Raw genomic sequence first — 57,278 nt, 5'->3', positions numbered from 1 at the left:
CATGAAGATTTTGATTTTGCCGATGATTATTTTGGGGCAATTTTACAATATCCAGGAAAATTAGGTCAAATTTTTGATTATGAAACTTTTGTTTCTAAAGCGAATGATAAAGATATTAAAGTAGCTGTGGCAGCAGATATTTTATCTTTAGTGAAGTTAAAAGCTCCTGGTGAATTTGGAGCCTCTGTTGTTGTAGGTACAACCCAACGTTTTGGTATTCCTTTAGGTTATGGTGGGCCACATGCTGCATATTTTGCCACAAAAGAAACGTATAAAAGGAGTATTCCTGGACGTATAATTGGTGTTACAAAAGATACAGATGGTGGTTTTGCGTTAAGAATGGCATTACAAACTAGAGAACAACATATTAAGAGAGAAAGAGCTACCTCTAACATTTGTACTGCACAAGTTTTATTAGCAGTTATGGCAGGTATGTATGCTGTTTACCATGGAAAAGATGGCATACAGTTTATTGCAGATTCTGTACATAATAAGACAAAGTTAGTTGCCAATTATTTAGAAAAAGCAGGCTTTAAACAATTAAATTCTTCTTATTTTGATACACTTTTAGTAGAAATAGATGCAATTCGATTAAAACCAATAGCAGAATCTTTTAAAGTAAACTTTAATTATGTTACAGACTGTTTGGTTTCTATTTCTATTAATGAAGCCACTACGCAGAAAGATTTAATGCAGTTATTTACCATTTTTGGGCAATTAAAACCAAGGCCAAATCCTTTAAAAGAAGATTTTAGTGGTAGTTTCTCACAAATATTAACTCAAGAACCTTTTCACTCTGACTTTGAAGTAATTTCTAAAAATGTAGCGAGAAATACACCTTTCTTAGAAAATGATATTTTTAATACGTACCAATCTGAAACAGATATGATGCGTTATATTAAAAAATTAGAGCGTAAAGATTTGGCTTTAAATCATTCTATGATTTCTTTGGGTTCTTGTACAATGAAGTTGAATGCTGCTTCTGAAATGTTGCCATTAAGCAATCCACAATGGGGTAATATTCACCCTTTTGTACCTTTGAATCAGGCACAAGGCTATCAAGAGGTTTTACAAAAGCTAGAGCATCAATTAAATATAATTACTGGTTTTGCAGGTACTTCTTTACAACCAAATTCTGGTGCACAAGGAGAGTTTGCTGGGTTAATGACTATTAGAGCTTATCACCAATCTAGAAACGAATCTCATAGAAATATTTGTATTATTCCTGCTTCTGCACATGGTACAAATCCTGCTTCTGCTGTAATGGCAGGTATGAAAGTTGTGGTTACCAAAACCGCAGAAAACGGTAATATTGATGTTGCCGATTTGCGTGAAAAAGTAGAATTGCATTCAGATAATCTAGCTGCTTTAATGGTAACCTACCCTTCTACTCATGGAGTTTTTGAAAGTGAAATTCAAGAAATTACCAAAATTATTCACGATCATGGTGGACAAGTTTATATGGATGGTGCAAACATGAACGCACAAGTTGGCTTAACAAATCCTGCAACTATTGGTGCAGATGTTTGTCACTTAAATTTACATAAAACATTTGCCATTCCACATGGTGGTGGTGGTCCTGGAGTTGGGCCTATTTGTGTAGCACCACAATTGGTGCCATTTTTACCAACCAATCCTTTAATAAAAACAGGTGGTAAACAGGCAATTTCTTCTATTTCTGGTGCACCTTGGGGTTCTGCTTTGGCATGTTTAATTTCTTATGGTTACATAACTATGTTAGGTTTTAGAGGACTTACAAATTCCACTAAAATGGCAATTTTAAACGCAAACTACATCAAAGAGCGTTTAGATGGGCATTATGATACTTTATACACAGGAGAAAAAGGGCGTGCTGCGCATGAAATGATTATAGATTGTAGAAGTTTTAAAGAAAGAGGTATTGAAGTGGTAGATATTGCAAAGCGTTTGATGGATTATGGTTTTCACGCACCAACAGTTTCCTTTCCTGTAAGTGGAACAATGATGATTGAGCCAACTGAATCTGAGAGTATTGCTGAATTAGATCGTTTTTGTGATGCCATGATTTCTATTAGAAAAGAAATTGTAGAAGCTACAAAAGATGATACCAATAATGTACTTAAAAACGCACCACACACTTTAGGGATGTTAACTGCAGATGAATGGGATTTACCATACACAAGAGAACAAGCTGCTTTTCCGTTAGATTTTGTATCTGACAACAAATTCTGGCCAACAGTTAGACGAGTAGATGATACTTATGGAGACAGAAACTTAATATGTTCTTGTAATCCTGTTGAAGATTATATGTAAAAAGTAATGCTTACAGATAGTTGTTATTATCAACTATTAGTTTTTGGTATTCTAAATAATAATTTTAAAACCGTTTCTATATGCTGAAAATTTGTTTAGTAATATTGAAACGGTTTTTTTATTGATAAGAAATAGGATTAAATTTTGCTTTATATAAATTGAAAATAGATTTGATAGAAATAAAAAGCACTTTAACTTTTGTAATAAATAAATTATCTTTACATGAGCAAATTAACATAAAAAGTACGATATCACTCAAATTTTAAGGGATATGAGTAATAAAAGTTGCTATATAATAATTTGTATGTAGTTCAAAAATTGTGTTGAAATTCAATAGCTGAACTACAAAAGCCAACGCACAAACAGCACATTTGGTTTTTTGCCAAACATAATCCAAAGCTGAAAAAAACCAAAAGATCTGTTCTTTCCCAATGCCCGAAAAACCGTATATTGTGAAAAAAAACGACCGAAAATAAATGCCAATATTTCAGAAATCCGTAATAAAAAAACACCTTAAAAATCTTAACCAAGAAAAGGTCGAAAAAGCTTTCCAAACATTCCGACTGAATTACAATTCTGCGAAAATCGAGCAAATAAAGACGCTCAAAGAAGAAGAATATCAAGATGGATTTTTACGAGAAATATTTGTTGACGTTTTAGGTTACACACTTCGTCCAGACGAAAATTTTGATTTACAGCGAGAATTTAAAAACCAAACGGACGGAAAAAAAGCAGATGGTGCAATTTTAAAAGACGAAAATGCAATTGCAGTAATTGAGTTAAAGTCAACAAAAACAAAGGACTTAACAAAAATTACGCAACAAGCTTTTAATTACAAAAACAATCAACCAGAATGTAAATACGTAATTACTTCAAATTTTCAGAAAATTCGATTTTACATCGACTACTCTACCGAATTTGAAGAATTTGATTTGTTTTTTATCAACAGAGAACGATTTGAATTACTTTACTTAATTCTGCATAAAGAAAGTATTTTTTCAAATCTGCCTATTAAACTTAAAAAAGAAACACAGTTTCACGAAAAAGAAATCTCTGAAGAACTTTACAAAGATTATTCACGTTTTAAAGATAAATTGTTTCACAATTTAATAGAGAATCATCCTGATAATGATAAGCTCTTACTTTTCAAAAAATCACAAAAACTATTAGACAGATTTCTATTTATACTTTTTGCAGAAGATAGTGGCTTATTGCCACCTAATTCAGTTTCACGAATTATAAAGCGTTTCGATATCTTAAAAGAAGAAGACGCTTACAAACCGATTTACGAGATTTTTAAACAGTATTTTGGTTATATGAATATTGGACGACCTGGTAAAAAAGAATCCGACAATATTCCAGCTTACAATGGTGGATTGTTCTACGAAGATTTGTTGCTAGATAATTTAAAAATTGATGATGAAATATTAATTGATGATTTAAAGAAATTATCAACATATGACTTTAACACAGAAGTTGACGTAAATATTCTTGGTCATATTTTTGAACATTCTTTAAACGAAATTGAAGAAGTAACCGCAGAAATTGAGGGAACTGTTTCCGACCAAAAAAGAACAAAAAGAAAAAAAGATGGTGTTTTTTATACACCAAAATATATTACAACTTACATTGTTGCAAATACAATAGGACAACTTTGTAACGATAAAAGAAAAGAACTCGACATTGAAGAAATTGAATATGATGATTCTTTCTTAAAAAAAGATGGTACTCTAACAGTAAAAGGAAAAAAACTTTTCAAAACTTTAACCGAATATAAAACTTGGTTAACAAATTTAAAAGTAATTGACCCAGCTTGTGGAAGTGGAGCTTTTTTAAACCAAGCCTTAAACTTCTTAATCGAAGAACACGAAAAAATTGACGATATTATTGCAGACTTGACTAACTCACCTTTGCGTTTATTCGATACAGATAAAAATATTTTAGAAAACAATCTTTTTGGTGTAGATATTAACGAGGAAAGCGTTGAAATTGCTCAGTTATCGCTTTGGCTTCGCACAGCAAAAAAAGACCGTAAACTGTCTAAATTAAACAATAACATTAAATGCGGAAATTCTCTTTTAACATCAGAATTTAATTGGGACAAAGAATTTCCAGACATTATGAAAAATGGTGGTTTTGATGTTGTCATTGGAAATCCACCTTACATAAAAGAATATACAAATAGACAAGCCTTTGATGGTTTACACGATAATCCTTGTTATCAAGGCAAAATGGATTTATGGTATTTCTTTGGTGCTTTAGCTTTAGACATTATTAAAAAAGATTATGGCTTAATCGGTTACATCGCACCTAATAATTGGATAACAAATTCAGGAGCCTCAAAGTTTAGAAATATTGTTCTAAACAAAGGTAAACTTACCGAGTTTATAGACTTTGGCGATTTTAAAGTTTTCGATTCAGCAGGTATTCAGACTATGATTTACATAATGAAAAGTTCTGATAAGAATAAAATTTATGAATTCAACTTTTCAAAAGTCAATGATAGTAAAATAAAACACGAAGATGCACAACTGTTTTTAGAACGGATAAAAAATGACAAATACGAGTATTTTAAAGCCAAGATTGACCAAAAAGAAAACATAGACAAGCCAATCAATTTTGTAAATGCAGAATTAACATTAATCATCGATAAAATAAGAGCAAAACGAAACTTCGACTTTGATAAAAAAGAAATAGGAAATGGTATTCATCCTCACTATGATTTTATAAATAACTCAATTAATAAAAAACATAATTTTAAGTTTGAAAAAAACGAAGGCATTTTTGGGTTAAGTAATAAAGAAAAAAATGACTTGAATTTACAAGCCAATGAAATTGAATTGGTTAAACCTTACTTTAACTCTAAACAATTCCAAAAATATTATACGAATCCTAAAAACAATCTTTGGATAATTTACACAGATTCCAGTTTTAAAAATCCAGAAAACATAGAGCCTTATCCAAATATAAAAGAACATTTAGATAGATTCAAAGAAGTCATAACCTCAAGTAATAAACCTTATGGTTTACACAGAGCAAGAGAAGAAAAGTTTTTTATGGGAGAGAAAATCATCGTTCAAAGAAAATGTCCAAAAGAACCGGTTTTCACTTATTCAGATTTTGATTGTTATGTTTCAGCTACTTTTAATGTGATAAAAACCAATCGTTTAAATCAAAGATATTTAACAGGTTTACTAAATAGCAAATTGATAGCTTTTTGGTTAAAATACCAAGGTAAAATGCAAGGAAACAATTATCAACTAGATAAAGAACCGTTAATGAATTTACCAATTATAAATCCATCAAAAGAAATTCAAAATAGCATTGGCGAATTAGTGAATACAATTATTTTAAACAGTCAGAAGCAGTTAGATTATCAAGAATTGTTGGAAAAAGCAAAAACGGAAAACAATTTTGACCGAGAAATACAGTTAACAAAAGAATTGGAGCAAATAACAGCAGAATTAGGAAAAACCGAAAGCGAAATCAACTCAACTATCTATGAGCTTTACGAAATTAAACCGACTGTAGTTGCAACGATTGAAAAGAATATTTAGAAAATGAAAAGCCAACTTTCAAAGCTATACAAATTCGCAATTTGCTAGAGCAAACACACAAGCCAAAGATTGCAAAAGAGTATGTCTTGCCAAAGCTCACATCTAAACTAAATAAAAAAAATGCTTTGCTTAAAACACTTTATAAAGTACTGTTTTAATTACTCCTTTATTATTTTCTAAATCTAAACAGAGCAGCTCTTTTTCTGTTTGTATCTTACAATTAAAAGGTGGTTTTAAAATATCTAATCCGCTTTGTTTTTTTAATCGAATTCCTTGCCCTGAAATGATATCTTTATTGGGTATAAATTTTCCATTTGGCAGGTGTTCTGTTAAAATAATGTATTTGTAATGGAATAATTTTTGTAAAATATTTGAGATTTCTTCGTTTGATAAATGTTGTAAAACCTGCCTTACAATTACAACATCTGCCTTTGGCAAAGTATCTTTTGCAATATCTAAACAAGCAAATTCTAAATTAGCAGCTTTAAAATTTTCTTTATTAAAGTGAATCAATTTTTCTACAATATCAACAGCAATATATTTTTTGGTATGTTGTACCAAATCTTTGCCAATATTAAAATCGCCACAACCTAAATCTAAAACGGTTATTGGAGTTTTAAAAGATTTTAGAAAAGAGCTTACAGCATTAATATAAGGAGTTACAATTTCTAATTTGTGAGATCCTTCTCCTGAGTAAAATTTAGAATTATTATTTCCCCAAAGTTGTAAATCATAAATTTGTTCCATCGCTTTTTTGGTTGGCCATGGTTTTTTATTATTTTTCTGTAAAGAATTCATTTAAAAAAAGCACCTATTTGCCGTAATAAATTTCTTCTAAACTTACTACCTCTTCATCTGTTTTACGTCTAAAAACATGATTAGCACTTATTTTAGCAATAGAATTAAGCCCCATTGCAGCTGTCATTTCTTTAACAGCTTGTACAGTTCTATTGTGGTAATTTTTAACTCTAATATTTTTCTTTTCTACCACTAAAGCTTTTACCAAATCGCTATCTTGTGTTGCTACACCAACAGGACAGGTATCTAAATTACATTCTCTAGCTTGTATACAGCCTAAACTTAACATAAAACTACGTGCCATACCAATTGCATCTGCACCTAATGCTAAATACCTAACAATATCAAAAGCATCTACTGCTTTACCAGCAGCAATAATTTTAATATGCTTTTTTAATTGGTGTTCTTTTAAAAGTTTATTTATAAAAACCAAACCTTCTATTAAAGGAGAACCTATGTAATTGGTAAATTCCATTGGTGCAGATCCTGTACCTCCTTCTCCACCATCTACAGCTATAAAATCTGGATAATTCCCTGCTTTTACAAAAGCGATAATCATTTCTTCAATTTCTTGATTGTTACCCACACATAATTTTATTCCAACAGGTTTTCCATCAGATAATTCTCTTACTTTTTGAATAAAAACAATCATTTCATCAAAATTAGAAAATGCTGAATGTCCTGGAGGAGAATCTACTTGTGTACCAACTTCTACAGAACGTATTTTTGCAATTTCTGGTGTGTTTTTCTTTGCTGGCAAAATACCTCCATGCCCTGGTTTTGCTCCTTGAGAAAACTTAATTTCTATCATTTTTACTTCTGGACGAATGGCATTCTCTCTAAAGACGTCTTCATCAAACATACGTTTACCGTTTACAGATTTACCTGCACCAAAATATCCTGTACCTACTTGAAAAATTAAATCGCCACCTGTTAAATGGTAAGGAGAAATACCACCTTCGCCTGTATTGTGTGCAAAATCTCCCATTTGTGCACCTTGATTTAATGCTTTTATGGCATTTTTGCTTAAAGAACCAAAAGACATGGCAGAAATATTTACAATAGAACTGCTATATTTTTGTGTGCATTTGTCTGAACCAATTACCACTCTTTCACCTTCTATATTATGATGGTCTTTTGGAAATAAAGAATGTTTTACAAACTCATAGCCTTTTTTGTACACATTATGTTGCGTACCAAAAGGAACAGTCTCTTTTTCTAACTTTGCTCTTTGGTAAACAATGCTTCTTTTTTCTCTGTTTATTGGTGTACCATTTAAATTGTCTTCTATAAAATATTGTTGAATTTTATCTCTTTCTTCTTCAAAAAACCAACGCAAACGCGCTATTAACGGAAATGCTCTTAGTAAAGAGTGTTTTTTTTGAAAACTGTCATGCAACACAATAGCAGTAAGTATTATAGCAATACCAAGTAATATATAACTTCCTGTTTGTGGTATAAAGTACACTAAGATTCCGCAAAGTATAGCTAAACTTACAAATATGGTTAAAATTGTATTTCTCATAAAAGTAACTCGTAAAATTTAAAGGACTTAAAAGTAATCTATTCGTTTGAATTGATGAAAAATGTTGGCAAATAGTTGCGTTAGGGATTGTAGTGAAAATCCTTTTTATGCTAAACTCGATTTAATATCTGTTCCTTTCAATGTATTTTATTTTTAAAAAAGAATAAATGCCAAAATAAAGTAAGCATAAAAAGATTGCAACGTAAAGCCCGACCTTTAGGGAACGCCCATTCTTCGACAAGCTTAGTATTAGCTATAACAAGCACAACATTAATTATGAAATGTATTATAAAAAATATATAGGTTTTAAATAAACTTTGGAATAGAATTAATTGCTGCTGAAACGAGTTTAAGAGATCCTGAAATAAATTTAGGAGAGATACTGAATCAAGTTCAGTACTAAATGAAAAACTCCAACATTGCTGTTGGAGTTTTTAATATTTTTAAAATTCTAAGAAACTTATTTCTTAAATTTTGCATATTTGTTTTTGAACTTGTCAATACGTCCTGCAGCATCAATAAGTTTAGATTTACCAGTGTAAAATGGGTGAGATGTTCTAGAAATCTCTAATTTTACTAAAGGATACTCAACACCATCAACTTCTAAAGTTTCTTTAGTGTCTACAGTAGAACGTGTTAAAAAAACATCTTCATTAGACATGTCTTTAAATGCTACCATTCTGTAATTTTCTGGATGAATTCCTTTTTTCATTTTATAATATTTTAATACTTTAATGTTTTGTTTGTAAAGTAAAATTGGTAAGGTTTTACTTATTTTCTTAAATAGCTTCTTTAAAACTATTTTGAGGATGCAAATTTAATCTTATTTTTTAATTTACAAACATTTAAAGCTTTTTTATTTGCGGATTTTCTTACTTTCGTTAAAAAACCAATAAAAACAGGGTTTTTAGTTGCTTATTAAGCTTGTTTTTATGAATATTTACCAATATATTTTATTGAAATTGAGCAAACTAATGAAACAACATACTTTTTACTTTACTATTTTAGTAACTTTCTTATTATTAAGCGCTTGTGGTAGCGATTATAAATTTAAACTGGAAACACCCAAAAAAGCGGTTTTAAATGAACTTGTTACCATTACATTAAGCGAAAAAGAAAATAAACCTGTAGAGAAAGTTCAGTTTTATATAAACGGAAAAGAGGTAGATAATAAAGGAAATGCTCTATCTATTGACACAAAAGACTTGGGTGTTGGTAAACATGCTGTTTCTGCATTGGCTTTTTTTGATAAAAAAACTAAAAAAATAAATAGTTCTATAGAAGTTTTTGCTAAAAATAAACCTGCTATTTATAGTTATAAAATCATTAATACGTATCCGCATGATACGAAAGCATACACCCAAGGTTTAGAATATTACAATGGTTTTTTATATGAAACCACAGGTAGAAAAGGCCAATCTACACTTAGAAAAGTAGACATAAAAACGGGTAAAGTTTTACAAAAAGTAGCACTAGACAACAACTATTTTGGTGAAGGAATGACCATTGTAGGCGATAAAATTATTTGGCTAACTTGGCAAAATAATAAAGGTTTTATTTACGATTTAAATACTTTTGAGCAAGAGGGCGAATTTGCCTACAATAAAAGTAAAGAAGGTTGGGGTTTAACCCAAAACGAGACTGAGTTAATTAAATCTGATGGAACTAATAAAATTTGGTTTTTAGACAAGGAAACTCAAAAAGAAAAAAGGTTTATACAAACCTATACGCATGATAGAGCTTTAAGTCAGCTAAACGAATTAGAGCTTATAAATGGTAAATTGTATGCCAATTATTACCAAAAACCAATTATTGCAATTATAGATCCTGCTACTGGAATTGTAGAGAGTTTAATTAACCTAAAAGGACTAGAGAAAGAAATGGCAAAAACTCAAAAACTAGCAGAAGGAGACGAAGTTTTAAATGGTATTGCTTTTGACGAAGAAAACGATAGGCTTTTTGTAACCGGTAAATATTGGGGTAAATTATTTGAAATTGAGTTGGTAAAACAATAATAACACCAATTTAAAGTTTTAAACTTAATGAAAACTTCATTCTAAAATATGCGTTATTTAATTACTTGTATTGTTTGTTTAGGTCTTATTGCAATGAGTTCTTGTAGAAAAGATTTTAGTACAACTTTTAGCTCTGGGAGCTTGGAATTTTCTAGAGACACCGTTTTTTTAGATACTATTTTTACAAATATTGGTTCTGCAACCTACAATTTAAAAGTATACAATAGAAGTAACAACGCAATTACTATACCTACAATTGCTTTAGAAAAGGGAAATGCATCTAGATATCGTTTAAATGTTGATGGAATTCCTGGCAAAGACTTTTCTGAAATAGACATTTTAGCAAAAGATAGCCTTTTTATTTTTGTGGAAACCACTGTTGATGTGGCTGCTGCAAATACTCTTTTATACACAGATAGAATTTTATTTGATAGCGGAGACCAACAACAAAGTGTAGATTTGGTAACTTTAGTAGAAGATGCTAATTTTATTTTTCCTGGTAGAGATCCAATTTCTATGAAAATTGATAGCTTAACATTAGGCGGAATTCCGACTACCATACAAGGGAGATTTTTAGACGATACAGAACTTACTTTTAGCAATAACAAACCCACTGTAATTTATGGTTATGCTGCTGTACCTGCAAATAAAACCTTAACAATTAATGCTGGTGCTAGAATTCATTTTCATGACAATTCTGGTTTAATTATAGACAGTAAAGCCAGTTTAAGAGTAAATGGAACACTTTCTGAAAAGGTTATATTTGAAGGAGATCGTTTAGAAAACAACTTTAATAATGTACCAGGACAATGGGGAGCAATTTGGATGCGTGCTGGAAGTTTAGAAAACGAAATTAAACATGCACAAATAAAAAACGGAGTTATAGGTATTTTAGTTGATAGTATTGGAAGCATAACAACACCAACCTTAAAGTTAGAAAATACAGAAATTTATAATCACGCTAATTTTGGTATTTTGGCCAGAGAAACCAATATTGAAGCACATAATGTTGTTGTTGGTGCTGCAGGACAAGCCTCTTTAGCAGCAACAATTGGCGGTACTTATAATTTTACACACAGCACATTTGCTAACTTTTGGAATAATGGAATTAGACCTTTGCCAGCAGTTTTGGTAAATAACTTTTTTGTTTTTAATGATGAAAATGGACAAGAAATTACAGAAACAAGAGATTTAAAAGCTGCAAATTTTACCAATTGTATTTTTGATGGTAATAATAATATTGAGTTTTTAGTAGATAGAGTTGATGATGGGAAAGCATTTAATTATACCATAGAAAACTGTATGATTCAGTTTAATGATACTAATGACTCTTTTTCTGATGTTTTTGAAGTCGATTTTGCCAACAACCCCAATTATAGTAATATTGTTTTAAACGGATTTGCAAACTTTAAAAATCCACAAAACAACGAGTTTATTATTGGTGAAGAAAGCGATGCTATTAACAGAGCAAAATCCAGTCTTTTTCCTTTTGATATTTTAGGTATTGATAGAACTACAAACCCAGATATTGGTGCTTACCAACATATTGTTTTTGAGGTAGAAGAATAAATATTGCTAAATACCTAGTCTTTTGAAATAGTTTAGAAAAAGTGCTGCTTTATTTTTTATAAACTACACCATCTTTCATTACAAAAACAACATTTTCCATTGTGTTTATATTATCAAGCGGATTATCTTCTACAGCAATAATATCTGCAAAAAAGCCTTTTTTAATCTGACCAATTTCGTTTTCCATTTTTAACAATTTTGCGTTGGTTATTGTTGCAGATTGCAAAGCCTCCATTGCTGGCATACCTGCTGCTACCATAAAACCAAACTCTTTACCATTGTTACCGTGTTTAAAAACACCTGCATCTGTACCAAAAGCAATACCTACTCCTTTTTTATAAGCCTTTGCAAAAGTACCTTGTATTTGTGGCCCAACTGCCAACGCTTTAGGCACAACAATATCTGGATAAAACCCTGGTATTTCAGCCTTTTCCTCTACTTCTTTTCCTGCTGTAATTGTAGGCACTAAATAAGCATCGTATTTTTTCATGAGTTCCATCGTTTTTTCACTCATATAAGTGCCGTGTTCTATAGTTTTTACACCTCCAATTACTGCTCTTTGCATGCCTTCATCTCCATGAGCATGTGCTGCAACATGCATACCATAATCTTTTGCAGTATCACAAATTGCCTTTACCTCTTCTAAGGTAAACTGCGGATTGTCGCCAGACTTTGCCACACTTAAAACACCACCTGTTGCTGTAATTTTTACACAATCTGCTCCATTTTTGTAACGTTGTCTTACCGCTTTTTTGGCATCATCCACAGAATTTACAACCCCTTCTTTAGGTCCAGGATTACCAATTAAAACGCGGCTACTTCCGTTTGTTGGGTCTGCATGTCCGCCAGTTGTTGCCAAAGACTTACCCGCCGTAAAAACTCTTGGACCAGGAATTTTACCTTTATTAATTGCGTTTCTTATAGAAATATTTACACCTGTACCACCTAAATCTCTAACAGTTGTAAAACCTTTTAACAAAGTAGTTTTTGCAAAACCTACAGAATTAAATGCAATATCTGCTTCGTTTAAAATGTATTTATTTAGCCTTGTATTTCTATAAAACTCTTGTTCTATATGTACATGAAAATCTATAAGACCTGGCATTACTACCTTGTCTCTTAAATCTATTAAGTTGCCGCCTTTGGGCATTATATAGCCATCTTTAACTGCTATAATTTTATTTTCTTTTACAAATATTGTCTTCTTAGAAGAAATTTTACCTGATGCAGTATCAACTAATTTGCCGCATAAAATATAGGTGGTTTGCGCCATTGATGTTTGTATTGTAAAAACCGTAATTAAAAGGAAAAATAATTTCTTCATTTGTATAAAATTTAAGTTTAAATGTATGAAAAAATACCTAATTTGCTATTTCTTAAATAAGAAAGAATGAAAAACGTTGTAATTACAGGTACAAGTAGAGGAATTGGTTTTGAACTTGCCCAACAATTTGCCAATAATGGGCATAATGTTCTAGCAATTTCTAGAAATACAAAGCCTTTAGAAGCTGTAAATCATAAAAGTATACATGTAATTTCTGTTGATATTTCCAAACCATCAGACTTATCTAAAATAACTGACTTTGTAAATTCTAATTGGCAAAAAGTAGATATTTTAATAAATAATGCTGGTAAATTGGTAAACAAACCTTTTACAGAAATTTCTTCTGAAGATTTTCTAGAGGTTTATAAAGTAAATGTTTTTGCTGTTGCAGAAATTACCAAATTAATGATTCCGTTTTTACAAAAAGGGAGTCATGTAGTTACTGTAAGTTCTATGGGAGGTATTCAAGGTAGTATGAAATTCCCTGGTTTAGCTGCCTACTCTTCTGCTAAAGGTGCTGTTATTACCCTTTCTGAATTATTGGCAGAAGAATATAAGGAACAACAAATTGCCTTTAATGTTTTGGCCATTGGTGCTGTACAAACAGAAATGTTAGAAGAGGCTTTTCCTGGTTATCAAGCACCGCTTTCTGCAAAAGAAATGGCAGATTATTTGTTTAATTTCTCTTTAACAGGTAACAAATATTATAACGGAAAGGTTTTACAGGTTTCTTCTTCTACGCCGTAAGCGAGTGAGTGGTGAGTAGTGATTAGTGTTTAGTGTTTAGTGTTTAGTGTTTAGTGAGAAAAATAAAATTTGTGAATTTACTTTGATAAAACGAGTATTATTTCTTCTAAAAATCAATTTAATAAAAATATGAAATCTTTCGCTTTGGTAAATAATATGGAATGGCAAAGTTTTGTTCCGCCAAAGGCGATACCTTTTGTTGCTTTTTTAATTGATGCACATCATTTTGAATTAAAAATTGTAAATCAGCGTGCCACAAAACATGGTGATTTTAGGCAAATGCCAAATGGTAAATTTCAAATTACGGTAAACAACAACCTCAACAATCATCAATTTTTATTGACTTTAGTGCATGAAATTGCACATCATGTTACCCATCAAAAATTTGGAAGAGTAATACCTCATGGTAAAGAATGGAAAGCTGTTTTTCAGCATTTAATGTTGCCTTTTTTAAGACCAGATATTTATCCGAATGAAATATTACCACATCTTGCCAATTACCTTAAAAATCCGAAAGCCAGCACAGATAGTGATGTAAATTTATCTTTAGCTTTAAGAGGTAATGTAGCAGAAACAGGCAAACATTTTATCTTTGAAATTCCTTTGGGAAGTGTTTTTCAATTTAAAGAAACGCTGTATAAACGCGGTCAAAAAAGAAGAACTCGTTTTGAATGTTTAAATCTAAATAATAAAAAAGTGTACCTCTTTAACCAAAATGTTGAAGTTTATCTAAAGCAAGATCGTTAGCGTAAAAGAAATCGTCTAAAAGGTAATTTCTGACTATTATTTCAACTTTATGGCGAGCAATAAACTATTGAACTTTAATTGAATCGATTTTTTTGGCTCTACTTCATTACGTTCCAAATGACAAACTAATATACTTTTTTAATCAGCCTAATTGATTAGTCTCTTTTTATAAATAGTGTATCTAGTTTCATTTCTTTTTGTAGCCAAGTTCTTAATTCTCTTTCTTTTGGGGAAATTATACTATCTGGCAACTTTATATTCCAACGTATAGTAGCAACTGGCACTGTATCTATTTTAATAAAATCTTTTGAAGACAAAACACTTGCAAAACCAATTTCTTCAATATCTGCATATCTTATTTTAGCTTCTTTTGCTATTCTACTAAAAGCAATTACTTTCTCATTTTTATTTAAAGCGTCTTGTTCTATTCTATTATTTAAAGTAGAAATGGTGGTTTGCAAATCGGCTATTTCTCTTTGTAAACCGTCAATTATATTTTTACTTTTTTGTAGTTCTTCTCGCTTCTCTTTGTAAGCTGTTGTAATTAATTCAAAGCTTTTTGTATCACTACCTTTTATTAAAATTTTAAAATCTTTAATTTTAGCATAGTTGATATTATTTTTTAATTGATTACTTAGTAAGTTCTTAGTAACGTCTGTTACTTCATTAAAAAAACTAAACTTAATTTCACTTTTATCAATATTAATATCTGGTTCTCCTATTAATTGAAAATCTGGAATTTCCCTTACCTCTGTATTTACAAAATTCTGAAATTGAGTCTGAATTTGATTTTCATTAAACACTCTTAAGAACGTAAAAATTGCAGGAATCATAACAGCAATACCTACAACAGAAGCAATAGTTGCATAACGTTTTCTTTTAGCTGCATTAGCGTATTTATGCATAGGAAAACGCAACATTTTTAATACTATAAAGGCCGCTAAAGCAATAAAAATGGTATTAATAGTAAAATAAATACATTGCCCCAAAAAAGTAAGAAAAATTACCAACAGCTAAACCATAACCTGCCGTACATAAAGGTGGCATTAAAGCTGTAGCAATAGCAACACCAAAAATTACAGAAGCTATAGTACCTTTTTTTGTTCTGGCAACCATTAACGCTAAACCACCAAAAAAAGCAATTAGTACATCTCTAATATCTGGACTAACACGCCCTAATAATTCAGAGGTGTCTTTACTTAAAGGAAAAAAGTAGAAAAATAGAAAAGATGCAAATAAACTCAAACCAATCATTACACCAAGATTGGTTAACGATTTTTTAAATGTTATGATATCATTTAAAGCAAAAGATGCTCCTAAACCTAAAATGGGTCCCATTAATGGCGAAATTAACATGGCACCAATAACCACTGCTGTAGAATCTGCGTTTAAGCCAATAGATGCCACAAAAACCGCAAAAATTAAAATCCAAGCTGTTGCTCCTTTAAAAGAAATATCTGCTTTAATGGCTTCTAAAGTTGCCTCATGATCTGTATCTTCTCTAAAATCGAAAAGCTCTATTAAAAACTTCTTTAAACTCTCTAATAAACCTTTGGCATCTTTTTGCACATTCTGCTTTACGCCATCACTACCTGCATTAGGTTTTGTGTTTTTTTGAACATCTTCTTCCATATTATCCTATATTGAATTTGGGAAAGATACAAAAAATCTAATGTGAAATCACAAAGCAATAATTTATTGAAACTTAATAGAATCGATTTCTAAAGTAAAGTTTTGCTCTTTCTTATTACCGATTAAAAAAGCGATTTCTTCTACAGTTTTAGATGAAAAATTTTGCATTCTTAATTTTCTGCCTCTAAATGCAGGGTACATTTCAGAAAGTGGAATTCTAATAGTTTGCCACGCTCCTGAAGTTTCAAAATTATGAATAAAAGAATAGCGATTATAAACCTCATCTTTAACTCTAAATTGGTAGTTTTTAGAGTCTCCTTTTACTCTCAACAGTATATATTTATAGCTTTTTACTTCTTTTGCAAGAAATCGATATCTTAGAGAGGAAAAACCACCATTATTTTCTAAAGAAACCTTGCCAAAAAACTCTCCAAAACCATTTTCGTTTAATTTAAAATTTCCTTGAGACCTTCCTCCCATAACGCCATCATCAACCACTCTCCAATTAGCAATGTTTGTATTTTTATTAAATTCGAAAATAATTTCGCTAGCGTCTTGCATAAAAAATAATGGTAAAAAAATTAAAAAAAACTTGTTCATAATCTTAAGTTACAAGACAAAGTTATTTTTTTTGATGTAAGCGCTATGTTTTAATTGTGTTAAAATAAAAAAACTTCATACAAATTGTATGAAGTTTTTTCTCTGTGACCGGGCTGGGGCTCGAACCCAGGACCCTCTCCTTAAAAGGGAGATGCTCTACCAACTGAGCTACCAGGTCATTCTTTTTCGTCTTAGCGGGTGCAAATATATGCCTTATTTTTAATAATCCAAATATTTTTTTTAATTAGTTTTACTTAAGTGAACTTCTCTTACTTTTTTTAATAAATTAGAAGAATATACAAAATCTACAACCGCTTCATTTTCAGTAGAAAATATAGTTTCACTAGAACCTTCCCAAGCTTTTTTACCTTTTGATAAAAAAACAATTTTTTCACCAATTTCCATTACAGAATTCATATCATGTGTATTAATTACCGTAGTAATTTGGTATTCATCTGTAATTTCTTGTATTAATTTATCTATTACAATTGCTGTTTGTGGGTCTAAGCCAGAATTAGGTTCATCACAAAATAGATATTTAGGATTCATAACAATAGCTCTTGCAATTGCAACTCTTTTTTGCATTCCTCCAGATAATTCTACTGGTAATTTTTGATTAGAATTCTCTAAATTCACTCTTTGTAATACCACATTAACACGATCTAGCATTTCTTCTTGAGATTTTCTAGTAAACATTTTTAAAGGAAACATTACATTTTCTTCTACTGTTTGCGAATCAAAAAGTGCACTGCCTTGAAAAACCATACCAATTTCTTGACGCCATTGTTGCTTTTCTGCTTCTGTAAATTTAGTATTGATTCTACCATCAAAAGAAATGGTTCCTTTTTCTGGTGTATGCAAACCTACAAGAGACTTTAGAAATACAGTTTTACCTGAGCCACTTTGCCCAATTATTAAATTTGTTTTACCTGGATAAAATTTGGTACTAATGCCTTTTAAAACCTCAACATTACCAAAACCTTTATGTAAATCTTTTACTTCAATCATAATTATGTTAGTAATAATTGGGTTAAAATATAATTTGCAACTACAATTAATATTGTAGTCCAAACTACAGATTGTGTGCTTGCTCTACCTACAGCTATAGAACCTCCTTTTACGTAATACCCATGATAAGAAGGCACAGTAGCAATTAAAAAAGAAAACACCAAAGTTTTTATCATTGCGTAAACAATTAAAAATGGTTTAAACTCCATTTGTATACCTGCAATATAATCTGTTCCTGTAAAAAGCCCAGAAAGCACACCTGCTAACCAACCTCCAAAAATACCCAAGCACATAGCTAGTAAAATTAAAAAAGGATAAAAGAATAAGGTTGCTATAACTTTAGGTAAAATTAAATGATTAATAGAATTTATACCCATAACATCTAATGCATCTATTTGTTCTGTTACACGCATTGTACCAATACTAGATGTAATATAAGAACCTACTTTACCTGCTAAAATTATACAGCAAAATGTAGGTGCAAATTCTAAAATAATAGACCTTTTGGCAGCAAAACCAATTAAAGAATCTGGTATAAAAGGGCTGTCTAAGTTTAAGGCAGTTTGCAATGCAATTACACCGCCTATAAAGAAGGAAATAAACATAATAATTCCTATAGACTTTAAACCTAAATCTTCCATCTCTTTCATTAAGGCTTGGTAAAAAAGTTTTTGTCTTTGAGGCTTCTTAAATACTCTGCTTAACATTAAAAAGTACTTCCCAAGATGTTCTAAATACACCATTCATTTAAATTTTAGGCTAAAGTATTAAAATATGATTAATTGATTGTTAAATACATCATATCAAAATAAAAAATATTTATTTTTGATGAATTAAAAACCACGAATTATGAAAAAAGTTTTCTTTTCTCTTTTTACGCTTCTAACAATAGTATATAGCTGCAAACAGCAAACTAAACCCACAAAAAAACCTAAGCTAGTTGTAGGTATTGTTATAGACCAAATGCGTTACGATTATTTAACTAAATATATGGATAGATATGAGGAAGGTGGTTTTAAAAGAATTTTAAATGGCGGATTTTCTTTAAAAAATGCGCATTACAATTATATACCTACTTATACAGCTGTTGGTCATACCTCCATTTATACAGGTGCTACGCCTTTTAGTCATGGTATAATTTCTAATAATTGGTATGACAAGTTTTTAAAGAAAACTATTTATTGTGTAGACGATACTAACTATAAAACTGTTGGTAATGATGGTGATTATGGGCAAAAATCTCCTTATCGTTTAAATACTACAACTGTGGCAGACCAACTGCAATTAGCACAAAATAAAAGAGGTAAAACTATAGGAATTGCTATTAAAGATAGATCTGCCATTTTACCTGTTGGTCACACTGCAAACGCTGCTTATTGGTATCAAGGAAGCACAAAAAACCAATGGATTTCTAGCTCATTTTACATGGATAGTCTTCCTAATTGGGTTACTAATTTTAATAAAAATGGAAAAGCAGATGCCTATTTAAGTAAACCTTGGGAAACATTATATGATATAGAAACCTACACCAATAGTAGAGCAGATAATAATGAATTTGAAAAGCCATTTAATGGCAACACCAACCCTGTTTTTCCTAAAGACATACCAAATATTAAAAGTAAAAATGGCAACTATTCTATAATTAGTAGCATTCCTGCAGGTAATTCTTTTACAGCAGATTTTGCTAAGGCTGCTATTTTAGGTGAAAACTTAGGGAAATCTAAAAATACCACAGATTTCTTAGCCGTTAGCTTTTCTTCTACAGACTATGTAGGTCATAGATATGGTGTAGCAGCTGTAGAAACAGAAGATACTTATTTAAGACTAGATAAAGATTTGGCAGATTTTTTCAACTTTTTAGATACAGAAGTTGGTAAAGGCAATTATACATTATTCTTAACAGCAGATCATGCAGCTGTGCATGTACCTTCTTATTTGCAATCGCTAAAAATACCTGCACATTATATAAGAAATAGAAAAATGAGAACATACATAGATTCTCTAACCTTAAAACACTTTAATTCAAATAAATTGATAGAAAACATTTCTAATTATCAAATATTTCTTGATAAAAAAGAATTAGAAAAATTGAAGTTGCAGAAAAATGTTGTTGCAGAAAAAATTGTAGATGAAATTGTAAATTACCCTGAAATTTATAAAGCCGTTTCTGCGAAAACATTGCAAACCACAAATTTTACTGGTGGTATTTTAAACGCTTTACAAAATGGCTACAATCAAAAGATATCTGGTGACGTTTTATTAATCCCTTTACCAGCAACTTTAGGTTCTGGAAGAAAAGGAACAAGCCACGGTTCTGGTTATTCCTATGATACGCATGTGCCTATAATTTTTTATGGAAACGGAATTGAACAAGGTAGTACCTCTAAAAAGTACAACATTACAGATATTGCTCCTACAATATCAACTTTGTTGGATATTGAGTTTCCTAATGGCACTACAGGAAAAGTAGTTGAAGAAGTTTTAAAAAATTAAATAAAAATGTAAAAGCTAGAATTTAGACCTAAAACCGAAATTAAAGTCAGAAAATCCTTTTTAGATAATTTCTTTTTCTATAAGAAAATTAAAATTTTATTCTTAATTTTTGGGTAGAAAAACCTCTGCCATCATACAACGTGCACTTCCTCCACCACAAGTTTCTATTGTTTTTAAAGAGCTAGAAATTATTTTACTACGGTTTTCTATTTTTGCTATTTGACTTGCATTTAAACTATCAAAAGCTGCCTGGCTCATCAGCAAAAAAGATTCATTGTTAGCATTATGAACTTGCAACATGTTTCCTGCAAAACTATGCATTTGTGCTTCAGAAATCTCTATAACTTGCTTACCATCTTCTTTTAAATGTTTTACAACATTTTTTCTTTCTTTTTTATCATCAATAGCATCTAAACAAATTACTACAAAAGTATCTGCAATACACATCATAACATTGGTATGATAAATAGCTTCTCTAGAATTATTAACGGTTTGATTTGCAGTAAAAATTACCGGTGTATATTCAAAATCTTCGCAAAACTCAATAAAAAGTTCTTCATCTGCTCTTGGAGATAAAGCGCAATATGCTTTGCTGTTTACCCTATCTAAAATAATACTTCCTGTGCCTTCTAAAAATATATTTTCTTCTTCGGCAGAAGTATAATCCATAATATTTTTTATAATAAAACCTTCTTTTTCTATTTGTTCTAAAATATCTTCTCTTCTTTCTAATCTTCTATTTTCCGCAAACATAGGGTAAAGACCTACTGTTCCGTTTGAATGAAAAGAAATCCAATTATTAGGAAAAATAGAATCTGGTGTATTAAATTCTTCATTATCGGAAACTACAATTACCTGAATACCAAAGCTTCTTAGTTTAAAAACATATGCATCAAATTCCGCTTTCGCTTTTTTATTAATTTCTTCATTTTGTAAATCTATATCTTGTTGAAAAAAATTATTTACTGCAGTTTGTTCGTTTTTTCGAAAATTAACAGGACGTACCATTAATATAGTACTTGTAGTTTGTTTCATTTATATTTTATTTGGCACACAAAAATATAAATATTCTTCTTATAGTAATTAAAAGCACCTCACAAAAATTAACTTTGTTTAACTTTTTTTGTTTTTTGTTTAACAAATTAGCATGCATCGTATGATTAAATTTGTTGAAATAATATTAACTTAAAAAAAAATAAATGAGACGTATTACAAAAATTTTTATCGCGGTACTTATGGTTGGATCTTTTATGTCTTGTGACGAAGAAGAAACTGTTATTCCTCAAGTTGAAACAAATACAATTGTAGATGTAGCAATAAACAGTAATTTAAGTTCTTTAGTTGCAGCTGTAACAAGAGTAGATTTAGCAGGAACATTAAGTGGTGATGGTCCTTTTACCGTTTTTGCGCCCACAAATGAGGCTTTTGAAGACTTATTAGATTCTAATGAGGCATGGAATTCTTTAAATGATATTCCTGTTGAGACACTACGTTCTGTATTGCTTTTTCACGTACTTAGTGGTAATGTAACTTCATCAGACTTGTCTGATACCTACGTTAATACATTGTCTACAGGACCAAATGATGAACCATTATCTTTACAAATTGAAGTGTCTGATGGCATTGAATTTAATGGAGAAGCAGATCCTGTTGCAGGAAGCATAGATATTAGTGCTAGCAATGGTACAGTGCATGTAATTGATGAAGTAATGTTACCACCAAACGTTGTAACATTAGCCTTAAACAATGATGGTTTTTCAAGTTTGGTTGAAGCTTTAACTGATGAAAGACACACAACAGATTTTGTTTCTATTTTAAGTGGAAATGGACCATTTACCATTTTTGCACCTACAGATGGTGCTTTTGAAGCATTATTAGATACAAACGATGAGTGGGATTCTTTAGGAGATATTCCAATTGAAACTTTAGATGCCGTTCTTAAATACCACGTTGTAAACGGCGCAAATGTGCAAGCAGATCAATTGTCTAATGGAGATGTTGCAACAATTGGTGGTACTATTACCATAGATTTAACTAGTGGTGCTCAAATTATTACAAGTAGCAACCAAACTGTAAATATTGCTGTTACAGATGTACAAGGAACAAATGGTGTAATTCACGGAATTGATACAGTAATGCTTCCATAACTTTTAAGTATATATTAAATAGAAAAAGCTGCAGATTGCAGCTTTTTCTATTTTTATAATTCAGATAAAGTTAATCTCTAATCAATGGCATTGTAGAGCATCTTAAAAGCCCTTCTTGTTTTGCTATTTCTGCATAAGAAACTTCTTCAACAATAAACCCTTCTTTTATTAACCAAGTATTTAAACGCGTAAAGTTTTTCTCTGAAATAATTACATCTTCTGATATAGAAAACACATTACTATTCATATGATACATCTCATCTTTATCAATCTCAAAAACGTTTTCTTTTCCAAAGAAATTGACTAACCAATTATACTCACTTTCTATTAAGAATCCATTTTTATGTAATATGGCTTTATTTTTACCAATAGGTTGAAAACAGCAATCTAAATGCAACGCATTTTCTTTAGCGTTGGTATTGGATTTTCTGAGTTCAAAAGACTTTACAGTTTTACTAGGAAACAATTCTTGTATTGCAATTACTGCATCAATATTTGTTCTAGCAGTTATATAATCTTCATAATCTTCACCAGAATAAGTACCCACAAAAATATAATCATTCCATGGCATTACATCTCCACCTTCTACATGACATTCTTCTGGTAGTTTAATAATTTTTTCTGGGTCTATTTTAGATAGTACATGGCTAAGTGCCTCTATTTCTTTGTCTCTATCTGGTAAAATATTTGCCTTAATTAAAATATCATCTATTACAAACGCAATATCTCTAGAAAAAATTTGATTGTAATCTTTTATAATATTAGGTCTAAAAACCTGCACATTGTATTTTTCAAAAACTGCTACCACAGATTCGATTTCAACAATCATATCTTTTTCTAAAGGATAAGTGCCAGCCATTACATGAGCCTTACTTTTAGGGTCGTAACAATCTTCCACCTTTGGTGTTGACCCATTACTTACTGCTGTGCCTAAAACAACTGCTCTTAATCTAGAAGTTTCATTACTTACATTTAATTTAAGCATACTTTAATATCTATAAAAAAAGCTTCATTTACATGAAGCTTTTAAATTGATAATTGAAATAATATAAATTATCTCTTTTCTATTTCTACAAAATCCCTAAGGTTTTCTCCTGTGTAAATTTGACGTGGACGACCAATTGGTTCTTTATTTGATCTCATTTCTTTCCACTGTGCAATCCAACCTGGTAAACGCCCTAATGCAAACATTACTGTAAACATTTCTACAGGAATTCCCATAGCTCTATAGATGATTCCTGAATAAAAATCTACATTTGGGTATAGTTTTCTATCTACAAAATATGGATCATTTAAAGCTTCTTGCTCTAAACCTCTAGCAATATCTAAAATAGGATCCTGAATACCTAAGTCTTTTAAAACTTCATCTGCTGCAACTTTAATTATTTTTGCTCTAGGATCAAAATTCTTATAAACTCTATGTCCAAACCCCATTAATCTAAAAGGATCATTTTTATCTTTAGCTTTAGCCATGTATTTTTTAGTATCTCCACCATCTTCTTTAATAGCTTCTAACATTTCTAAAACGGCTTGGTTTGCTCCACCATGTAATGGACCCCAAAGCGCAGAAATACCAGCAGATAAAGAGGCAAATAAACCAGCATGAGAAGAACCTACTATTCTTACTGTAGAAGTAGAACAGTTTTGCTCATGATCTGCATGTAAAATTAACAACTTGTCTAAAGCATCTTTTATAATTGGGTTAACCACGTACTCTTCATTTGGCTTCTCAAACATCATTTTCATAACATTTTCTACATAACCTAAAGATGTTGAGCCATAATTTAATGGTAATCCTTGTTTTTTACGCAAAGTCCAAGCCACTAACACTGGAAATTTACCTAAAATTTTAACAATAGAATTGTACATATCCTCTTCAGAATCAACATTTACAGAAGATGGATTAAATGCTGTTAAAGCACTAGTTAAAGAAGACAAAACACCCATTGGATGTGCTGTCTTAGGAAAAGCATCTATAATTTTTTTAATATCATCATCTACAACAGATTGTGCTTTAATATCTGCATAAAACTTATCTAACTGTTCTGTAGAAGGTAAGTCTCCAAAAATTAAAGAATAAGCAACTTCTAAAAAATCTGCTTTCTCAGCTAAATCTTCAATAGCATAGCCTCTGTAGCGCAAAATACCCTTTTCACCATCCAAGAAGGTAATATCACTTTTACAAGAACCTGTATTTTTATATCCCGGATCTATAGTAATAACACCTTTAGTTGCTCCTCTAAGTGTTTTAATATCTATTGCAACCTCATTTTCTGTACCTTTTACGAAAGGAAATTCAAAAGTATCTTCTCCTATTTGTAGCTTTGCTATATCTGCCATTTATCTTAATTTTATCTATTGAATAATCGTAGGCGAATATACCAATTTTAAAAGGAATTTAAAAGATGCCTTAGCTCGAATTTTAATATTTTAGAATAAAATTAACTTATCTAAATTATCTCAAAAAAAAACCTCATAATGATAATTATGAGGTCTTTTTTTTAATAAAAATATAATTTTTAGATTTTAAAAGCATTTTCTTTAGGGAAATATGCTACTGCACCTAATTCTTCTTCTATTCTTAATAATTGGTTGTATTTAGCCATTCTATCTGAACGAGAAGCAGAACCTGTTTTTATTTGTCCACAATTTAATGCAACTGCTAAATCTGCAATTGTATTGTCTTCTGTTTCACCAGATCTATGAGACATTACAGAAGTATAACCTGCATTTTTTGCCATATTTACAGCAGCAATTGTCTCTGTTAAAGTTCCTATTTGGTTTACTTTAATTAAAATTGAATTTGCAATTCCATTTTCAATTCCTCTTCCTAAACGTTCTACATTTGTAACAAAAAGATCATCTCCAACTAACTGTACTTTGTCTCCAATTTTCTCAGTTAAATACTTCCAACCTTCCCAATCATTCTCATCCATACCATCTTCAATAGAAATAATAGGATAATTTGCAGCTAACTCTGCTAAGTAATCTGCTTGTTCTTCAGAAGATCTTATTTTACCAGTTTCCCCTTCAAACTTTGCATAATTGTATTTGCCATCAACATAGAACTCTGCTGCTGCACAATCTAAAGCAATTTTAATTTCATCTCCAAAAGAATATCCAGCATTTTTAACCGCTAAAGCAATAGTATCTAAAGCGTCTTCTGTACCATCTAAAGTTGGCGCAAAACCACCTTCATCTCCTACAGCCGTAGATAAATTTCTATCGTGTAAAACTTTCTTTAAATTATGAAAAATTTCTGAACCCATTTGCATTGCTTGTGAAAACGTTTCCGCTTTTACAGGCATTACCATAAATTCTTGAAAAGCAATAGGTGCATCAGAATGCGAACCACCATTAATAATATTCATCATTGGTAATGGTAAAGTGTTTGCAGAAACACCACCAACATATCTATATAAAGGCATACCTAACTCATTAGCAGCAGCTTTAGCAACCGCTAAAGAAACTCCTAAAATAGCATTTGCACCTAAAACAGATTTGTTTGGAGTACCATCTAAATCTATCATTAATTGGTCTATTGCATTTTGTTCAAAAACAGAAACACCTAATAACTCTTCTGCTATAGTTTCGTTTACGTTTTTAACTGCCTTTAAAACACCTTTACCCATATAGGCTTTACCACCATCTCTTAACTCCACAGCCTCATGTTCTCCTGTAGAAGCACCTGAAGGAACAGCTGCTCTTCCTAATACTCCGTTATCTGTTACTACATCTACTTCTACTGTTGGATTTCCTCTAGAATCAAAAATTTGTCTAGCATGTACGCTAATAATTGTACTCATTTTATATTTTTATTTAAGATAATTCTATTTTTAATAATGTTGCTAATCTACAAAATAGATAGCCTTAAGCTATGGTTTGTAGCGCTTTCTTACGAAAACGTTTTCAATATTAGTTTAAACCTAAAAAAGGTTAATTCTTAGCGCTTTTTAAAAGCTCTATAAACTCATCAAAAAGATAAACAGAATCATTTGGACCAGGACTAGCCTCTGGATGATATTGTACAGAAAAAACAGGTTTGTTTTTCATTCTAATACCTGCCACAGTATGATCGTTTAAATGAACATGCGTAATCTCTACATTTTCGTTTGCTTCTGTTTCTTCTTTATGAATTGCAAAACCATGATTTTGTGATGTAATTTCTCCTTTACCCGTAAGTAAATTCTTTACTGGGTGATTTATACCTCTATGACCATTATGCATTTTATAGGTAGAAATACCATTGGCCAACGCAATTATTTGGTGCCCTAAACAAATACCAAACAAAGGTAAATCTCTTTTAATAATTTCTTTAGCTACGTTTTGTGCATCTACTAATGGCTCTGGATCTCCTGGACCATTAGAAATAAAATAGCCATCAGGTTTAAATGCTTCTAGGTCTTCAAAACTAGAATTAAAAGGAAACACTTTAATATAAGCGCCTCTGCTTTCCAAATTTCTTAGGATATTCTTTTTTATACCAATATCCAAAGCAGAAATTTTAATAGGAGCATTTTTATCACCAACAAAATAAGGTTCTTTGGTAGATACCTTAGACGCTAATTCTAAACCTTCCATACTTGGAACACTTGCTAGCTGCTTTTTTAAGTTTTCAATATTATCTACTTCTGTAGAAATAATAGCGTTCATAGCACCATTGTCTCTAATATAAGCTACTAGAGCTCTTGTATCTACATCTGAAATGGCAACCAAATTATATTTTTCAAAATAGTCTTTTAAATTACCATCTGAATCTACTCTAGAATGTGTAAAACTAAAATTTCTACAAATTAAACCAGATATTTTAATACCATCCGATTCTACTTCCTTATCGTTAACACCATAATTACCAATATGTGCATTGGCTGTTACCATAATTTGACCAAAATAAGAAGGATCTGTAAAAATTTCTTGATAACCCGTCATTCCCGTATTAAAGCAAATTTCTCCAGTAGAAGTTCCTTCAATACCCACAGACTTTCCGTAAAAAATGGTTCCGTCTGCTAATAATACTAATGCCTTTTTTCTAGTTTGATATTTCATTTCTAGTTATTACTATGTTGTTGTTGTGTTGTAATACAAAGCTACAAATTATAAGCTTTAATTTTTTGTAATTTAATAATGGTTTTTAACAAAATATGATTAGGACCTAAAAAGTCATAAAAAAAGGGATAAACGCGAACGCTTATCCCTTAACTATATTTTTAAAAAACTTTCATTTTTTAACTATTCTTCAGATTTTCCCTCGGTTGCAGTTTCTTCTACTTGAGCAGAATCAGCCTTTTTGCTTCTTCCCCTTCTTGTAGATTTCTTTGCTTTTTTACCTTTAGGATTATAGATTTCGTTGTAATCAACTAATTCTACCATAGCCATAGGAGCATTATCTCCCTGACGGTTTCCTAATTTAATAATACGAATATAACCTCCTGGTCTATCTGCAACTTTTACAGAAATTTCTCTAAATAATTCTGTTACTGCATATTTATCACGCAAATAAGAGAATACAATACGTCTGTTATGAGTTGTATCTGCTTTAGATTTAGTAATTAAAGGCTCTACAAAAACTCTTAATGCTTTTGCCTTTGCTACAGTAGTATTAATACGTTTGTGTTCTATTAAAGAACAAGCCATATTTGCTAACATTGCTTTTCTATGCGCTGTCTTTCTACCTAAATGATTGTGTTTTTTTCCGTGTCTCATTGTGTGACGTTTGTTTTATGCTTTCATCTTGCATCTACTCTCTTTGAGGAGCAAAATATGAAAGGTTAATCTTTATCTAATTTGTATTTTGCTAAATCCATACCGAAACTTAAACCCTTAACAATAACTAATTCTTCTAGCTCTGTTAAAGACTTTTTACCAAAGTTTCTAAACTTCATTAAATCGCTTTTGTTAAATGAAACTAAATCTCCTAAAGTATCTACTTCTGCAGCCTTTAAACAATTTAAAGCTCTTACAGATAAATCCATATCGATTAATCTAGTTTTTAATAATTGACGCATATGCAATGATTCCTCATCATATGTTTCAGTTTGTGCAATTTCATCTGCCTCTAAAGTGATACGCTCATCAGAGAATAACATAAAGTGGTGAATTAAAATCTTAGCAGCTTCTGTTAAAGCATCTTTAGGATTTATAGAACCATCAGTATCAATATCAAAAACTAACTTTTCATAATCCGTTTTCTGCTCTACACGAAAGTTTTCAATTGCGTACTTAACGTTCTTAATTGGTGTGTAAATAGAATCTGTAAAAATAGTTCCAATTGGCGCAGAAGCCTTTTTATTTTCCTCTGCAGGTACAAACCCTCTACCTTTTTCAATATTGATTTCTGCATTTAATTTTACAGATTTATCCATATTACAAATTACTAAATCTGGATTTAAAACTTGAAATCCAGAAATAAATTTTTGTAAATCTCCTGCAGTAAATTGATCTTGTCCAGATACAGAAACTGATACTGTTTCCCTGTCAGTCTCGTCTATTTGCTTTTTAAAACGTACTTGTTTTAAATTTAAGATAATTTCTGTAACATCTTCTACCACACCTGGTACTGTGCTAAATTCGTGCTCTACACCATCTAATCTTAAGGATGTAATTGCAAATCCTTCTAAAGAAGATAAAAGAACTCTTCTTAAAGCATTTCCCACTGTTAAACCAAAACCCGGTTCTAAAGGTCTAAACTCAAATCTACCTGTAAAATCAGTAGATTCAACCATTATTACCTTATCTGGTTTCTGAAAATTTAAAATTGCCATTGTTTTCTTCGTTTTAATTGTTATTTGGTTGCGCGGTTTGTAAGTGTGAAGAAATACTTAAAAACCCTTTGGCCTAATACCAATATTAATAATTTATTACTTAGAATATAATTCTACGATTAATTGTTCTTTAATGTTCTCTGGAATTTGTAATCTTTCTGGTACTTTAACAAAAGTTCCTGTTTTAGTATCATTATTCCAAGTCAACCATTCAAACACATTACTATTAGATGCTAAAGCATCCTCTATAGCTTGTAACGATTTAGACTTTTCTCTAACAGCTACTACATCACCTTCTTTTAATCTATAAGATGGCACATTAACTATTTCTCCGTTAACTGTAATATGTCTATGAGATACTAATTGACGAGCACCACTTCTAGATTTACTAACTCCCATTCTATACACTACATTGTCTAAACGAGACTCACATAATTGTAATAAAATTTCACCAGTAATTCCTTGAGATGCAGAAGCGTCTTTAAATAAGTTTCTAAACTGACGCTCTAATATACCATATGTATATTTCGCTTTTTGCTTCTCCATTAATTGAGTAGCATATTCAGATTTTTTTCCTCTTCTTCTAGCATTACCATGCTGTCCTGGAGGATAATTTCTTTTTTCGAAGTTTTTGTCTTCTCCAAAAATTGCTTCACCAAATTTACGAGCAATCTTAGTTTTTGGTCCTGTATATCTTGCCATTTCTTTGTTATTATAGTTAGGGATTATGAATTAAGGCGTTCTCCTTCGATAATCGATTTCCTAACAAGTTAAAATATAAATAAATACTGCGAATAAATAATTAAAGTAGACTTTATAAAAAATCTACTTTAATTTAAAAATTCTTAAACTCTTCTTCTTTTAGGTGGGCGACAACCATTATGTGGAATAGGAGTGACATCAATAATTTCTGTTACTTCAATACCTGCATTGTGTATAGATCTTATTGCAGATTCTCTACCATTTCCCGGTCCTTTTACATAAACTTTTACTTTACGTAAACCTGCTTCCTTTGCTACGTTTGCACAGTCTTCTGCTGCTAATTGGGCTGCATAAGGAGTATTCTTTTTAGAACCTCTAAAACCCATTTTACCTGCAGACGACCAAGAAATAACGTCACCTTTTTTATTTGTTAAAGAAATAATGATATTGTTAAAAGAAGCTGTTACATGCGCTTCTCCTATAGCATCAATAATTACTTTACGTTTTTTTGTACTTGCTTTTGCCATAATTTAAAATATTCAGCTATCGTTTTTTAGTAAATTGCACAGTAAAGTACGGCACACTAAATACTAATAACTAATTTAATCTCTAACTTATTTTTTCTTGTTAGCTACCGTTTTTCTCTTACCTTTTCTAGTACGAGAGTTGTTTTTAGTTCTTTGACCTCTTAGAGGAAGACCTAATCTATGACGAATCCCTCTTTGACAACCAATATCCATTAAACGTTTAATGTTTATCTGAACTTCAGAACGTAATTCACCTTCTATAGTAAAACTACCTGCTTGCTCTCTAATTGCTGCGATTTGATCATCAGTCCAGTCTTGAACTTTAATACTTTCGTCTACTTTTGCTTCTGCTAAAATTGATTTAGCTCTACTGTTTCCTATACCAAAGATGTAAGTTAAAGCAATAACCCCTCTTTTATTCTTTGGAATATCAATACCTGCTATTCTTGCCATTACCCTTGTCTTTGTTTAAATCTAGGATTTTGTTTATTAATTACGTATAATCTACCTTTTCTGCGCACTATTTTGCAGTCGGCACTTCTTTTTTTAACTGATGCTCTAACTTTCATCTGTTTATTGTTTTTAGTATCTGTAAGTAATTCTTGCTTTTGATAAATCGTATGGGCTCATTTCTAATTTTACCTTATCACCTGGTAATAATTTAATATAATGCATACGCATTTTTCCTGAAATGTGAGCCGTAACTATATGTCCGTTCTCTAATTCTACACGAAACATAGCATTTGATAATGCCTCTGTTATAGTTCCGTCTTGTTGAATTGCTGATTGTTTAGCCATACTATTTATTCGATTTTCTGTTGCTATTTCCCGCTTTCATTAAGCCGTCATAATGACGATTTAACATGTAGGAATTAATTTGTTGCATAGTGTCTATAGCCACACCTACCATTATTATTAATGATGTACCACCATAAAACATTGCCCAACTTTGTTGTACTCCAAACTGCACTACAATTGCTGGCAATATAGATAAGGCAGCTAAAAATAAAGATCCAGGGAATGTTATTCTAGATAAAACACTATCTAATTTTTCTGCAGTATCTGCGCCTGGCCTAATTCCAGGTATAAAACCACCACTCCTTTTTAAATCTTCAGCCATCTTATTTGTTGGAATAGTAATTGCTGTATAAAAGAAACTAAATATGATAATTAACAATGCAAATATAACATTGTACCCAAAACCATTAATATCCTGTAAACTAGCAATAGCTGGAAATTTTTGAGCTAAGGCAACAGGTAAAAACATAATTGCTTGAGCAAAAATAATTGGCATTACACCTGCAGCATTTAACTTCAATGGAATATAATCTCTTGAACCTGCTACATTCTGAATGTTACCTGCCACAGTTCTTCTAGCATACTGCACTGCTATTTTTCTAACTGCTGTAACCAACAAGACAGTTAATAAAATTACCACAAACCAAACAATGATCTCTATTAATATCATCATAAAACCACCAGCACCCGCATTGTTGGTTTTAGCCGAAAGTTCTTGAAGAAATGCCGCCGGAAAATTAGCAATAATACCCACAGTAATTAATAAGGAAATACCATTACCAATTCCTTTCTCAGTAATACGCTCACCTAGCCACATAGCAAATATTGTACCCGCTGTTAATATGATAATAGATGAAATCCAAAATGTTGCGCCACTAACAAGAAAAGCCTCTGGTCCAAGACCAAATTGTGTTTTAATTGCAGTAATATAAGTAGGCGCCTGAACTAAAGTTATACCAATTGTTAACCATCTAGTAATCTGGGTTATCTTTTTACGCCCGCTTTCTCCGTCTTTCTGTAACTTTTGCAAATAAGGAACCGCAATTCCCATTAATTGAACTACAATAGATGCAGAAATGTAAGGCATAATACCGAGCGCCATAACCGATGCTCTAGCAAAAGCTCCACCTGTAAATGCATTCAATAATCCTAAAAGACCTCCTGAAGTACTCTCTTTTAATGCTGACAGTTGCAATGGGTCTATACCTGGTAAAGGTACAGCCGCCATAAAACGATACACAGCAATTAAACCGATTGTAAGAAGAATTTTGTTTTTTAATTCTTCTATTTTAAAAATGTCTCTTAGCGTATTAATAAAACTCATATCTCAGTTTTCTTATAAAGCCACAGCTTCACCTCCTGCCGCTTCAATAGCTGCTTTTGCTGATGCTGTAAACTTGTGTACAGTTATATTCAATTTAGACTTTAATTCTCCATTTCCTAAGATTTTAACTAGGTCATTTTTACCAACTAAACCGTTAGCAACTAAAATATCTAAATTAACTGTATCCGTTAATTTCCCGCTATCTACCAAAGCTTGCAACTTATCTAAGTTAATACCTTGGTATTCTTTACGGTTAATGTTTGTAAAACCAAACTTAGGAACACGTCTTTGAAGTGGCATTTGTCCACCTTCAAAACCAATTTTCCTAGAATAACCCGAACGAGATTTTTGTCCCTTGTGCCCTCTTGTAGAGGTACCACCATGACCAGAACCTTCACCACGTGCGATTCTTTTGCCTTTTTTTACAGATCCCTCTGCTGGTGTTAAACTATGTAAACTACTCATAATATAATATTGTTATTTAGTTTCTTCAACAGAAACTAAGTGTTTAACTGTATTTACCATACCAACAATTGTAGGAGTTGCCTCATGTTCTACAGTTTGGTTTAATCTACGTAAACCTAATGCCTCTAAAGTTCTCTTTTGATTCTTTAAACGCCCGATTTGACTTTTTACTTGTGTAACTTTAATTTTCGCCATCGTTCTTAGATTTATCCGTTAAATACTTTTTCTAAAGAAATACCTCTTTGCTTTGCAATATCTGCAGCACTACGTAACTGTAATAAAGCATCAAAAGTTGCCTTAACTGCATTGTGAGGATTAGAAGATCCTTGAGATTTTGATAATACATCATGCACCCCAACAGATTCTAATACAATACGTACAGCACCACCAGCAATAACCCCTGTACCAGGAGAAGCAGGCTTGATAAAAATCTTTGCTCCGCCGAATTTACCTTTTTGTTCGTGAGGTAAAGTACCTTCTAAAATAGGTATTCTTACTAAATTTTTCTTTGCATCTTCAACTGCCTTAGCAATTGCAGATGATACATCCTTAGATTTCCCTAATCCATGTCCAACTACTCCATTACCATCACCAACAACAACAATAGCAGAGAAACCAAATGCTCTACCACCCTTTGTTACTTTAGTTACACGTTGTACACCAACTAATCTATCTACAAGCTCTAATCCGCTTGGTTTAACTCTTTCTACGTTTTTATAACCTTGCATAATTTCTTAAAATTTTAAACCAGCTTCTCTTGCAGCTTCTGCTAATACTTTAACTCTACCATGGTATAAATAACCATTTCTATCAAAAGCAACTGTTTCAATACCAGATTTTGATGCTTTTTCTGCGATAGCTTTACCTACTGCATTTGCTGCCTCTGATTTTGATGCTGCTTTTAACCCTTTATCTCTAGATGAAACTGAAGCTAAAGTTACTCCGTTTTCATCATCTATTAATTGCGCATAAATTTCTTTATTACTTCTAAAAACCGATAACCTTGGTTTTGTAGGAGTCCCAGAAATAATCTTTCTGATTCTACGCTTTATTCTAGCTCTTCTTTCTAGCTTTGATAATGCCATAATGCTATATTATTATGCAGATTTACCTGCTTTTCTTCTTAATACTTCACCAACAAACTTAACACCTTTCCCTTTATATGGTTCTGGAGCTCTGAAAGAACGAATCTTTGCAGCGATTTGACCAACTAATTGCTTGTCAAAAGAAGTTAATTTAATGATTGGGTTTTTCCCTTTCTCAGATATTGTTTCTACTTTAACTTCTGGAGCCAATTCTAAAACAATATTATGAGAGAAACCTAAAGCTAAGTCTAATTTTTGACCTTGATTAGAGGCTCTATAACCAACACCTACTAATTCTAAGTCTTTAGACCAACCTTTACTTACACCTTCAATCATATTAGCAATTAAAGCTCTCATTAAACCATGTTGTGCTTTATGGTCTTTACTTTCTGATGCTCTTTCTAAAGTAATTATAGCATCGTCTATACTTACAGTAATACCTTGTGAAATAGTTTGAGATAATTCTCCCAACTTTCCTTTAACTGTAATTACATTGTCTTTTATGTTTACATCTACACCTTGTGCGATGCTAACTGGGTTTTTACCAATTCTACTCATCTCCTTAGGTTTAATAAACGTAACATAAAACTTCTCCTCCAACGTTTTCTTGACGTGCTTTCTTGTTTGTCATAACACCTTTAGATGTTGAAACAATAGCAATTCCAAGACCGTTTAATACTCTTGGCATCTCTGTAGAGCCGACGTACTTACGTAAACCTGGTGTACTAATTCGTTGAATTTTTCTAATTACTGACTCTTTTGTTTCTTTGTCATATTTTAAAGCAATCTTAATAGTTCCTTGCACTTTATCTGCATTAAACTGATAGCTTAAAATATACCCCTGATCAAACAAAATCTTAGTCATTTCCTTCTTCAAGTTTGAAGCTGGAATTTCCACTACTCTGTGTCCTGCTGCGATAGCATTTCTTACTCTTGTAAGAAAATCCGCGATTGGATCTGTATACATATTTATTTAAATTGCGATTATGGTTTTCAAAAAACTCTATTGTACTTACAGATAAATCTGTGAATTTTGAACCTTTAATCAGTTAACATTCTTATACTCAAAAAAAATAGAGCGTGCAAATGTACACATTCTATTTTTAATAATTAAGCTTTATTCAAAAATTCTACCAACTTGCTTTTTTAACACCTGGTATTAATCCTTGATTTGCCATTTCACGAAAAGTAACACGAGAAATTCCAAACTGTCTCATATATCCTTTAGGACGACCCGTTAATTTACATCTGTTGTGTAATCTTACAGGCGATGCATTTTTTGGAAGTTTCTGCAAAGCTTCATAATCTCCAGCTTCTTTTAAAGCTTTCCTTTTCTCAGCATATTTTGCAACTGTACGTTCTCTTTTGCGCTCACGCGCTTTCATTGATTCTTTAGCCATTTCTTAATTTTTTTTGAATGGTAAACCTAATTCTGCCAATAATGACTTCGCTTCTTTATCAGTGTCTGCAGATGTTACAAATGTAATATCCATACCGTTGATTTTCTTAACTTGGTCAATATTAATCTCTGGGTAAATGATTTGTTCAGTAATTCCTAAATTGTAATTACCTCTACCATCAAAACCGTTTGCTTTTATACCGTTAAAGTCTCTTACACGTGGTAAAGAGGCAGTAACTAATCTATCTAAAAACTCATACATTTTATCGCCACGTAAAGTAACTTTTGCCCCAATTGGCATACCCTTACGTAATTTAAAAGATGCAACATCTTTTTTAGACATCGTAGATATCGCTTTTTGACCTGTAATTTTAGTCAATTCTTCTAAAGCATAATCTATTAACTTCTTATCTGCAATAGCTGCACCAACACCTTTAGAAACTACAATTTTTTCTAATTTTGGCACCTGCATTACATTCTTATAACTGAATTCTTCAGTAAGAGTAGAAACTACTCTTTCTTTATATTCTGCTTTTAATCTTGGTACGTAACTCATGATTATTATTATTTATTCGTTTTTTTAGAGACTCTAGATTTAGTATCTCCATCAACTTTATAACCTACTCTTACAGCTACACCCTCTTCTACTAACATAACGTTAGAGATGTGTAATGAAGCTTCTTTCTTTACAATACCACCTTGAGGACTTTGAGCACTAGGTTTTGTATGCTTAGAAACTAAGTTTACACCTTCTACTAAAACTCTATCCTTATCTTTGATAATTTGTAAAACTTTACCTTCAGATCCTTTATGATCTCCTGCAATTACTTTTACAGTATCTCCTGATTTTAATTTAAACTTCTTCATTTTATTATAATGTTAAAGCACTTCAGGTGCTAATGATACTATTTTCATGAATTGTTTCTCACGAAGCTCACGTGCAACAGGACCGAAAACACGTGTTCCTCTCATTTCCTCTGTAGGATTTAAAAGTACACAAGCGTTATCATCAAATCTAATATAAGATCCGTCCTTACGTCTTACTTCTTTTTTTGTTCTTACAACAACTGCTCTAGATACTTGACCTTTCTTAACAGTTCCGTTTGGAGTTGCAGATTTTACAGATACAACAATCTTGTCTCCAATACTTGCATATCTTTTTCTTGTACCTCCTAAAACTCTAATTACTAAAACTTCTTTTGCTCCAGTATTATCTGCGACTTTTAATCTTGATTCTGTCTGTAACATATTATTTAGCTCTTTCTAGGATTTCTACTAATCTCCAACGTTTAGATTTACTCATAGGTCTTGTTTCCATTATCCTAACTGTATCTCCTTCGTTGCAATCATTCTGTTCGTCGTGTGCAACGTACTTCTTAGTCTTTAATACGAACTTTCCGTACATTGGGTGCTTTACTCTTTTAGTTTCTGCAACAACAATAGATTTCTCCATTTTGTTACTAGATACAACACCAATTCTCTCTTTTCTAAGATTTCTTTTTTCCATCTTTAAAATTGACTATAGAATTATTGTAATTCTCTTTTTGTTAATTCTGTTGCAATTCTTGCTACAGTTCTTCTTAAGCTTCTTAACTGCAATGGGTTTTCCATTGGAGTTATGGCATGAGCCATCTTAAGATCAGTATAATTTTTCTGTAACGCTCCTAGCTTTTCATTAAGATCAGCTACAGATAATTCTTTTATTTCTGATTGTTTCATTCTATTTAGAATTAAGCGTTAATATCAAAATCTCTTGCTATAACAAACTTCGTTCTTACTGGAAGTTTTTGAGCTGCTAAACGTAAAGCTTCTTTTGCTACTTCCATTGGTACTCCACCAACTTCAAACAAAATTCTACCTGGTTTAACAACCGATACAAAATGAGATGGTGCACCTTTACCTTTACCCATACGTACCTCTAACGGTTTCGCTGTAATAGGTTTGTCTGGAAATATTTTAATCCATAACTGCCCTTCTCTTTTCATATGACGAGTAGCTGCAATACGAGCTGCTTCTATCTGACGTGATGTTAATAAATTCTGATCTACAGATTTTATTCCAAACATACCATTAGAAAGCTGGTTTCCTCTTTGAGAATTCCCAGTCATATTCCCTTTCGCCTTCTGTACCTTACGGTATTTTACTCTTTTTGGCTGTAACATTTTTAATTTCTACTTTTAAAAATTATTTTCTTCTACGAGGTGTACGCTTAGATCTATCACCACCTTTACCACCAGACTGCTTCTTAGACAATCCTACTAAAGGAGATAATTCTCTTTTACCATATACTTCGCCCTTCATAATCCATACTTTCACACCTAACCTTCCGTATGTAGTATGCGCTTCAACAAGTGAATAATCAATGTCAGCTCTAAAAGTAGAAAGCGGTATTCTACCTTCTTTAAAATGTTCTGAACGTGCCATTTCTGCACCATTTAAACGACCTGAAATCTGGATTTTGATCCCTTCAGCATTCATTCTCATAGTTGCTTGAATAGCCATTTTAATAGCTCTCTTGTAAGAAATTCTATTCTCAATCTGACGAGCAACACTAGTTGCAACTAATCTTGCATCTAATTCTGGTCTTTTAATCTCGAATATATTAATCTGAACTTCTTTTCCAGTAATTTTCTTAAGCTCTTCTTTTAACTTGTCTACTTCCTGACCACCTTTACCGATAATAATACCAGGTCTTGCAGTAGTAATAGTAACGGTTACAAGTTTAAGTGTACGCTCTATAATTACTCTTGAAACACTTGCTTTAGATAATCTAGCATGTATATACTTTCTTATCTTATCATCTTCCGCAATCTTATCTCCGTAGTCATTACCACCATACCAGTTAGATTCCCAACCTCTGATGATTCCTAAACGATTCCCTATTGGATTAGTTTTTTGTCCCATTTCTACTTTGATTAATTACTTAAATTTTTACTACCTAACTCTAGTGTAACGTGATTAGAACGCTTACGAATTCTATGTGCACGACCCTGTGGAGCTGGTCTTAATCTTTTTAACATTCCAGCACTATCTACACAAATAGACTTCACATATAAATTTGCATCTTCTATAGTTGCATCCTCATTTTTTGCTTGCCAATTTGCTATTGCAGATAATAAAAGTTTCTCTAAATTAATAGATGCTTCTTTTGGACTAAACTTTAAGATTTGTAAAGCCTTCTCTACTTCTACACCTCTTACTTGATCCGCTACTAAACGCATTTTTCTTGGTGATGTAGGACAGTTTGTAAGCTTTGCAAAAGCACGTAGCTTTCTTTCTGCTTTCAGCTTATCTGCCATATTTTTTTTACGAACTCCCATTTCCTACTTATTTTTTTCCTTTATTTTTTGCACCAGCGTGTCCTCTAAAAGAACGAGTTGGTGAAAATTCGCCTAATTTATGCCCTACCATGTTTTCTGTTACATAAACTGGTACAAACTGACGGCCATTATGAACCGCAATTGTTTGTCCAACAAAATCTGGAGTAATCATACTTGCTCTTGACCAAGTTTTAATTACAGTTTTGTTACCAGCTTCTACATTAGCCAACACTTTTTTCTCTAACTTATAGTGAACGTAAGGTCCTTTTTTTAATGATCTTGCCATAACTTATTATTTCTTTCTACGTTCTAAAATATATTTATTACTAGCTTTAGTCTTAGACCTAGTCTTAAATCCTTTAGCTGGTATACCATTTCTAGATCTTGGATGTCCTCCTGAAGAACGTCCTTCACCACCACCCATTGGGTGATCTACTGGATTCATTCTTACAGCATTAGTTCTTGGTCTTCTACCTAACCATCTTGATCTACCTGCTTTACCAGAAACCAATAATTGATGATCTGAATTAGATACAACACCAATAGTTCCCATACAAGTTAACAAGATTAATCTTGTTTCCCCAGAAGGTAATTTTACCGTTGCATACTTACCATCTCTTGCCATTAACTGTGCAAAAGAACCTGCAGAACGTGCCATAACAGCTCCTTGCCCTGGTCGTAATTCTATACAAGAAATAGTTGTTCCTAATGGAATCTCACTTAAAGTCATTGCATTTCCAATCTCTGGAGCTACATTCTCTCCTGAAATAATAGTTTGACCTACTTTTAAACCGTTTTGTGCAATTACATAACGCTTTTCACCATCAGCATAACTAAGTAAGGCAATAAATGCCGTACGATTTGGATCGTACTCTATAGTTTTTACTGTTGCGGGAATACCAGTTTTATCTCTTTTAAAATCGATAATACGATATTTTTGTTTGTGACCACCTCCGATATTACGAGTTGTCATTCTACCCTGACTGTTTCGACCTCCAGATCTTTTTTTCGGAGCAAGTAAACTTTTCTCCGGCTTATCAGTTGTAATGGTGTCGAACCCATTTACAACTCTAAAACGCTGACCTGGTGTTACTGGTTTTAATTTTCTAACTGACATTCTGTCTTTTCTTAAAGATTGTTATAAAAATCAATGCTTTCTCCTTCTGCTAACTGCACGATTGCCTTTTTGTATCCACTCTTAATACCAGTTACTAATCCTTTTTTAGTAAACTTTGTATTTCTTTGAATTGGATAGTTTAAAGTTTTCACACTAGAAATAGAAACACCATAAGCAGCTTCAACAGCTCCTTTGATTTCTAATTTATTAGCTTTACTATCTACAACAAAAGCATAACGGTTAAATAATTCGCTATCGTTTGTTGCTTTTTCCGTAATAATAGGTTTTATTAAAATACTCATTTTGAATCCCTATTTGCTTAAGTTTGTATTAATATCTTCTAAAGAGCTTTCAGTAATTACAACTGTATTGGCGTTTAACACACCATAAGTATTAATTTCTGAAGCTTTAACTACTTTAGAGTTCTTTAAGTTACGAGAAGATAAATACACGTTTGCATTTTCTTGCTCTAAAACAAATAATGACTTTCTAGTATCAACTTTTAATGCTTTTAAAACATCTACAAAGTTTTTAGTCTTTGGAGTTTCAAAATTAAAGTCTTCAACGATAACTAAATTTTTATCATTTGCTTGAATAGATAAAGCCGACTTACGAGCCAAACGCTTTAAATTTTTATTCAACTTAAAAGAATAACTTCTTGGTCTTGGACCGAACATACGCCCTCCACCTCTAAAAACACCAGACTTGATAGAACCTGCTCTTGCAGTACCAGTACCTTTTTGTTTTTTTATCTTTCTTGTAGAACCAACTATTTCTGCTCTTTCTTTAGCTTTATGCGTTCCTTGTCTTTGATTAGCCAAGTATTGCTTAACATCTAAATAAATAGCATGGTCATTAGGCTCAACACCAAATACATCGCTAGAAAGTTCAACTTTTCTACCTGTATCTTTTCCTGTAATATCTAAAACTGCTACTTTCATTATTTCTGAATAGTTACAAAAGCATTTTTGTGTCCAGGAATTGCTCCTTTAACAACAAGTAAGTTCTTTTCAGCAACTACTTTTAATACTCTTAAGTTTTGTACTTTCACTTTATCTCCACCCATTCTACCTGCCATACGCATTCCTTTGAATACTCTTGCAGGATAAGATGCAGCACCAATAGAACCAGGGGCTCTTAATCTGTTGTGCTGACCATGAGTAGCTTGACCCACACCTGCAAAACCATGACGTTTTACAACACCTTGAAAACCTTTACCTTTAGATACACCAGAAACATCGACGAACTCGCCTTCTTCAAAGTGCTCAACAGTAATTGAGTCTCCTAATTTATACTCTTCCTCAAACCCTTGAAATTCAACGACTTTTTTCTTAGCAGTGGTGCCAGCTTTTTTAAAGTGACCGTCTAACGACTTGTTAGAACTCTTCGCCTTTTTGTCATCGAAACCAAGTTGCAACGCATTGTATCCGTCAACCTCTTCGGTTCTGACTTGGGTAACAACGCAAGGACCTGCTTCAATTACTGTACAAGGAATATTCTTCCCGTTTTCATCAAACAAGCTGGTCATTCCAATTTTTCTACCTATTAACCCAGACATTTTGTTAATTTTAAGACGATAGATTTATTTTATCCAGCGCGTCTATTTATAAATATTTGTTTGAAACTAATGTTTCGTTTTTACATATCTTTAGAGTTTAGTTCAAAAAAAACAGCGCAAAACAAATTCAACGCTGATTTTGTTTTTACCGTTTTTCCTTCGCGAAACGCTCTGGACATGTTACTCTAATTGAATTTCACATCAAAAAAAGCATTACCCTACTCTATTTCGGGTTGCAAAAGTATTGAAAACTTTCGGTTTAACAAAATTAAACCGAAAGTTATCTACTTTTAATCTTTTAGAGATTCCGAAACAAGTTCGGAATGCATTCAACTTACAACTTTTCAGGTGAAAAGTTGAGTTTCATTACACCTTAATCTCAACTTCAACACCGCTTGGTAACTCAAGCTTCATTAAAGCATCAATAGTTTTCGAAGAAGAACTATAAATGTCTAATAACCTTTTGTAAGCAGCTAATTGAAATTGCTCTCTAGATTTTTTGTTTACGTGTGGTGAACGTAATACTGTAAAAATCTTTTTATGTGTTGGTAATGGTATTGGACCGTTAACTACAGCACCAGTACTTTTTACCGTCTTTACTATTTTTTCAGCAGATTTATCTACTAAATTATAATCGTAAGACTTTAATTTTATTCTAATTTTTTGACTCATCTTGTATTGTTTAGTAGATTATCCTTTTGCAGCAGCGATTACTTCTTCTGAAATATTTGATGGTGTTTCTGCATAATGAGAAAATTCCATAGTAGAAGTAGCTCTACCTGAAGACATTGTTCTTAATGCTGTAACATAACCAAACATTTCTGATAATGGTACAATTGCTTTTACAACCTTCGCTCCATTTCTATCAGACATATCATTAACCTGGCCTCTTCTTCTATTTAAATCCCCAACGATATCTCCCATGTTCTCCTCTGGAGTTAACACTTCCAATTTCATTAAAGGCTCCATAATCTTGGCTTTTGCAGCTTTCGCAGCATTTTTATAACCTAATTTTGCAGCTAACTCAAAAGACAATTGATCTGAATCCACCGCGTGGAAAGAACCATCTTTTAAGGTTACTTTCATAGAATCCATTTCGTAACCCGCTAAAGGACCATTTTTCATTGCTTCTTTGAATCCTTTTTCAACAGAAGGAACAAATTCTTTAGGAACGTTACCACCTTTAATTACAGATTCAAATTGTAAACCTTGAACACCTTCATCTGCAGGCTCCATAGTAAATACAATATCAGCGAACTTACCACGACCACCAGATTGCTTTTTATAAACTTCTCTGTGATCTGCTGTTGCCGTAATAGCTTCTTTATACTCAACCTGAGGCTGGCCTTGACTAACTTCTACTTTAAACTCACGCTTTAAACGGTCTACAATTACATCTAAATGCAACTCTCCCATTCCTGAAATAATAGTTTGTCCAGAAGCCTCATCTGTTCTTACTGTAAACGTAGGATCTTCTTCAGCTAACTTACCAAGACCGATACCTAATTTATCTACATCTGCTTTTGTTTTAGGCTCTACAGCAATACCAATTACTGGATCTGGAAAATCCATTGATTCTAAAACAATTGGGTGCTCTTGAGAAGATAACGTATCTCCTGTTTTAATAGATTTAAAACCTACAGCTGCCCCAATATCTCCTGCTTCAATATAATCAATTGCGTTTTGCTTATTCGCATGCATTTGATAGATACGAGAGATACGCTCTTTTTTCTGAGAACGGTTATTTAAAACATAAGAACCCGCATCTAAACGACCTGAATATGCTCTAAAAAATGCTAAACGACCTACAAACGGGTCAGTAGCAATCTTAAATGCTAAAGCAGCAAAAGGCTCCTTTACATCTGGCTTACGAATTTCTTCTTCATCTGTATCTGGGTTAACACCTACTATACCTTCTTTATCTATAGGTGAAGGTAAATAACGACATACAGCATCTAATAGGAACTGGACACCTTTATTTTTAAATGCAGATCCACAAATCATAGGAATAATTGCCATATCCATTACAGCAGCTCTAAGTGCAGCATGCACTTCTTCTTCTGTAATAGAATCTTCATCTTCCATAAATTTTTCTAAAAGATTCTCATCATAACTTGCTACTTCTTCAATTAAAAGTGCACGGTATTTACGAGCTTCTTCTTTCATATCCTCAGGAATATCGATAACATCGAAAGTTGCCCCCTGAGTTTCGTCATGCCATACAATAGCACGGTTTTTTACTAAGTCAATGATACCTTTAAACTCATCCTCATCACCAATGTTTAAAACGATTGGCACTGCGTTAGACTTTAACATATCTTTTACTTGCTGACATACTGCTAAGAAATCAGACCCTTGACGGTCCATTTTATTCACAAAACCAATTCTTGGTACTTTGTAATTATCAGCTAATCTCCAGTTCGTTTCAGATTGTGGCTCAACACCATCTACTGCACTAAACAAGAATACCAAACCATCTAATACACGTAAAGATCTATTTACTTCAACAGTAAAATCTACGTGACCAGGAGTATCAATAATATTAAAGTGATACCCTTTAGTATCTGGAGTTGGTTTTGCGTTTTCTAATGGAAACTGCCAAGTACAAGTTGTTGCAGCAGAAGTAATTGTAATACCTCTTTCCTGCTCTTGCTCCATCCAGTCCATTGTTGCTGCACCATCATGCACTTCTCCAATTTTATGAGAAACACCTGTATAGTACAATACACGCTCTGTAGTTGTGGTTTTACCAGCATCAATATGTGCTGCAATACCAATATTTCTAGTATATTTTAAATCTCTAGCCATTTCTATTAAAATCTAAAGTGTGAAAAAGCTTTGTTAGCTTCTGCCATTTTGTGAGTATCTGTACGTTTTTTAACAGCAGCACCTTCTTCTTTAGCCGCAGCTAAAATTTCAGCAGCTAAACGCTGTGCCATTGTTTTTTCGTTTCTCTTACGAGTGTACAAAATCATCCATTTGATAGCCATAGATACTTTACGATCTGGTCTAATTTGCATTGGAATTTGGAATGTTGCCCCACCAACACGTCTAGAACGAACTTCTACGTGTGGCATTACATTAGACAAACCTTCTTTCCAGATTTCTAAAGCCGACTTTTCTTCGCCTTCTCCTTTTCTTTCTTCTACAATCTCTAAAGCATCATAAAATACTTTAAAGGCTACTGACTTCTTACCACTCCACATTAAGTTGTTTACGAAACGTGTTACTAACTGATCATTAAACTTTGGATCTGGCAATAAGACTCTTTTTTTTGCTGCTCTTTTTCTCATGTCTTTACATTAAAAAAGTTACTAATTTTACTTTTTTGGGCGTTTCGCACCATACTTAGACCTACGTTGAGTTCTTCCCTCAACACCTGCTGTATCTAATGCTCCACGTACCACGTGATATTTAACACCTGGTAAATCTTTTACCCTTCCACCTCTAACTAATACTATCGAGTGCTCTTGCAAGTTGTGTCCTTCACCTGGAATGTATGCGTTTATCTCATTACCATTTGTTAATCTAACCCTGGCAACTTTACGCATTGCTGAATTAGGTTTTTTTGGCGTTGTGGTATAAACACGAGTACAAACTCCACGTCTTTGAGGACAAGACGACAAAGCAGCCGATTTACTCTTCTTAGTTATTTTGGTTCTTCCTTTACGAACTAATTGTTGAATAGTTGGCATACTAAATTATTACTGTTTTTCGTTTATATTAAACATTCCCTTATTTTTAAGGGTCTGCAAATGTACAACTAATTTATAATTATACAAGTATCAGCAAGTTATTTTTTAAAAAAGTATTTTCTTAATCCGAAAAACAATACATTTTAAATTACTTTTGAAAACATAAATATACGCTTTGAGCATCAAAAATATCTTTCTTTCTTTTGTTTTTCTGAACACCTTATATATAGGTAAAAGTTTTTCACAAGAGCTTATACTAAAATCTATAAAACAAAAAGAACAAGTATTTTTAAACAGCATAGACTTTAACAAAGAGGCAAAAGATTCTATACAACTATTTAGCAATCTAAATTATATTTCAAATAAATTAAAAAAAGAAGGGTACTTTTTAAGTTCTTTAGACAGTTTAATTTTAAAAGAAAGAAACTATACAGCCTATTTTTCACTTCGAAAAAAAACGGATTCCATAACGTTAAAATTAACTAACACAGATCATGAGTTTTTGAAAATTTTAAAATTAAAACAAACAAATATAAAGCTACAGATATCTCAATTAGAAGACTTCAACAAAAAAATAACAAACACACTAGAGGAACAGGGTTATTCTTTCTCTAAAATTAAATTACAAAACTTTGAGCTAAGTAGCAATAATATCTTTGCAGACCTATATATAAGTTACAGTAAAGCAAGAAAAATCGACAATGTTATTTATAAAGAGTACACCAACTTCCCTAAAAAATTTACAACAAACTTTTTCAATATTGACAAAAACACCATTTTTAATCAACAGATCATAAAAAAGATTTCTATTTTATCTCAGAGCTTAAATTTTATAGAAGAAATAAAACCTCCCGAAGTTCTATTTAAAAAAGATTCCACGTTATTATATATGTACATCAAAAGAAAACAGAATAACAGCTTTGATGGTTTGATAAATTTTAATTCTGAAGAGAATGGTAAACTCGCATTTAATGGTCATTTAGATTTAAAATTGAATAATGTATTAAATCGTGGAGAAAACTTTGAATTGTTTTGGAACAGCTTAGGTAACACAAGCCAAGAGTTACTAGTTAATGTAAAAACTCCATATATTTTTAACACAAAAATTACACCTAACCTAGGATTTACATTGTTCAAGCAAGACTCAACCTTTATTAATACCAAACTTTATTTACATACGTCTTACCAAATAAAAGCAAATACAAACCTAAGTTTATCTTTTCAGTCCGAAAATTCAAACACCAGCAGAACAACTCAAGAATTATCAAGTTTTAATAACTTTTTTTTCGGTTTAGGATATAATTTTAAAATACCTAGCAATAGTTTTTTTAATAACAACAAATTTAACTTAGCTATATCTGGCAAATATGGACAAAGGATTACATCACAAAGAACAAATCAAATACAAATAGCCACAGACATAAGCTATTTTATAAATTTAAAAAGGAGATCCGCAATATATCTGCGTAATAAAGCTAGTTTGTTAAATTCAGACTCCTTTTTACAAAATGAGCTTTATAGAATAGGAGGCGTAAACTCGGTTCGAGGTTTTAATAATAAAAGTATATTTACAGATCGATTTACTATTCAGCAAATAGAATACAGATACCAAACTTCACGAAAAGCATATTTATATAGTATAACAGACCTTGCCATTGCAGTACAAAACAAAATTCAGCAGCAATTATTTGGCCTTGGCCTTGGCTACACCTTTTCCTCCAACAACTCCAAAATAAACCTATCCGCAGTTACGGGTAACAATGTAAAGCAACAAATTAATATTAGAAATACACAATTATTAATTAACTGGACTACGTTTTTCTAAAAATTTAAACCCTTAGATAAATTCAAAATAAAATCATAAAACCCTAAACTGAGTTTAAATAAAAATACAACCACATACATACACTTAAATCAACAAAAACGGAAAATCATTGAATATTTATCAAAAAAATACGAATAAAAAAAAGAATATGAAAAATGACCGTCTTAAAATTGACTAAAAAAATGAAAAAATATTTAAACATTTTTTGTTAAAAAATTGTTTTATTAAGTTTTATTTAAGACTTTTGGAATTAATTAATTCAAATAATTATACAATGAAAACAAAGTTTAATGGATTTTTAACGCTATTACTGGCGTTAGTTGTGCAAATTTCCTTTGCACAGAAGAAAACAATAACCGGTAAGGTTTCAGATAGCTCTGGTAGCTTACCAGGAGTTAGTATTCTTTTAAAAGGTAGTAATACTGGTACAGAAACAGATTTTGATGGTAAGTATTCCTTAACCGCAAAAACTGGAGATGTACTTGTATTCAGATATCTAGGATATAAGACAGTAGAAAGAGTAATTGGAGCTAGCAATACCATCAATGTTACGCTTAATGAAGATGCTAGTGTTTTAGACGAAATTGTAGTTATTGGCTACGGTGAACAAAAAAGAGAAACAGCAACTGCCGCTGTTAACTTTTTAGGTGCAGAAGCAGTAGAAAACAGACCTGTTGGTTCTGTTGTTACAGCTTTACAAGGACAAACACCTGGTTTGAATATATCTACAGCTAACGGACAACCTGGAGGAAATAGTCAGATTTTATTACGAGGTGCAAACAGTCTTGGAGGTAATAACGAACCTTTATTCATAATAGATGATATTGCAGTTGATGAGGATAGTTTCCAAAACATCAACCCAAATGATATTGAATCTATCTCTATTTTGAAAGATGCATCTGCTACAGCAATATACGGTAACAGAGCAACTGGAGGTGTAATTATTATAAAGACTAAAAGAGGTAAATTTAACCAAAAAACTTCTATTTCATATAGTGGTCAAACAGGTTTTTCTTTTGTCCCTGAAGCTCAATTTGAGTTAACAAACACAGAACAATTATTAAATATTGAAAGAGATGCAGGTGTTGCCGTTGGTGGTGGCTTTGGTAATGCTTGGGTTAGAGATAAGTTGGGTATTACATCTAGTGGAGCTTTATCTGATGAAGAAATAGCTAGAATTAGTGCAGACCCAAGCTTTAACACAAACTGGCAAGACCTTTTATTGAGAACAGGTAGATTTCAATCTCACAACATTGCAATTTCAGGTGGTTCAGAAAAGATGACAACTTATAATTCTATCGGATATTTTGAGCAAGAGGGTATTACCTTACGTTCTAAATTAGAAAGAATTACATTAAGAAGTAATACTACTTTAAAGAAGGATAAATTTACATTATCTACAAATATAGGTATTGGTTATTCTGTATCTGACTTCCCTGGAGGTATTGGTGGAGCTGGTACTACTAGTGGTTCTTTAAGTAATCCTTTTATTGTTCCTTTCGTAGGTAAGCCATATTTACCTGCTTTTAATGCAGATGGTAGTAGAGATATTATTGGTAATCCTGAATTTGCTGATGCTGCTGGATTTTTAAACACGCCTTTTATAGCGCAAAATGTTGCTGCTTTTGACACCAATAGACGTAATGAAATTAGGCTAACAGGATCTTTACAAGCTAAATATGATATAACGGAGAACTTTAATGTACTATATAACTTCGGTATAGATCATATTAACAGAGAAGATTTTGCACAACAACCTGCAAATAGTATTAGAGGTTTCAGAGTAAATAACGAAAATGCTCAGTTTCAAGGTTCACAAAACCAAGCTATATCAAAAGATACTAGAATGAATTCTGATATTAGATTTAATTATTCTAATACATTTAATGATGTTCATAATATTGGAGCACTTGGTGCTGTAGAATATTTGTTTTCACAAATAGATGGTTTTAGTTTTGCACAAACAGGATTATTACCGGGATTAGAAGGTTCTGCAGGATTTATAGACGGAAATACAACGGAAGACCCAGATGGAGATGGAGTATTAGATTATTTTTACATTCCAGCAGTAGGATCTTTTGTTACTAATGTTGCTCAATTTTCTGTTTTAGGTAAAGTTAATTATGATTATGACCAAAAGTTTGGTGTAGACTTTACATTTAGAAGAGATGGATCTAGTAGATTTTTAGAAGATATTAGATTTGGTAATTTCTTTGCCGTAGGTTCTTTTGTAAATCTTACAAGAATATTTGGAAATACTGATTTTGTAAATGATGTAAAATTAAGAGGTAGTTATGGTACAACCGCAAACGACAGAGTAGCTGGTGGATATTATGGTGGACTTGTATTACCTTTTGATTTATTTGGTAATGGAACAGGTTACAATGGAACCGTAAGTTTAGTACCAAACCAATTAGGTAACAGAACCTTAACTTGGGAAAATACGACTAAAACAAATATTGGAATTGACTTTATATTAGATAACAGAAGATTAACTGGATCTTTAGACGTTTTTAGAAACGTAACTAATGACCTGTTTTTATCTGCACCTAATACATTAATTTCTGGTTTTGGAGCAATCCAAGGAAATAATGGTAAACTTCAAAACACTGGAGTAGAAGCTATTTTTAATTATCAGTTATTTAACACGGAAGATTTCTCATGGTCTATAGGGGCAAATGCTTCTTACCTTGAAAATGAAATTTTAGAATTGGATGGTGTAGAACCAGATGCTGATGGAGAAATCGTATTTAACGCGGCGCAACAATCTCCAGAATCTGTAGGAAGGTCTATAAATACATTTAACTTAGTACGTTGGGCAGGAGTTAATCCAGCAAATGGTAGACCTCTTTATTTAGATAAAGAAGGCAACGTAACAGAAACGTATAATGAAGCAGACAGAGTATGGACAGATAAATCTTCTATACCAAGATACCAAGGAGGTTTTAATACAGACATTAACTACAAAGGCTTCTTTGTAAATGCTATTTTTAATTTTAGCGCTGATGTTTGGAGAAACAATGGTACATTAGGGGTTGCAGAAGATAATGGTCTAATTGGTATTGCTAACGTTACTACTAATTTATTAGATGCATGGAAAGAACCAGGAGACATTACAAGCATACCTGCATTAACTACAGGAGGTACTAGATTATTATTAACAGACAGATACTTAGAAGATGCTTCTTTTGTAAGATTAAAAAACTTACAAGTAGGGTATAACATACCTAAAGCTTTCTTAGACAAAACACCTTTTAGTTCTGTAAGAATATACGGACAAGGAGAAAACTTAATTACATGGACAAAATGGAGAGGATTCGATCCTGAATTTAGTCCTTTTGCAAATAGTGATTTCTTTTCATTCCCAAATGGAAGATCTGCAACAATTGGAATTGATTTAAAATTTTAATAAAATGAGAAAAATAAAAAACATATTTAAAATTTCTGTATTATCTATAGGAATGCTTTTCATGAATTCATGTGAAGACCAATTAGAGATACTACCGAACTCTAATGTAATTGCCGATGTTGCATTTACATCTGTAGACGATTTACAACTGGCTTTAAACGGTTTATACTTAACCCATAACACAGCACCTATTGAATTTAACTCAATATTTTCTGATAATGCAAGAATAGGTATAGACAATGGAGGTCAAGATTTACAACTATTAAACTTCCTATTAAACCCATCTGATGGTATTGTAGGAAATATGTGGACCTCTAGATATTTAATGGTAAACAGGGCATCTAGAATTATAGAAGCATCTGAAATCATTGAATTTGATGCTAGTGAAAGAGCTAGAGTAAATGATATCCTAGGACAAGCATATGCATTAAGAGCTTTAGGTCATTTTGAACTTTTCCAATATTTCACACCTGATTACAACAATGGTGATGGTTTGTCTGTACCTGCAGTTGATTTTGTAGTAACTACAGAAAATTTACCAAGAAATACTGTAGATGAAGTAATGACTTTGATAGATGCAGATTTAGCAACATCTTCTTCATTATTAGACAACTCTAGAACAGATAATATCTTTATTACACAAGATTTCATAACTGCTTTACGTGCAAGAAAAGCGCTTTTTACAGGAGAATACGCTACTGCATTAACAGAGGCAAACAAATTGATTGCAAAATACCCTTTAGCAAACCAACTACAATATGAAGATATGTGGTTTGATGCGGATGAAACAGAAGTAATCTTTAAATTTGCAAGAGTACAAGGAAACGCCGGAGTTGGATTTATATGGCACTTTGGTGGTGGTGGTCCAACTATAGAAATGTCTAAAGAACTTTTTGACATACTTGACGCGAACCAAGATGATATAAGATACATTTCTCTTTTAAATGATGAAAGATTAAGTGAGGACGTATATTTAATTGGAAAGTATCCAAGATTACCAGGTTTAGAGTTTTTAAGAGATATCAAAATCTTTAGAGTTTCTGAAATGCACTTAATAAAAGCTGAAGCAGAAGTTAGAGCTAATAACTTTGCAGCTGCAGCAGGAACTTTAAAAATGATTAGAGATGCAAGATTTGGACAAGCAACTGTGGCTCCAAATATTACCGATGTAAATAGTGGTTTAGATTTTATCTTTGAAGAAAGAAGATTAGAATTAGCATACGAAGGGCACAGATGGTTAGATCATAAAAGATTAGGTAGAAATATTGAAAGAATTGCCGATGACTGTAATAATTTAGACAATGCTTGTGTGCTACCAAGTAGTAGTGAAAGATTTACTTTTCCTATTCCTGTAGTAGAAATAAATGCTAATGAGAATATGGTTCAAAATCCCGGTTATTAATAATAAAAATATAAAAAATGAAAAAAATATCTAATAATTTAATATGTTGCTTAACAGCTGTACTATTGCTAGTTGGCTGTGGAGAACGTGAAGAGGTAGTTTTTGATGCAGTAAATGGTCAGACATTGGTTGCGTTTTCTAGAACTACAGCTGAGCTACAAATTGCAATTGGTGCCACAGGTACCTTAGAGCTTCCTGTAAGCGTTACTACACAATCTGAAATAGATAGAACTTTTGAAGTAAGTGTTGTAGCAGAAGAGTCTACAGCTAGTGTTACTAGCTATACTGTAAACCCTATTGTAATACCTGCGAATTCTTTCATAGGCTCTATTACAATAGACGGTGTAGATGACATGAATATAACTACTACTCCTGAGAAACTAGTTCTTAAAATTACAGAAGTTGAAGGTATAGTTCCAGGAGGTAATTTAGAAATTGATGTTTTACAGATTTGCCCTGTGGCAGAAACATTATTTGTTGGAGAATATACTGTTACCACAATAAGCCCAGGAGTATTTGGCGCATCTACATATGGTGGAAATGGTAATGTGGTTACTTTAGCAATTGATGAAAGTAATCCTTTAGGAAGAACATTTACTGCAAACTATTTTGAAGACGGAAGATTCCCAAGAACCTTTGAGTTTGCTCTTGTTTGTAATGAGGTCCTAGTACCTTTCCAAGATCACTTAGTTGGTTGTGGTGGTAATGATGTGAATTTAAATACAGGACCTTCTACAACCGGTAATGGAACTTATAATGTTGAAGACGATTCTTCATTTACAATTAAGTTAACTGATAATGTAGATTCTGATTGTGGTGGAGCACCTGTACAAGCTGAATATTTATTTACAAAGAATTAATATTATTTAAATTTATAATTACAAAAAGCCATCTCTTTTTAAGAGGTGGCTTTTTTATTGGGTAAAACTTAATTATAATTCATATTATATACAGACCTAATATTTTTAATTTACATTTGCAAAATGATGGATAAAGAAATTACAAATATCTTTGGAATTAGAGCAATTATAGAGGCTATAGAAAGTGGTTCTACTATAAATAAAATATACCTACAAAAGGGTTTACGAGGTAATTTATATTATGAGTTAGATAAACTTATTAAACAAAACAAATTGGCTACTAGTCTAGTACCAATAGAAAAGTTAAACCGTCTTTCTAAGAATAATAACCACCAAGGTGCAGTTGCTCAAATATCTCCTATTGAATTTCATGATTTAGAGACGTTAATAGAAACTACTATCGGAGCAAAAAAAACACCACTGTTTCTATTATTAGACCAATTGTCTGATGTACGTAACTTTGGCGCAATTATAAGAACAGCAGAATGTACGGGTGTTAACGGCATTGTTATTCAAAAAAATGGTAGTGCTCCTGTAAATGCAGAAACCATAAAAACATCTGCAGGCGCCGCCTTTAAAATACCAATTTGTAAAGTAGACCATATAAAAGATGCCATTTTTCTAATGCAAGCATCAGATATAAAAACAGTTGCAGCTACGGAAAAAACCGAAGATTTAATTTATACAGTAGATTTAAAACAACCTACAGCAATTATTATGGGCTCTGAAGATAGAGGTGTAAATCCTTCCATTTTAAAAATGGTAGACAAAAAAGCAAAACTGCCTCTTTTAGGTGAAATTGGTTCTTTAAATGTTTCTGTTGCTTGTGGTGCTTTTCTTTATGAAACTGTGAGACAAAGAACTTAAAAAACGTACTTGTTAAGTACTTGCTACCTATTAAACATCCGCTACCTATTTAAAATAAATACCTTGTTAAATTCTTTGTGATTTTGTTAAAATTAAAATCAAGAACAATGAGTGCAATTAGATTAGGTGATGAAGCACTAAATTTTATAGCAAACTCTAGGGAAGGAAAAATTAATTTTCATAAATGGTTAGGAGAAAGTTGGGAATATTTTTTTTCACCCAGCAGACGATACACCTTTTTGTAATATAGTATTAGGTCCTGTTCACAAATATAAACCAGTATTTGACAAAAGAAATGTAAAAACTATTGCATTAAGTGTAGAAGGTCTTACTTCTCACAAAGGATGGATAAGAGATATAAACGAAACACAAAATACTTCTGTAGAATTTCCAATTATTGCAGATAAAGATAAAAGAGTTTCAGAATTATATGACATGATACATCCTTATGCAAATAATAATTTAGCGGTAAGATCTGTGTTTATTATTGATCTTAATAAAAAGGTGAAATTAATTATAGTATACCCAGCATCTACAGGTCGAAATTTTGATGCATCATTAAGAGCCATAGATTCTTTGCAATTAACAGCTTATCATAAAGTAGCTACCCCTGCCAATTGGAAAAATGGAGACAATTGTGTAATTGTGCCTGCTGTAAGTAATGCACAAATACCTGAATTGTTTCCTAAAGGACATAAAGAAGTAAAACCGTATTTGAGAGTTACACCTCAGCCCAATTTATAATACAAAATGAGTTCAAATTTGTGATTTAGACTCATTTTCATTTGCTATTTCTTCTATAATAGGTGGATTAAAGTTACCATTATCATCAAACATTAAATCAAATTCTGTTTTTGTAAATTGATGTTCTTCTTTAACAATGCCCTGTTTTCTATATAAAAAAGCAAAAAGCAAACCTATTAGAAAACCAGATAAGTGCCCTTCCCAAGACATACCTTGTTTAATTGGTAACACATACCAAATCATACTTCCGTATAAAAAGATAATAATTAGTGAAAGCGCTACTAAACGATAATGCTTTCTTATTAAACCACTAAAAAAAACAAAACTAAACAGCAAATAAACCACTCCACTTGCACCAATATGATAATTATATCTAGCAATACACCAAGTTAATAAACCTGCTAAAAGTGCACCATAACACAATACCTTTAAAGCTACATTTTTATAAAAAGTAAAAAGACTGGCTAATAAAACAAATAACGGAACTGAGTTATTGAATAAATGGCTTGTATCACTATGAATAAAATGGGTAAAAAACACACCTCTTAAACCAAAAAACGTTCTTGGATATACGCCATACTTATTAAAATTAAAACCAAACTGAATTTCTACCCAATAAATTAACCAGATACCCACAACATAAATTGTAGGTATAACGAAAATACTTTTAGATATTTTTATTTCAGTTTCTTGTTGCATACTACAATTATAAACAAATATATTACCAAATTAAAAAACTGACACTTCTGTCATTAAACTTTATTATTTTTACAGCATGAATGCACCTTTGGCAGAAAGAATTCGTCCTAAAACATTAGAAGACTATATTAGTCAGCAACATTTGGTTGGTAAAAACGGAGTATTAACCCAATTAATTAAAAAGGGAATTATACCTTCACTAATTCTTTGGGGACCACCAGGAATTGGCAAAACTACTTTAGCAAATATAATTGCTACTGAAAGTAAAAGACCATTTTATACTTTAAGCGCAATAAGTTCTGGGGTTAAAGATGTAAGGGAAGTAATTGAGAAGGCAAAAAAAAGTGGTGGTCTTTTTACGGCTAAAAACCCTATTCTATTTATAGATGAAATACATAGATTTAGTAAATCGCAACAAGATTCCTTATTAGGTGCAGTAGAAAAGGGTTGGGTAACCTTAATAGGTGCAACCACAGAAAACCCCAGTTTTGAAGTAATACCTGCCCTACTCTCTAGATGCCAAGTTTATATTTTAAATTCGTTTGATAAAACTGATTTAATTGCATTATTAGAAAGAGCCATTAGAGAAGACAAAATATTATCAACAAAAAAAATTCAATTAAAAGAAACAGCGGCTTTATTACAAGTTTCTGGTGGAGATGCTAGAAAACTATTAAATATTTTCGAATTGCTTGTTTCTGCAGATGATACTGTTGAAATTACCAATAAATTGGTATTGGCTAAAATACAAGAAAGCACTGCTAGATATGATAAAACCGGCGAAAAGCATTATGACATTATTTCTGCATTTATAAAATCGATAAGAGGAAGTGACCCTAATGCTGCCGTATATTGGCTAGCTAGAATGATAGAAGGTGGTGAAGACGTGAAATTTATTGCTAGAAGGTTGTTGATTTTAGCTTCTGAAGATATAGGTAATGCAAATCCAACTGCATTAATATTGGCAAATAACACTTTTCAAGCAGTTAGCGTTATTGGTAATCCTGAATCTAGAATAATATTAAGTCAGTGTGCTATTTACTTAGCAAATTGTCAAAAAAGTAACGCTTCTTACTTGGCTATTGGAGCAGCGCAAAATTTAGTAAAACAAACGGGCGATTTAGCTGTACCACTTGCACTAAGAAATGCGCCCACTAAATTAATGAAAGACTTAGAATATGGTAAAGACTACCAATATGCTCATAACTATACAAATAATTTTATAGCACAAGAATTTTTACCAAAAGAAATCTCTGGCAGTAAATTATACGAACCAGGAGAAAACACAAGAGAAAATCAATTTAAAGAGATCCTAAAAAAACGTTGGAAAAGCAAGTATGATTATTAAAATTTAATTTTGTGCTGCTCTGTTTTTAATTCACCATTTTTATAATATTCTGCCACCCAAATATTACCTTTTTTATATAGGATACCGTTTTTACCTCTAATGATATACAAGTCTTTTGTATTTGTTTCTAATAGCCTAAAAACAATTGCTGGTTTATCATTTATCAATTGAAAACCATTTTCTGTTGGTTGCGCGTATAACCTAGTTTGTTTAGCTAAAAGTGCCGCGTCTTTATTTGTATTTGAATTCGCAGCAACTATAGGTTGTTCTTTTTTTAGAGGTCTCTTAACCTCTGCTACATTTATGACTTCCTTATTAAACGGAATTTGCTCAGTTTTATCTAATCCAGCGTATCTTAATTCTTGCATGGTATTATGCGCATTCCTTATCGCTTCTTGGTAACTTTTACTGTACATTTTCTCTTTACTTTCACCAAACTTAGATGTAAAGACTCTGTTATTATAACAATCTGTTAAAATAATATTTACTTTAGTTCTAAACATAGAAGATTCTTTAATAACGTCTGCTAGCAAAGCATTGCACGGTTCTTCTAATAAAGTTTTTGGTAAATTATCCGACTCTAAAAATACGGTAAATCCATTCTTTTTTAATAAAAACTTGGTTAAAGAACTGGTTCTGTATTTGTCTTTATCTTTAAAAAAAGACAATTTATCTTTTACTATGATATATTGATAATTGTTTACTTGCTTTTTTTGTGCTAAACTAAATAACGCATAAAAGCATAAAAAAGAAGTGAATAGTATTTTTTTCATTTTAATTGAATATTAAGTTAAAACCAAATTGTAATGACACACTGTTTGCCGAAGAAAGGTCTGATAGTGCTGTTATATTATCTAAGATTCCATAAAAATTAAGCTTCCATATTTGCGCTGAAACTCCTAAACCAATGTTTGTGTAT

General features: G+C 31.9%; 63 protein-coding genes, 1 tRNA gene and 1 pseudogene (2 of these 65 running past the window's edge). 15 read left to right on the top strand and 50 right to left on the bottom strand.

What is annotated here, in order from left to right:
* Positions 1-2,292, top strand: partial view of an aminomethyl-transferring glycine dehydrogenase gene (gene gcvP, locus Q0684_RS01575; RefSeq protein ID WP_299012272.1) — the 3' portion only. 594 nt of this gene lie to the left of the window's left edge; 2,292 of the gene's 2,886 nt are visible here — the last part of the coding sequence; its start codon lies beyond the left edge, outside the window; the stop codon is at positions 2,290-2,292.
* Between the two features lie 476 nt (positions 2,293-2,768).
* The gene (locus Q0684_RS01570; RefSeq protein ID WP_299012271.1) at positions 2,769-5,849 is read left to right on the top strand and encodes an N-6 DNA methylase; all 3,081 of its coding nucleotides are present in this window, start codon (positions 2,769-2,771) and stop codon (positions 5,847-5,849) included.
* A gap of 129 nt (positions 5,850-5,978) precedes the next feature.
* Here the strand turns inward: Q0684_RS01570 and Q0684_RS01565 are convergent, their stop codons facing one another.
* From Q0684_RS01565 to Q0684_RS01555, 3 genes are all read right to left on the bottom strand, one after another.
* Positions 5,979-6,647 (bottom strand): class I SAM-dependent methyltransferase, encoded by a 669-nt coding sequence (locus Q0684_RS01565; protein WP_299012270.1) that lies wholly within the window; start codon positions 6,645-6,647, stop codon positions 5,979-5,981.
* A 13-nt stretch (positions 6,648-6,660) separates the two neighbouring features.
* Positions 6,661-8,172, bottom strand: coding sequence for an FMN-binding glutamate synthase family protein (locus Q0684_RS01560; RefSeq protein WP_299012269.1), 1,512 nt, complete (start codon positions 8,170-8,172; stop codon positions 6,661-6,663).
* Between the two features lie 460 nt (positions 8,173-8,632).
* Complete coding sequence (locus tag Q0684_RS01555) at positions 8,633-8,884, bottom strand: type B 50S ribosomal protein L31 (protein ID WP_068363688.1); 252 nt, start codon at positions 8,882-8,884, stop codon at positions 8,633-8,635.
* Between the two features lie 262 nt (positions 8,885-9,146).
* Between Q0684_RS01555 and Q0684_RS01550 the strand changes: the two genes are divergently transcribed.
* Both Q0684_RS01550 and Q0684_RS01545 read left to right on the top strand, forming a co-directional pair.
* Complete coding sequence (locus tag Q0684_RS01550) at positions 9,147-10,187, top strand: glutaminyl-peptide cyclotransferase (protein WP_299012268.1); 1,041 nt, start codon at positions 9,147-9,149, stop codon at positions 10,185-10,187.
* Between the two features lie 48 nt (positions 10,188-10,235).
* Complete coding sequence (locus Q0684_RS01545; RefSeq protein WP_299012267.1) at positions 10,236-11,756, top strand: hypothetical protein; 1,521 nt, start codon at positions 10,236-10,238, stop codon at positions 11,754-11,756.
* A 49-nt stretch (positions 11,757-11,805) separates the two neighbouring features.
* Here Q0684_RS01545 and Q0684_RS01540 read toward each other — a convergent pair whose 3' ends face one another.
* Positions 11,806-13,080, bottom strand: coding sequence for an amidohydrolase family protein (locus Q0684_RS01540; protein ID WP_299012266.1), 1,275 nt, complete (start codon positions 13,078-13,080; stop codon positions 11,806-11,808).
* Between the two features lie 66 nt (positions 13,081-13,146).
* On the opposite strand from Q0684_RS01540, the gene Q0684_RS01535 reads away from it, so the two are divergent.
* Both Q0684_RS01535 and Q0684_RS01530 read left to right on the top strand, forming a co-directional pair.
* Positions 13,147-13,827, top strand: coding sequence for an SDR family oxidoreductase (locus tag Q0684_RS01535; RefSeq protein WP_299012265.1), 681 nt, complete (start codon positions 13,147-13,149; stop codon positions 13,825-13,827).
* Between the two features lie 129 nt (positions 13,828-13,956).
* Complete coding sequence (locus tag Q0684_RS01530) at positions 13,957-14,574, top strand: SprT-like domain-containing protein (protein WP_299012264.1); 618 nt, start codon at positions 13,957-13,959, stop codon at positions 14,572-14,574.
* Between the two features lie 155 nt (positions 14,575-14,729).
* Here the strand turns inward: Q0684_RS01530 and Q0684_RS01525 are convergent, their stop codons facing one another.
* The 6 genes from Q0684_RS01525 to Q0684_RS01500 all read right to left on the bottom strand — a co-directional run bounded on the left by Q0684_RS01525 (position 14,730) and on the right by Q0684_RS01500 (position 18,557).
* The gene (locus Q0684_RS01525) at positions 14,730-15,494 is read right to left on the bottom strand and encodes a hypothetical protein (protein WP_299012263.1); all 765 of its coding nucleotides are present in this window, start codon (positions 15,492-15,494) and stop codon (positions 14,730-14,732) included.
* 40 nt (positions 15,495-15,534) lie between these two features.
* Positions 15,535-16,206 carry a DUF389 domain-containing protein gene (locus Q0684_RS01520; RefSeq protein WP_299012262.1) on the bottom strand — a complete coding sequence of 224 codons (672 nt, stop codon included), beginning with the start codon at positions 16,204-16,206 and terminating at the stop codon, positions 15,535-15,537.
* 63 nt (positions 16,207-16,269) lie between these two features.
* Positions 16,270-16,806 carry a CIA30 family protein gene (locus Q0684_RS01515; protein WP_299012261.1) on the bottom strand — a complete coding sequence of 179 codons (537 nt, stop codon included), beginning with the start codon at positions 16,804-16,806 and terminating at the stop codon, positions 16,270-16,272.
* A gap of 105 nt (positions 16,807-16,911) precedes the next feature.
* Positions 16,912-16,984 (bottom strand) — tRNA-Lys (locus Q0684_RS01510).
* Between the two features lie 62 nt (positions 16,985-17,046).
* Positions 17,047-17,814, bottom strand: a complete 768-nt coding sequence (locus tag Q0684_RS01505) for an ATP-binding cassette domain-containing protein (protein ID WP_299012260.1) — start codon at positions 17,812-17,814, stop codon at positions 17,047-17,049.
* A gap of 2 nt (positions 17,815-17,816) precedes the next feature.
* On the bottom strand, positions 17,817-18,557 hold the full coding sequence (locus Q0684_RS01500) for an ABC transporter permease (protein WP_299012259.1): 741 nt from the start codon (positions 18,555-18,557) through the stop codon (positions 17,817-17,819).
* A 106-nt stretch (positions 18,558-18,663) separates the two neighbouring features.
* On the opposite strand from Q0684_RS01500, the gene pafA reads away from it, so the two are divergent.
* Positions 18,664-20,307, top strand: a complete 1,644-nt coding sequence (pafA, locus tag Q0684_RS01495; RefSeq protein ID WP_299012258.1) for an alkaline phosphatase PafA — start codon at positions 18,664-18,666, stop codon at positions 20,305-20,307.
* 102 nt (positions 20,308-20,409) lie between these two features.
* On the opposite strand, the gene ctlX is transcribed toward pafA, so the two are convergent.
* A complete protein-coding gene (ctlX, locus tag Q0684_RS01490) occupies positions 20,410-21,342 on the bottom strand; it encodes a citrulline utilization hydrolase CtlX (RefSeq protein WP_299012257.1) in 933 nt (310 codons plus the stop codon).
* A gap of 164 nt (positions 21,343-21,506) precedes the next feature.
* Between ctlX and Q0684_RS01485 the strand changes: the two genes are divergently transcribed.
* Positions 21,507-22,454, top strand: a complete 948-nt coding sequence (locus Q0684_RS01485) for a fasciclin domain-containing protein (RefSeq protein ID WP_299012256.1) — start codon at positions 21,507-21,509, stop codon at positions 22,452-22,454.
* A 70-nt stretch (positions 22,455-22,524) separates the two neighbouring features.
* On the opposite strand, the gene Q0684_RS01480 is transcribed toward Q0684_RS01485, so the two are convergent.
* The 36 genes from Q0684_RS01480 to rpsL form a co-directional block, all read right to left on the bottom strand.
* On the bottom strand, positions 22,525-23,439 hold the full coding sequence (locus Q0684_RS01480; RefSeq protein ID WP_299012255.1) for an arginine deiminase-related protein: 915 nt from the start codon (positions 23,437-23,439) through the stop codon (positions 22,525-22,527).
* Between the two features lie 68 nt (positions 23,440-23,507).
* The gene (locus Q0684_RS01475) at positions 23,508-24,794 is read right to left on the bottom strand and encodes a citrate synthase (RefSeq protein WP_299012254.1); all 1,287 of its coding nucleotides are present in this window, start codon (positions 24,792-24,794) and stop codon (positions 23,508-23,510) included.
* 179 nt (positions 24,795-24,973) lie between these two features.
* A complete protein-coding gene (gene eno, locus Q0684_RS01470) occupies positions 24,974-26,260 on the bottom strand; it encodes a phosphopyruvate hydratase (protein ID WP_299012253.1) in 1,287 nt (428 codons plus the stop codon).
* A 130-nt stretch (positions 26,261-26,390) separates the two neighbouring features.
* Positions 26,391-27,500 (bottom strand): glutamine-hydrolyzing carbamoyl-phosphate synthase small subunit, encoded by a 1,110-nt coding sequence (gene carA / locus Q0684_RS01465; RefSeq protein WP_299012252.1) that lies wholly within the window; start codon positions 27,498-27,500, stop codon positions 26,391-26,393.
* Between the two features lie 183 nt (positions 27,501-27,683).
* Entirely contained in the window at positions 27,684-28,157 is a 474-nt protein-coding gene (rplQ, locus tag Q0684_RS01460) for a 50S ribosomal protein L17 (RefSeq protein WP_299012251.1), read from the bottom strand.
* Between the two features lie 65 nt (positions 28,158-28,222).
* Positions 28,223-29,215: a DNA-directed RNA polymerase subunit alpha gene (locus Q0684_RS01455; RefSeq protein ID WP_299012250.1), complete on the bottom strand. Its 993-nt coding sequence runs from the start codon at positions 29,213-29,215 to the stop codon at positions 28,223-28,225.
* 96 nt (positions 29,216-29,311) lie between these two features.
* A complete protein-coding gene (gene rpsD / locus Q0684_RS01450; protein ID WP_299012249.1) occupies positions 29,312-29,917 on the bottom strand; it encodes a 30S ribosomal protein S4 in 606 nt (201 codons plus the stop codon).
* 143 nt (positions 29,918-30,060) lie between these two features.
* Positions 30,061-30,444, bottom strand: a complete 384-nt coding sequence (gene rpsK, locus Q0684_RS01445; protein ID WP_299012248.1) for a 30S ribosomal protein S11 — start codon at positions 30,442-30,444, stop codon at positions 30,061-30,063.
* Between the two features lie 87 nt (positions 30,445-30,531).
* Positions 30,532-30,897 (bottom strand): 30S ribosomal protein S13, encoded by a 366-nt coding sequence (gene rpsM / locus Q0684_RS01440; protein WP_299012247.1) that lies wholly within the window; start codon positions 30,895-30,897, stop codon positions 30,532-30,534.
* Positions 30,897-31,013, bottom strand: coding sequence for a type B 50S ribosomal protein L36 (ykgO, locus tag Q0684_RS01435; RefSeq protein WP_004568720.1), 117 nt, complete (start codon positions 31,011-31,013; stop codon positions 30,897-30,899). The genes rpsM and ykgO overlap by 1 nt, the downstream gene beginning before the upstream one ends.
* A 13-nt stretch (positions 31,014-31,026) precedes the next feature.
* A complete protein-coding gene (gene infA / locus Q0684_RS01430; protein WP_004568721.1) occupies positions 31,027-31,242 on the bottom strand; it encodes a translation initiation factor IF-1 in 216 nt (71 codons plus the stop codon).
* A gap of 1 nt (position 31,243) precedes the next feature.
* Positions 31,244-32,566, bottom strand: coding sequence for a preprotein translocase subunit SecY (gene secY / locus Q0684_RS01425; protein ID WP_299012246.1), 1,323 nt, complete (start codon positions 32,564-32,566; stop codon positions 31,244-31,246).
* 12 nt (positions 32,567-32,578) lie between these two features.
* The gene (rplO, locus tag Q0684_RS01420; protein ID WP_299012245.1) at positions 32,579-33,031 is read right to left on the bottom strand and encodes a 50S ribosomal protein L15; all 453 of its coding nucleotides are present in this window, start codon (positions 33,029-33,031) and stop codon (positions 32,579-32,581) included.
* Positions 33,032-33,043: 12 nt separating this feature from the next.
* The gene (rpmD, locus tag Q0684_RS01415) at positions 33,044-33,226 is read right to left on the bottom strand and encodes a 50S ribosomal protein L30 (protein WP_299012244.1); all 183 of its coding nucleotides are present in this window, start codon (positions 33,224-33,226) and stop codon (positions 33,044-33,046) included.
* 11 nt (positions 33,227-33,237) lie between these two features.
* Entirely contained in the window at positions 33,238-33,762 is a 525-nt protein-coding gene (gene rpsE, locus Q0684_RS01410) for a 30S ribosomal protein S5 (protein ID WP_299012469.1), read from the bottom strand.
* A gap of 3 nt (positions 33,763-33,765) precedes the next feature.
* Positions 33,766-34,116, bottom strand: a complete 351-nt coding sequence (gene rplR / locus Q0684_RS01405) for a 50S ribosomal protein L18 (protein ID WP_299012243.1) — start codon at positions 34,114-34,116, stop codon at positions 33,766-33,768.
* A 12-nt stretch (positions 34,117-34,128) separates the two neighbouring features.
* Positions 34,129-34,674, bottom strand: coding sequence for a 50S ribosomal protein L6 (gene rplF, locus Q0684_RS01400; protein ID WP_299012242.1), 546 nt, complete (start codon positions 34,672-34,674; stop codon positions 34,129-34,131).
* 10 nt (positions 34,675-34,684) lie between these two features.
* Positions 34,685-35,083: a 30S ribosomal protein S8 gene (rpsH, locus tag Q0684_RS01395; RefSeq protein ID WP_138536144.1), complete on the bottom strand. Its 399-nt coding sequence runs from the start codon at positions 35,081-35,083 to the stop codon at positions 34,685-34,687.
* Between the two features lie 163 nt (positions 35,084-35,246).
* Positions 35,247-35,516 carry a 30S ribosomal protein S14 gene (rpsN, locus tag Q0684_RS01390; protein WP_015482233.1) on the bottom strand — a complete coding sequence of 90 codons (270 nt, stop codon included), beginning with the start codon at positions 35,514-35,516 and terminating at the stop codon, positions 35,247-35,249.
* Between the two features lie 3 nt (positions 35,517-35,519).
* Positions 35,520-36,071 carry a 50S ribosomal protein L5 gene (gene rplE, locus Q0684_RS01385; protein ID WP_299012241.1) on the bottom strand — a complete coding sequence of 184 codons (552 nt, stop codon included), beginning with the start codon at positions 36,069-36,071 and terminating at the stop codon, positions 35,520-35,522.
* 8 nt (positions 36,072-36,079) lie between these two features.
* Positions 36,080-36,382 (bottom strand): 50S ribosomal protein L24, encoded by a 303-nt coding sequence (rplX, locus tag Q0684_RS01380; protein WP_299012240.1) that lies wholly within the window; start codon positions 36,380-36,382, stop codon positions 36,080-36,082.
* Positions 36,383-36,394: 12 nt separating this feature from the next.
* Positions 36,395-36,763 (bottom strand): 50S ribosomal protein L14, encoded by a 369-nt coding sequence (gene rplN / locus Q0684_RS01375; RefSeq protein ID WP_004568733.1) that lies wholly within the window; start codon positions 36,761-36,763, stop codon positions 36,395-36,397.
* 1 nt (position 36,764) lies between these two features.
* On the bottom strand, positions 36,765-37,022 hold the full coding sequence (rpsQ, locus tag Q0684_RS01370) for a 30S ribosomal protein S17 (protein ID WP_065320234.1): 258 nt from the start codon (positions 37,020-37,022) through the stop codon (positions 36,765-36,767).
* A 20-nt stretch (positions 37,023-37,042) separates the two neighbouring features.
* Positions 37,043-37,234, bottom strand: coding sequence for a 50S ribosomal protein L29 (rpmC, locus tag Q0684_RS01365; RefSeq protein ID WP_298765574.1), 192 nt, complete (start codon positions 37,232-37,234; stop codon positions 37,043-37,045).
* An 11-nt stretch (positions 37,235-37,245) separates the two neighbouring features.
* A complete protein-coding gene (gene rplP, locus Q0684_RS01360) occupies positions 37,246-37,677 on the bottom strand; it encodes a 50S ribosomal protein L16 (protein WP_298765577.1) in 432 nt (143 codons plus the stop codon).
* A 22-nt stretch (positions 37,678-37,699) separates the two neighbouring features.
* Positions 37,700-38,419 (bottom strand): 30S ribosomal protein S3, encoded by a 720-nt coding sequence (gene rpsC, locus Q0684_RS01355; protein ID WP_299012239.1) that lies wholly within the window; start codon positions 38,417-38,419, stop codon positions 37,700-37,702.
* 11 nt (positions 38,420-38,430) lie between these two features.
* The gene (rplV, locus tag Q0684_RS01350) at positions 38,431-38,835 is read right to left on the bottom strand and encodes a 50S ribosomal protein L22 (RefSeq protein ID WP_298765583.1); all 405 of its coding nucleotides are present in this window, start codon (positions 38,833-38,835) and stop codon (positions 38,431-38,433) included.
* Between the two features lie 7 nt (positions 38,836-38,842).
* Positions 38,843-39,121 carry a 30S ribosomal protein S19 gene (rpsS, locus tag Q0684_RS01345; protein ID WP_015482224.1) on the bottom strand — a complete coding sequence of 93 codons (279 nt, stop codon included), beginning with the start codon at positions 39,119-39,121 and terminating at the stop codon, positions 38,843-38,845.
* Positions 39,122-39,127: 6 nt separating this feature from the next.
* Positions 39,128-39,952, bottom strand: a complete 825-nt coding sequence (gene rplB, locus Q0684_RS01340) for a 50S ribosomal protein L2 (RefSeq protein WP_299012238.1) — start codon at positions 39,950-39,952, stop codon at positions 39,128-39,130.
* 11 nt (positions 39,953-39,963) lie between these two features.
* Positions 39,964-40,254 carry a 50S ribosomal protein L23 gene (gene rplW, locus Q0684_RS01335; protein WP_298765589.1) on the bottom strand — a complete coding sequence of 97 codons (291 nt, stop codon included), beginning with the start codon at positions 40,252-40,254 and terminating at the stop codon, positions 39,964-39,966.
* Positions 40,255-40,263: 9 nt separating this feature from the next.
* Entirely contained in the window at positions 40,264-40,893 is a 630-nt protein-coding gene (gene rplD / locus Q0684_RS01330; protein ID WP_299012237.1) for a 50S ribosomal protein L4, read from the bottom strand.
* Positions 40,893-41,510 (bottom strand): 50S ribosomal protein L3, encoded by a 618-nt coding sequence (gene rplC, locus Q0684_RS01325; protein WP_298765594.1) that lies wholly within the window; start codon positions 41,508-41,510, stop codon positions 40,893-40,895. Before rplC ends, rplD begins: the two co-directional genes overlap by 1 nt.
* Before the next feature lie 366 nt (positions 41,511-41,876).
* Positions 41,877-42,182 (bottom strand): 30S ribosomal protein S10, encoded by a 306-nt coding sequence (rpsJ, locus tag Q0684_RS01320; RefSeq protein WP_068363283.1) that lies wholly within the window; start codon positions 42,180-42,182, stop codon positions 41,877-41,879.
* 18 nt (positions 42,183-42,200) lie between these two features.
* Positions 42,201-44,318: an elongation factor G gene (gene fusA / locus Q0684_RS01315; protein ID WP_299012236.1), complete on the bottom strand. Its 2,118-nt coding sequence runs from the start codon at positions 44,316-44,318 to the stop codon at positions 42,201-42,203.
* A gap of 5 nt (positions 44,319-44,323) precedes the next feature.
* Complete coding sequence (gene rpsG / locus Q0684_RS01310; protein WP_138536169.1) at positions 44,324-44,803, bottom strand: 30S ribosomal protein S7; 480 nt, start codon at positions 44,801-44,803, stop codon at positions 44,324-44,326.
* A 27-nt stretch (positions 44,804-44,830) separates the two neighbouring features.
* Entirely contained in the window at positions 44,831-45,205 is a 375-nt protein-coding gene (gene rpsL / locus Q0684_RS01305) for a 30S ribosomal protein S12 (RefSeq protein ID WP_018943587.1), read from the bottom strand.
* A 502-nt stretch (positions 45,206-45,707) separates the two neighbouring features.
* Here rpsL and Q0684_RS01300 point away from each other — a divergent pair.
* From Q0684_RS01300 to Q0684_RS01275, 6 genes and pseudogenes are all read left to right on the top strand, one after another.
* On the top strand, positions 45,708-47,030 hold the full coding sequence (locus tag Q0684_RS01300) for a hypothetical protein (RefSeq protein WP_299012235.1): 1,323 nt from the start codon (positions 45,708-45,710) through the stop codon (positions 47,028-47,030).
* Between the two features lie 274 nt (positions 47,031-47,304).
* The gene (locus tag Q0684_RS01295) at positions 47,305-50,439 is read left to right on the top strand and encodes a SusC/RagA family TonB-linked outer membrane protein (protein ID WP_299012234.1); all 3,135 of its coding nucleotides are present in this window, start codon (positions 47,305-47,307) and stop codon (positions 50,437-50,439) included.
* Positions 50,440-50,443: 4 nt separating this feature from the next.
* Positions 50,444-51,841, top strand: coding sequence for a RagB/SusD family nutrient uptake outer membrane protein (locus tag Q0684_RS01290; RefSeq protein WP_299012233.1), 1,398 nt, complete (start codon positions 50,444-50,446; stop codon positions 51,839-51,841).
* 17 nt (positions 51,842-51,858) lie between these two features.
* Positions 51,859-52,701, top strand: a complete 843-nt coding sequence (locus Q0684_RS01285; RefSeq protein ID WP_299012232.1) for a hypothetical protein — start codon at positions 51,859-51,861, stop codon at positions 52,699-52,701.
* Positions 52,702-52,827: 126 nt separating this feature from the next.
* Positions 52,828-53,568, top strand: a complete 741-nt coding sequence (gene rlmB, locus Q0684_RS01280; protein WP_299012468.1) for a 23S rRNA (guanosine(2251)-2'-O)-methyltransferase RlmB — start codon at positions 52,828-52,830, stop codon at positions 53,566-53,568.
* A gap of 107 nt (positions 53,569-53,675) precedes the next feature.
* Positions 53,676-54,312, top strand: a pseudogene (locus tag Q0684_RS01275) (peroxiredoxin).
* 12 nt (positions 54,313-54,324) lie between these two features.
* Here the strand turns inward: Q0684_RS01275 and Q0684_RS01270 are convergent.
* Complete coding sequence (locus Q0684_RS01270; protein WP_299012231.1) at positions 54,325-55,011, bottom strand: rhomboid family intramembrane serine protease; 687 nt, start codon at positions 55,009-55,011, stop codon at positions 54,325-54,327.
* A 76-nt stretch (positions 55,012-55,087) separates the two neighbouring features.
* Here Q0684_RS01270 and Q0684_RS01265 point away from each other — a divergent pair, with 76 nt between their 5' ends.
* On the top strand, positions 55,088-56,359 hold the full coding sequence (locus Q0684_RS01265; RefSeq protein ID WP_299012230.1) for a replication-associated recombination protein A: 1,272 nt from the start codon (positions 55,088-55,090) through the stop codon (positions 56,357-56,359).
* Here Q0684_RS01265 and Q0684_RS01260 read toward each other — a convergent pair.
* A complete protein-coding gene (locus Q0684_RS01260) occupies positions 56,356-57,132 on the bottom strand; it encodes a hypothetical protein (protein WP_299012229.1) in 777 nt (258 codons plus the stop codon). The genes Q0684_RS01265 and Q0684_RS01260 overlap by 4 nt on opposite strands.
* Position 57,133: 1 nt before the next feature.
* Positions 57,134-57,278, bottom strand: the 3' portion of a protein-coding gene (locus tag Q0684_RS01255) for a DUF5723 family protein (protein WP_299012228.1). The gene runs 1,223 nt beyond the window's last position; only the last 145 of its 1,368 coding nucleotides appear in the window; its start codon lies off the right edge, out of view; its stop codon occupies positions 57,134-57,136.

The organism is uncultured Polaribacter sp. (genome assembly GCF_947503875.1).
GTDB lineage: Bacteria > Bacteroidota > Bacteroidia > Flavobacteriales > Flavobacteriaceae > Polaribacter.
Note: the sequence above shows the minus strand (reverse complement) of the source record. Positions and strands in the feature narration are given on the sequence as shown.

Excerpts from the sequence above, each read along its gene's own strand:
- Q0684_RS01570 (WP_299012271.1), top strand. The coding sequence starts at position 2,769 with ATGCCAATATTTCAGAAATCCGTAATAAAAAAACACCTTAAAAATCTT.
- Q0684_RS01565 (WP_299012270.1), bottom strand. The coding sequence starts at position 6,647 with ATGAATTCTTTACAGAAAAATAATAAAAAACCATGGCCAACCAAAAAA.
- Q0684_RS01560 (WP_299012269.1), bottom strand. The coding sequence starts at position 8,172 with ATGAGAAATACAATTTTAACCATATTTGTAAGTTTAGCTATACTTTGC.
- Q0684_RS01555 (WP_068363688.1), bottom strand. The coding sequence starts at position 8,884 with ATGAAAAAAGGAATTCATCCAGAAAATTACAGAATGGTAGCATTTAAA.
- Q0684_RS01550 (WP_299012268.1), top strand. The coding sequence starts at position 9,147 with ATGAAACAACATACTTTTTACTTTACTATTTTAGTAACTTTCTTATTA.
- Q0684_RS01545 (WP_299012267.1), top strand. The coding sequence starts at position 10,236 with ATGCGTTATTTAATTACTTGTATTGTTTGTTTAGGTCTTATTGCAATG.
- Q0684_RS01540 (WP_299012266.1), bottom strand. The coding sequence starts at position 13,080 with ATGAAGAAATTATTTTTCCTTTTAATTACGGTTTTTACAATACAAACA.
- Q0684_RS01535 (WP_299012265.1), top strand. The coding sequence starts at position 13,147 with ATGAAAAACGTTGTAATTACAGGTACAAGTAGAGGAATTGGTTTTGAA.
- Q0684_RS01530 (WP_299012264.1), top strand. The coding sequence starts at position 13,957 with ATGAAATCTTTCGCTTTGGTAAATAATATGGAATGGCAAAGTTTTGTT.
- Q0684_RS01525 (WP_299012263.1), bottom strand. The coding sequence starts at position 15,494 with ATGTTGCGTTTTCCTATGCATAAATACGCTAATGCAGCTAAAAGAAAA.
- Q0684_RS01520 (WP_299012262.1), bottom strand. The coding sequence starts at position 16,206 with ATGGAAGAAGATGTTCAAAAAAACACAAAACCTAATGCAGGTAGTGAT.
- Q0684_RS01515 (WP_299012261.1), bottom strand. The coding sequence starts at position 16,806 with ATGAACAAGTTTTTTTTAATTTTTTTACCATTATTTTTTATGCAAGAC.
- Q0684_RS01505 (WP_299012260.1), bottom strand. The coding sequence starts at position 17,814 with ATGATTGAAGTAAAAGATTTACATAAAGGTTTTGGTAATGTTGAGGTT.
- Q0684_RS01500 (WP_299012259.1), bottom strand. The coding sequence starts at position 18,557 with ATGGTGTATTTAGAACATCTTGGGAAGTACTTTTTAATGTTAAGCAGA.
- pafA (WP_299012258.1), top strand. The coding sequence starts at position 18,664 with ATGAAAAAAGTTTTCTTTTCTCTTTTTACGCTTCTAACAATAGTATAT.
- ctlX (WP_299012257.1), bottom strand. The coding sequence starts at position 21,342 with ATGAAACAAACTACAAGTACTATATTAATGGTACGTCCTGTTAATTTT.
- Q0684_RS01485 (WP_299012256.1), top strand. The coding sequence starts at position 21,507 with ATGAGACGTATTACAAAAATTTTTATCGCGGTACTTATGGTTGGATCT.
- Q0684_RS01480 (WP_299012255.1), bottom strand. The coding sequence starts at position 23,439 with ATGCTTAAATTAAATGTAAGTAATGAAACTTCTAGATTAAGAGCAGTT.
- Q0684_RS01475 (WP_299012254.1), bottom strand. The coding sequence starts at position 24,794 with ATGGCAGATATAGCAAAGCTACAAATAGGAGAAGATACTTTTGAATTT.
- eno (WP_299012253.1), bottom strand. The coding sequence starts at position 26,260 with ATGAGTACAATTATTAGCGTACATGCTAGACAAATTTTTGATTCTAGA.
- carA (WP_299012252.1), bottom strand. The coding sequence starts at position 27,500 with ATGAAATATCAAACTAGAAAAAAGGCATTAGTATTATTAGCAGACGGA.
- rplQ (WP_299012251.1), bottom strand. The coding sequence starts at position 28,157 with ATGAGACACGGAAAAAAACACAATCATTTAGGTAGAAAGACAGCGCAT.
- Q0684_RS01455 (WP_299012250.1), bottom strand. The coding sequence starts at position 29,215 with ATGGCAATTTTAAATTTTCAGAAACCAGATAAGGTAATAATGGTTGAA.
- rpsD (WP_299012249.1), bottom strand. The coding sequence starts at position 29,917 with ATGGCAAGATATACAGGACCAAAAACTAAGATTGCTCGTAAATTTGGT.
- rpsK (WP_299012248.1), bottom strand. The coding sequence starts at position 30,444 with ATGGCAAAAGCAAGTACAAAAAAACGTAAAGTAATTATTGATGCTATA.
- rpsM (WP_299012247.1), bottom strand. The coding sequence starts at position 30,897 with ATGGCAAGAATAGCAGGTATTGATATTCCAAAGAATAAAAGAGGGGTT.
- ykgO (WP_004568720.1), bottom strand. The coding sequence starts at position 31,013 with ATGAAAGTTAGAGCATCAGTTAAAAAAAGAAGTGCCGACTGCAAAATA.
- infA (WP_004568721.1), bottom strand. The coding sequence starts at position 31,242 with ATGGCTAAACAATCAGCAATTCAACAAGACGGAACTATAACAGAGGCA.
- secY (WP_299012246.1), bottom strand. The coding sequence starts at position 32,566 with ATGAGTTTTATTAATACGCTAAGAGACATTTTTAAAATAGAAGAATTA.
- rplO (WP_299012245.1), bottom strand. The coding sequence starts at position 33,031 with ATGAGTAGTTTACATAGTTTAACACCAGCAGAGGGATCTGTAAAAAAA.
- rpmD (WP_299012244.1), bottom strand. The coding sequence starts at position 33,226 with ATGGCGAAAATTAAAGTTACACAAGTAAAAAGTCAAATCGGGCGTTTA.
- rplR (WP_299012243.1), bottom strand. The coding sequence starts at position 34,116 with ATGGCATTATCAAAGCTAGAAAGAAGAGCTAGAATAAAGCGTAGAATC.
- rplF (WP_299012242.1), bottom strand. The coding sequence starts at position 34,674 with ATGAGTAGAATTGGTAAAAACCCAGTTAGCATCGCACAAGGTGTAGAT.
- rpsH (WP_138536144.1), bottom strand. The coding sequence starts at position 35,083 with ATGTATACAGATCCAATCGCGGATTTTCTTACAAGAGTAAGAAATGCT.
- rpsN (WP_015482233.1), bottom strand. The coding sequence starts at position 35,516 with ATGGCTAAAGAATCAATGAAAGCGCGTGAGCGCAAAAGAGAACGTACA.
- rplE (WP_299012241.1), bottom strand. The coding sequence starts at position 36,071 with ATGAGTTACGTACCAAGATTAAAAGCAGAATATAAAGAAAGAGTAGTT.
- rplX (WP_299012240.1), bottom strand. The coding sequence starts at position 36,382 with ATGAAGAAGTTTAAATTAAAATCAGGAGATACTGTAAAAGTAATTGCA.
- rplN (WP_004568733.1), bottom strand. The coding sequence starts at position 36,763 with ATGTTACAGACAGAATCAAGATTAAAAGTCGCAGATAATACTGGAGCA.
- rpsQ (WP_065320234.1), bottom strand. The coding sequence starts at position 37,022 with ATGGAAAAAAGAAATCTTAGAAAAGAGAGAATTGGTGTTGTATCTAGT.
- rpmC (WP_298765574.1), bottom strand. The coding sequence starts at position 37,234 with ATGAAACAATCAGAAATAAAAGAATTATCTGTAGCTGATCTTAATGAA.
- rplP (WP_298765577.1), bottom strand. The coding sequence starts at position 37,677 with ATGTTACAGCCAAAAAGAGTAAAATACCGTAAGGTACAGAAGGCGAAA.
- rpsC (WP_299012239.1), bottom strand. The coding sequence starts at position 38,419 with ATGGGACAAAAAACTAATCCAATAGGGAATCGTTTAGGAATCATCAGA.
- rplV (WP_298765583.1), bottom strand. The coding sequence starts at position 38,835 with ATGGGAGTTCGTAAAAAAAATATGGCAGATAAGCTGAAAGCAGAAAGA.
- rpsS (WP_015482224.1), bottom strand. The coding sequence starts at position 39,121 with ATGGCAAGATCATTAAAAAAAGGACCTTACGTTCACTATAAGTTAGAG.
- rplB (WP_299012238.1), bottom strand. The coding sequence starts at position 39,952 with ATGTCAGTTAGAAAATTAAAACCAGTAACACCAGGTCAGCGTTTTAGA.
- rplW (WP_298765589.1), bottom strand. The coding sequence starts at position 40,254 with ATGAGTATTTTAATAAAACCTATTATTACGGAAAAAGCAACAAACGAT.
- rplD (WP_299012237.1), bottom strand. The coding sequence starts at position 40,893 with ATGAAAGTAGCAGTTTTAGATATTACAGGAAAAGATACAGGTAGAAAA.
- rplC (WP_298765594.1), bottom strand. The coding sequence starts at position 41,510 with ATGTCTGGGTTAATAGGTAGAAAAATTGGAATGACCAGCTTGTTTGAT.
- rpsJ (WP_068363283.1), bottom strand. The coding sequence starts at position 42,182 with ATGAGTCAAAAAATTAGAATAAAATTAAAGTCTTACGATTATAATTTA.
- fusA (WP_299012236.1), bottom strand. The coding sequence starts at position 44,318 with ATGGCTAGAGATTTAAAATATACTAGAAATATTGGTATTGCAGCACAT.
- rpsG (WP_138536169.1), bottom strand. The coding sequence starts at position 44,803 with ATGAGAAAAAGAGCAGCAAAAAAAAGAGTCTTATTGCCAGATCCAAAG.
- rpsL (WP_018943587.1), bottom strand. The coding sequence starts at position 45,205 with ATGCCAACTATTCAACAATTAGTTCGTAAAGGAAGAACCAAAATAACT.
- Q0684_RS01295 (WP_299012234.1), top strand. The coding sequence starts at position 47,305 with ATGAAAACAAAGTTTAATGGATTTTTAACGCTATTACTGGCGTTAGTT.
- Q0684_RS01290 (WP_299012233.1), top strand. The coding sequence starts at position 50,444 with ATGAGAAAAATAAAAAACATATTTAAAATTTCTGTATTATCTATAGGA.
- Q0684_RS01285 (WP_299012232.1), top strand. The coding sequence starts at position 51,859 with ATGAAAAAAATATCTAATAATTTAATATGTTGCTTAACAGCTGTACTA.
- rlmB (WP_299012468.1), top strand. The coding sequence starts at position 52,828 with ATGGATAAAGAAATTACAAATATCTTTGGAATTAGAGCAATTATAGAG.
- Q0684_RS01270 (WP_299012231.1), bottom strand. The coding sequence starts at position 55,011 with ATGCAACAAGAAACTGAAATAAAAATATCTAAAAGTATTTTCGTTATA.
- Q0684_RS01265 (WP_299012230.1), top strand. The coding sequence starts at position 55,088 with ATGAATGCACCTTTGGCAGAAAGAATTCGTCCTAAAACATTAGAAGAC.
- Q0684_RS01260 (WP_299012229.1), bottom strand. The coding sequence starts at position 57,132 with ATGAAAAAAATACTATTCACTTCTTTTTTATGCTTTTATGCGTTATTT.